This window comes from Paenibacillus sp. FSL R7-0179, from assembly GCF_038002265.1.
Lineage (GTDB): Bacteria > Bacillota > Bacilli > Paenibacillales > Paenibacillaceae > Paenibacillus_AQ.
In genome coordinates this window covers 288,358-346,028 of sequence record NZ_JBBOCC010000001.1, presented here as the reverse complement: position 1 = coordinate 346,028, position 57,671 = coordinate 288,358, and the positions used below count along the sequence as shown (strand labels likewise).

Sequence of the window (57,671 nt, the reverse complement as noted above, 5' to 3'; positions counted from 1 at the left end):
TGAGCTGATCAGCGGCAGAAATCCCAGGAAACGTACGGTGCTCCAGCCAAAGCTGGTGGTACGCGACAGCACGGGACGCCCGAAAAATCCCGCGAAGTAGCTCACGTAATAGCACGCATAGTAGCCTAACGGAAGCCGCTTGCCAGACAAGCCTGCCGCGCGCGCATTCAAGTATGCTCATCCAGGAGCGGTCAAGAACTTTCCAGGCGTAGGTGGAGTGCGTCAGCACGAGGGGGCCTGTATTCTGGAAAGTTTTTGGATTGAAGCATGAAATTTGTGTAAAGTAGGATTGACCAGAGGATAACCAGAAGTTATAATGAAATGGATTTCATGAAACCCATTTCATTATTTTTTATATTTTGAGTAAGCGGTTACTCTGGCGGTACATATGGGACAATATGAGTTTGTAAATTTACTGGTAATTTGAAAAGTATAAGAAAATCGCAGCCGTAACCTACCAGTCACTCACTCTGTATCCAAGCTCATTTAATTTCGAGGTTTTCTTTTCATCATCTCAAGGCTTATCTTAAGGGCTTATATGCTGGCATACGCCACTATATAAATATGACATCGTGAAGGGAGCGGGGGACGGACGCAGACAGGCTTGAATCAGTTCAATCTTGAATTGGCTTAACATCACTGAAATTAGGGGAGCGTGGCGAACAGTGAAACAGTTGAAGAAGAAAAGCTCGGCTTGGCTCATGCTGCTGACAGCCGTAGTTACACTTGTAACCGGTTGCAGCGGCGGGAATAATGCGGCTGCACCGGCAACACCGGCGGCGGAGGCGACTCAGGCTCCGGCAGCCAGTGAAACGCCGGCAGCGGCAACGGAAGCGCCCGCGGCAACGCCGGCTGCCAATCTGAACGGGCGGGAGATCCGCATTTCCCACTGGTGGGATGCCACTCCTGTCGGGGATTCAGAGGCAGATGAGCTTGCCCGCGAGCGGATCAAAGCGGTGGAAGAGAAATACAACGTCAAGATTAAATACCTGAATACAGAGTATTGGTCCACCGCTGAGAAGCTGTCCTCTTCCGTTATGGCAAGCGATCCGTTTGCCGAGATTGTCCGGCTGCCGGACGGGTTCATCTGGGGCCTGATGCATGGCGGCTTCCTTACACCGCTGGATGATTATCTGAAGGATTCACTCATCGATCAGAGCGTGATTGACTCCATGCGCTTCGGCGGCGACAAGGTCTATGGCCTGGAGAGCTGGTACAGCCCGAACGACAGCGGCGTGTTCTACAACAAGCGTATTTTCAAGGAAGCAGGCCTGAAGGACCCGCAGCAGCTGATGGATGAGGATAACTGGAACTGGAATACGATGCTTGATGCGGCGAAGAAGCTGACGATAGACAAGAACGGGGACGGGAAGATGGACCAGTACGGTCTGGCCGGAGCCCATTATGTGATCTCAGAGCTGCTGATCGCCAGCAACGGCGGTAAAATCTACGACGAAGCTACCCAGAAGGCGGTCTTTGACTCACCGGCATCGATGGAAGCGCTTAATTTCCTTCATAAGCTCTACACCCAGGATAAGGTGTTCAAGCCTAACGAGGGCAATGACTGGGAAGACCCGGCTAAGTATTTCGGAGAAGGAACGGTGGCTATGTATCCGGGCGGTCTCTGGGAAATCGAAGGGCGTATTCTCGGCAAGATGAAGGATGAATGGGGATATGTCTATATTCCAAAAGGCCCGCAGGCCGATAAGTACTACGATCCGCTGGGCCAGACAGCAGCCTATGCCATTCCCAAAGGTGTCAAGGATGCGGATACCATCGTGAAGATCTGGGAGGATCTGCAGCCGTTCGACAGCTGGCAGGAGAACCGCAGATTGTCGATGGAGAATATTTTGCCGGATGAAGCCTCTATCGCCAATGCAATGAATGATGAAGGTAAGGTAGAGCGGGTCTTCGGCGGACGTTACGGCGGTCTTGGCGTCAAGGATCAGCTGGATAAGGTGACTGAGAAATTCCTGAAGGGCGAGATTACACCGTCTACAGGGGTGGCCCAAGTCATTGGAACGGCGCAGGCCGCAGCCAAGAAGGTACTGAGCGGTGAGCAGGATAAAGAGAAGAAATAGGGAACAGTACAGCTTATAACAAGGGTAATACCTGCTTTCTTGCTTAATACCTGCTTGTCCTTTGCAATACCTGCTGTGTTAGTCCGCAGAATCGGCAGCCGCCCTTATAGGGCGGCGTAGCCGTGTGCACCTGTATCACTCTTAATATGCAAGTCTGCTAGAGGAGGGAACCCGAGTGAGAATATCATTATCCCGGCGGATGATGAACCGGACACTTGTAACCGTCATGCTGATCTCCATGATGGCGCTGCCTGCGGCAAGTGCAGAGCTGCCTGCTGCCCAGGCACAAGGTGTGACGGGGAACGGGCAGGAGATGCGGCAGCCGCCTGAGGGCAGCTATGAGCATTATCTGCAGCAATACGAGGGCGAGGAGCAGCCCCGTGAAGAAATTATGCTGAAGGGAGCCGATTATACCGGGGCCGAGGGGATGAGCCCGGAGGTGCTGACGGAGCTTGGCGGGGAGACGGGAAGATACGTCAGAACAGAGGAGAGCGGCTCGGTGGAGTGGCAGCTGGATGTACCGAAGTCCGGGCTGTACCACATCTCTGTCCGGTATTATCCGGTGAAGGGCAAAAGCTCGGCGATTGAACGTGAGCTGCTGATCGACGGCAAGCTGCCGTTCACCAGCGCACGCAATCTGTCCTTCGGGCGGATCTGGGTCAATGAGAACCTGGAGATCCAGCAGGATAACCGGGACAATGATCTCCGGCCGCGCCAGATTGAGGCCCCGGCCTGGCAGGAGACCCTGCTGAGAGATACGGAAGGCTACTATGAGGAGCCTTACCAATTCTATCTGTCGGCCGGAAGGCACACCTTGACGATGGTGTCCAGCAGAGAGCCGATGGTCATCGACTATATTAAGCTGCACAGCTACGATGCACCCGCTGCCTATGCAGAGGTGAAGCAGAGCTACGAGGCTAAGGGGTATAAATCCACCAGCGGCCACACGGTGAAGGTGCAGGGGGAAGCGGCGGTCTACAAATCCTCCCCGACCTTGTATCCGGTCACAGACCGCTCCAGCCCTTCGACAGAGCCGTACGATGTCTCCAAGATCAGAATGAACACGATTGGCGGCAACAACTGGCGGGTACCGGGCCAATGGATCGCCTGGGAGGTGGAAGCGCCGGAGGACGGCCTGTACAACATCACCATCAAAGGCCGGCAGGAGCTGCTAAGAGGGATATATTCCACACGCTCTATGCGGATTGACGGAGAGGTCCCGTTCCGGGAAATGCTGCAGATTCCGTTCTACTATGATTCGGATTGGCAGATGAACCGGCTGGGGACCGATGAAGAGCCCTATTTATTCTATTTAAGCAAAGGGAAACACGAATTGCACCTGGAGGTCAGCCTCGGAGCCATTGCACCGCTCTTGCGCCAGGTGGAGGCCAGTGTGCTGGACATGAATGCGATGTACCGGAAAATCCTGATGATTACAGGCAATGTGCCAGATCCGTACCGCGATTACAGGCTGGAGGAGCAAATCCCGGATATGACGGCGGTCTTCCGTGAGCAGAGCCAGATTCTATATGGCGTATCGGAAGAGCTGGTCCGGCTTACAGGGGAAAAGAGTGATAAAACCGCAACCTTGAATAAAACTGCCTATCAGCTGGCGGACATGGCCGACAAGCCGGAAACGGTGCAGAAGCGGCTGTCGCAGTTCAAAATCAATGTCGGCAGCGTAGGCTCCTGGATTCTGGAGGTACGGGAGCAGCCGCTGGAGATTGATTATCTGCTGCTGTCTTCGCCGGATGTGAAGCTGCCGAAGGCCAATTCTTCCGTATTCCGGAAGATCGGGCATGAGGTGTCGTCCTTCACCCATTCGTTCTTCGAGGATTACAACACCATTGGCAATACCACGGAGAACGGCGAGACCATTGATGTGTGGATCGGAACCGGCCGCGACCAGGCGCAGGTGCTGAAGGCAATGATTGATGATACATTTACTCCCCTCACCGGCATAGGCGTCAATCTGAAGCTGGTGAGTCCGAATGTGCTGCTGCGTGCTTCGCTGGCCGGAGAAGGCCCGGATGTGGCAATGCAGGTCGGCAATGATATGCCGGTGAACTTCGGAATGCGTAAAGCGGCAGAGGATCTGTCGAAGTATCCCGGCTATGAGGAAGTGGTGAAGCAGTTCAGAGACAGTGCGCTCGTACCGTACCGGTTCGAGAATCAGGTCTTTGCCCTGCCCGAGCAGCAAATATTCAACATGCTGTTCTACCGGAAGGATATTCTGCAGGAGCTGAATCTTGAGCCGCCGCAGACCTGGGATGAGGTATACGCAATGATTCCGGTGCTGCAGAAGCACCGGATGGATATGGCGCTGCCGCTCGCGCAGACGACAGGCGTGCCGGTGCTGGAGGTCAACCGCGCTTATGCTATGCTGCTCTATCAGATGGGCGGGTCCTTTTATCTGAATAACGGAGCGAAGAGCGGACTCGATACAGAGACCGGGCTGGCTGCCTTCAAGAACTGGACCAATTTCTATACCAGCTACAAGCTGCCGCTGATCTTCGACTTCCCGATGCGGTTCCGCACCGGCGAGATGCCGGTCGGCATTCAGGACTATACCTTCTATAACTATCTGACAGTCTCTGCGCCGGAGATTAAGGGGCTATGGGAATTCATTCCGGTTCCGGGGACGAAGCAGCCGGACGGCAGTATCCGCAGGGATGTGGCCAGCGGGGGCACTGCCGCCCTGATGCTGAGGCAGGCCAAGAACAAGGATGCCGCCTGGGAATTCATGAAGTGGTGGGTAGACAAGGATTCGCAGGTCCGCTTCGGACGGGAGATGGAGGGCCTCATGGGCGCGGCTGCGCGGTATCCGACTGCTAACATTGAAGCGCTTAAGGAGCTGCCGTGGCCGACAAGCGATTACCGCCATCTGGAGGAGCAGTGGGAATGGGTGCAGGGTGTGCCTGAGGTGCCGGGCGGTTACTTCACAGGCCGCCATCTGGACAATGCGCTGCGCGAGGTCATCAACAATGGAACGAACACCGCTGATGCCCTGTACGATTACGTGCAGGAGATTGACTATGAGATTGATCAGAAGAGAGCAGAGTTCGATTTGAAACGAAGGGAATAGGGAGGGACTCTTGTGCAGAAAGTGAAAAATACGGCCGAACCGTTGATTCAGCCCCGTCTGTCCCCTTCCGGGCTGCGTAATTACTGGGCATTGTTCGGCAAGGATGTGCGGCGGGATAAACACCTGTATATCCTGCTTGCTCCATATATGGTGCTGTTTCTGTTGTTTACCGTATTGCCGGTGGTGATTTCGATCATCTTCAGCTTCACGCACTTCAACATGCTGGAGATGCCGCGCTGGATCGGCTGGGAGAATTATTCCAAGCTGCTCTGGAACGATGATGTGTTCCTGATCGGGGTCAAGAACACGCTGATTTTCTCAGTGGTCACCGGACCGGTCAGCTATATCGCCTGTTTCCTGTTTGCCTGGCTGATTAATGAGCTGAATCCCAAGCTGCGGGCGTTTATGACCTTGATCTTTTTTGCGCCTTCGATCTCGGGGAATGTATTCTTCATCTGGCAGATTATCTTCTCCAGTGACTCCTACGGGATCATCAACGGTTTCCTGATGCAGCTTGGTGTAATTTATGAGCCGATCCAATGGCTGCAGGACCCGAGGTATATGCTGGGGATCATCATGCTGGTACAGCTCTGGCTAAGTCTGGGGACCAGCTTCCTGGCCTTCATCGCCGGATTGCAGACTGTTGACAAGACACTGTATGAGGCAGGGGCTGTGGACGGTGTCAAAAACCGCTGGCAGGAGCTGTGGTTCATTACGCTCCCTTCCATGCGCCCGCAGCTGATGTTCGGCGCGGTCATTCAGATCACTGCGTCGCTGGCGGTTGCCGATGTGGCTATGGCGCTGGCAGGCTTCCCGAGTGTGCAGTACGGGGCGCATACGATTGTAACCCATCTGGTGGACTACGGAACAATCCGCTTCGAGATGGGCTATGCCTCGGCGATTGCCACCGTGCTGTTCGTAATGATGCTGGGCAGCAATCTGATTGTCCAAAAGCTGCTGAAGAGGGTGGGTGAATAAGCGGGATGAAGCTGGCGATACGTCTGAACAAAAAAGTAAACCGTTCCTGCCAGGTCGACGCCCTGCTGTTCCTGGCCCTGGCCGGATTCGGATCATTCATGGCGATTCCGTTAATTTATGTCATTAACAATGCGTTCAAGCCGCTGGATGAGCTGTTTATTTTCCCGCCTACGCTGTTTGTACGCAATGCAACGCTTGAGAACTTCGCCAATTTGTTTCAGGTGATGAAGAATTCCTGGGTGCCGTTCTCCAGATATATATTTAACACCGTATTCATTACCGCCGCCGGTACAGCCGGGCATATCCTGCTGGCCTCGGCGGCGGCTTACCCGCTGGCAAAGCATAAATTCCGCGGCTCTAAGGTGCTGTTCACCGTGGTTGTCCTGTCGTTGATGTTCTCGCCGCATGTCACCGCGATACCGAACTATATGATTATGTCCGCTCTGGGCTGGATGGACACCTACCAGGCGGTTATCGTTCCTGCCTTTGCCTATCCGCTGGGACTCTATCTAATGAAGCAGTTCATGGAGCAGATCCCGGATGCGCTGCTGGAGGCGGCGAAGATTGACGGGGCCAGTGAATACCGCATCTTCTGGCAGGTCGTCATGCCGCTGGTGAAGCCGGCCTGGCTGACGCTCCTCATCCTGATGATGCAGATGCTATGGGGCACGGACGGCGGCAGCTTCATTTACAGCGAGCAGCTCAAGACGCTGCATTACGCGATGGGCCAGATTATTCAGGGCGGGATCGCCCGTGCAGGAGTCGGGGCCGCGGTAGCGGTGATTATGATGACGGTGCCGATTGTGACGTTCATTCTGTCACAGAGCAATGTGATTCAGACGATGGCTTCGTCCGGCATGAAGGACTGAAGCGATGGAGGCGTTAGGGTTGAGAATAAAGTCATCGATACTGGTGCTTGTATCCGTGCTGCTGCTTGTGAGCCTGTGTCCAAGGCCGGCCGGGGCTGCGCCGTATGAAGGATATACCTACTCCTACTGGGGCGGGGCGGTTCAGTCGCCGATTGCCTATCTTCCTTCGAGGGCCATCAGCGGGCTGGAGGCAGGGACGGGAGCCTGGAACGCTCCGGGAGACCTGTTCGTTTCGGCGGAGGGGCTGCTCTACGTGCTCGATTCCGGGAACGGGCGGATTGTGGTGCTGGATAAGGAGTGGAACACACTCCGTGTTATCGAAGGCTTCCAGAACGGGGAGAAGAAGGACAGCTTCAACAACCCGGAAGGACTCTTCGTTACGGAGGCCGGCCGGATCTACGTGGCGGACACGGAGAATAGGCGGCTGGTCGAGCTGGACGGCACAGGGACCTTCGTGCGGGAGATCGGGGCGCCGAAGGCGGATGTGATCGGAGCGAATTTTGAGTATTTTCCGCGGAAGGTGATTGTTGATAAGGCAGGCCGCATTTATGTGGTTGGCAGAGGGGTCTATGAAGGGCTGATCGAGTTCGACAGCGACGGGCAGTTCACGGGCTTCATGGGCACGAACAAGGTGCAGTTTGATCCGGTGGATCTGTTCTGGAAGTCGGTATCGACCAAGGAGCAGCGCGAGAAGATGGTGCAGTTCATTCCGCTGGAATTCAATAATACCGATGTCGATGAGGATGGCTTCATCTATACCACCACAGTGGATAAGAAGACCTTCTCTCCGGTAAAAAGACTGAATCCATCCGGCATCGATGTCCTGCGGGTCAGCAAGGAGATTCCGCCCATCGGCGATCTGAGCCGGGACCGCTCCGCCTTCATTGATATTGATGTGACCGGAAACGGGGTCTACCGGGCACTGGACGCTACGCGCGGGCGGGTGTTCACCTACAATGAGGACGGCAAGCTGCTGTATGTCATAGGTCAACTCGGTAGCCAGCTCGGCACCTTCAAGAACCCGGCGGCGGTGGAGAGCTATGGGAATGCGCTCTATGTGCTGGACCGTGATCTGGGGAGAATTACCGAGTTCACAGTGACTCAGTTCGGCAGCATGGTCAATGAAGCCAACGCCCTGTACAGCTCAGGGAAGCATGATGAAGCCGCGAAGCTGTGGCGGGAGGTGCTGAAGCTGGATGCCAACTATGAGATGGCGTATGTCGGGATCGGCAAATCGCTGCTCCGCCAAGGCGAATATAAGCAGGCTATGACCTATCTGAAGCTGGGCAATGACCGCGAATATTATTCCAAAGCGCTGGGGAAATACCGCAGGGAGTATATGCGCGATCACTTCAGCATCTATATGACCGGAATAATAGCCGTGCTGCTGGGCGGCTACGTAATCATCCGCCTGGTGAAGCGGCCGAGAAAGGAAGGGAGGGTTCAGGATGCCGTTTCTTAAGGACATTAAATATTCACTGCATGTAGCAGTGCACCCCTTCGACGGATTCTGGGATCTGAAATACGAGAATAAGGGCAAGCTGCGCATGGCACTGGGCATTCTTATGGCCCTTACCCTGACCATGATTGTGAAGCGCCAATACGTAGGCTATGTGGTCAATTATAATCACCCGCTTGCATTGAACAGCATCAATGAGCTGAAGTATATTATTTTCCCGTTCCTGCTCTGGTGCCTGGCGAACTGGTCCCTGACGACACTGATGGACGGGGAAGGGAAGTTCTCGGAGATCGTCATTACGACCGGGTACGCCCTGCTTCCGCTGATTCTGATCAACATTCCCAATATCCTGCTCAGCAACGTGATCACGCTGCGGGAGGCTTCCTTCTATCATCTGCTGGATGCTCTGGCTACGCTGTGGTTCGTGTGGCTCTTGTTCATCGGAACCATGACGGTTCATCAGTACACGGTGCTCAAAACGATTACAACCATGCTGCTGACGCTGGCCGTGGTAGGCATCATCATCTTCCTGGGCCTGCTGTTCTTCAATCTGATCCAGCAAATTGTCAGTTTTGTCTACACCGTCTACCAGGAGCTTTCACTTCGCGGATAAGAAAGGAGGAGCCAGGCTTTGAAGAAGAAGCTAACCATCATTGCAATTGTGCTTATGCTCAGCGGCGCAGCCGTCCTGCCGTACGCGGACTTGGCGGAATCCGCACCTGAAGCAGAAGCGGCGGTACAGTCTGAAGTGCAGAGCGGGCAGGATACCCGCACCCCGGAAGCGCCGGGGCTATCCGCAGATCTGAAGCAGGCCCTGGACAATGAGTATTTGACCCTGTATCTGAATCAGACGACCACGGAGATTGTCGTTAAGGATAAGAAGAGCGGAGCGATCTGGTATTCTAACCCGCAGGACCGTGAACAGGACGCTGTTGCCACCGGCTATAACAAATCCAAGCTGAATGTGCAGGTAGAGCTGACCTACTATGACAGCAAGGGTAATCTCATGAACTACGATAACTACACCCACAGTGTGCAGAGTGGCCAGTTCACCATCGAGGAATCGAAGGACAGCCTGAACATCGTGTACACGCTGGGGGAGGTCAAGAGCAATATCGACGGCATTCCCAAATACATCAGTGAAGAACGCTTCCGTACCCTCATCATCGGCCGCCTTGAGAAGGACAGTGACAAGAAGGAGATTGAGAAGCGGTTCAGGTACGATGAATTGAATAAGCGGTATGAACGGAGAGATACCTCCTTCAAGGGAGTGGGGCTGAAGAAGGTAACCACCCTGTTCGGGCAGATCGGCTATGATGAGGCGCAAATCGCCATTGATAAAGCGGCCTACGGTGAAGAGGATGACGGAGCCGCCCTGGTGACGCTTCCCCTGGAATACCGTTTGGACGGGAAGCAGCTGAAGGTAAGCATCCCGGGCGGTAAGGTCCGTTATCCGGATAATATGCATATTCAGAGTTTGTCGCTGCTTCCGTTTTTTGGGGCGAGCGGTACAAAGGATGAAGGCTACAGCCTGGTGCCGGACGGCTCCGGGTCACTGATACACTTCAATAATAACAAGCTCTATGCTACCCCTTACCGCAGCGCGATGTACGGGCCGGATGCTGCGCTGACCCAGCTGGGGCAAGTGCAGAAGGAGGAGACCGCGCGGCTGCCTGTATTCGGCATGAAGTATGAGGACCGGGGCTTCCTGGCGGTGATCGAGAGCGGGGATGCGATTGCTGCCGTGGAGGCAGATGTCAGTGGACGGCTGAATCAGTATAACAATGTCTTCTCCAGCTATACGCTGGGCAGTCTGGAGGAAGTGACACTGACCAACGGCTGGCGCTCCAGTACAGTGAAGCAATTTCAGGCGGGGATCTACCCCGGTGATATCACTGTAGCGTACAGCTTCCTTGATCAGGAGGAAGCCAGCTATTCAGGCATGGCCGCACATTACCGGGAGTACCTAATCGAACATACCGGGATGGCAAGGCTGGACGGGACAGAGAACGTTCCCTTCTACCTGGAATTGATCGGAGGCATTCCGAAGAAGAAATTCTTCCTGGGCATTCCTTACAGCGCTTATGAGCCGCTTACCTCCTTCAAGGAGGCCAAGGCTATTCTGGAGCAGATGCAGGATAAGGGAATCGGGGATATTCAACTGCGGTATACCGGATGGTTCAACGGCGGCATTAATCATAATTACCCGAAGGGCGTATCTGTGGACAGCAAGCTTGGCGGGACCAAGGGGCTTAAGGAGCTGCAGGCCTACGCACAGGATAAGGGGATTACACTGTATCCCGATGCTTCGTTCCTGCAGACCTTCCCGGAAGCCAAGGGACTCCGCAAGTCACAGGCCTCCCGGCTGATTACGGGTAAGCTGGCGCATACGTATCCCTTCGACTTCTCCATGCTGAAGCTGGATGTGCAGGAGCCCTCCGGTTATGTCGTCAGCCCCCGGGTATTGCCGGGTGTGGTAGACGGCTTCCTCGGAGACTATGCAGAGCTTGGAGTAGACGGCTTGTCCCTGCGGGATCTCGGCAGCGGGCTGAATTCCGATTTCAATGCGGAGGAGCTGGTTGACCGCCAGCAGGCCGAGGGAATCGTCAAGGAGCAGCTGGAGCGGATGAAGAGCTCTGTGCCCCGCCTGATGGTGGAAGGCGGCAATGCGTACGCGGCTCCCTTCGCCCGTCATATAGTGGCTGCACCCATGCAGAGCAGCGGGTTCAATATTACGGATGAGAGCATCCCCTTCTTCCAGATGGTATACCACGGTTATCTGCAATATGCCGGAACCGCCTGGAATATGGCTGACGATCAGGATGCGTCGCTCAGTCTGCTGAAGGCGCTGGAGACCGGGAGCGCACCATATTATACCTGGTTCTATGCTGATCCTTCCGCGATTAAGATGACAGGCTTTGGCAGCCTCTACTCGGCGGATTACCGCAGCTGGATTGACCAGGCAGCCGGGCAGTACCAGGCGTTGAGCCGTGTGATGAAGAATATCCAGTCCCAGACGATCAAAGAGCATAAGAAGCTGGCGGAAGGTGTCTATCAGACGACTTATGAAGCAGGCACCACGATTATAGTGAATTATAACCGTGCGCCGGTGAGTGTGGGCGGAGTCACCATAGACGGACGCAATTACCGGGTAGGAGGTGAGCCGCAATAATGAAGCTTAAGAAGCTGTCCCTGGAGCAAAAAAACAGATATTACGGCCTGTACTTCATTCTTCCCTGGTTCGCGGGCTTCTGCTTCCTGTTCCTGACGCCGCTGCTCTCTTCCCTGCGGTTCAGCCTCAGTAACCTGCAGGTCAATGATGAGGGCTTCACGCTGAAGTATATCGGACTCGCGAACTTCCGGGAGGCGCTGTTCTCGCATGAATCCTATGTCCGGACATTAACGGAATCCGTGCTGAATATCGTGCTGAACACCCCGCTTATTCTGATTTTCAGCCTGTTTTTCGCCGTGCTGCTCAATCAGAAGTTCCATGGCAGAGTGCTGGCCCGGGCGATTTTCTTCCTGCCGGTCATTCTGGCCTCAGGCATTATAGCCAGCATTGAGAACGGAGACCTGATGCAGTCTGTTGTGCGCAGCGCCAGTGATTCCACGGGCGGAGGTCTGTCGGTGATCAAGAATCTGGAGCTGACCACGCTGCTGATCGAATCCGGTCTGAGCCCCACTGTGGTGCAGTATCTGACTGGAGCGGTAAGCCGGATCTATGAGATTGTCAGCCAATCGGGCGTGCAGATCCTGATCTTTTTGGCGGGGCTGCAATCGATTTCCCCTTCCCTGTATGAGGCGGCGAAGATTGAAGGCTCCACAGGCTATGAGGCGTTCTGGAAAATTACGTTTCCGATGATCGGCCCGCTGATCCTGACCAATCTGGTCTACACCATCATCGACAGCTTCATCAGTGACCAGACCAGCCGCATGGTGGTGGATACAGCGTTCAAGAGCTTCAATTTCGGGCTGAGTGCAGCCATGTCCTGGATGTATTTTGCCATCATTGCACTGCTGTTGTGGATCACGACGGCGCTGATCTCACGTAAAGTCTTTTATCAAGACTAGCGGTTAGGAAGGAGAGCATTCATGAAGACAGAGACCGCAGCAATGCCGCACCGATCCAGGAAAGAGCAGCTGCACAGGCTGGCCTCGGCCGCCTATTGGGTGGAATTTTCGAAAAAATGGTTGTGGGTAATCGCCCGCTTTGTGCTGGTCTTCGGTATCTCGTTCGTTATCCTGTACCCGATCCTGCTGAAGCTGTCGATTGCGTTCAAGAGTATGGACGATTTGTATGATTCCACCGTGATCTGGGTCCCGCAGGCCTTCACGCTGGAGAACTTCAGGCTGGTCTTCAAGGCGATGAACTACCCTGCAGTTCTGCGGAACACCATGCTGTTGTCCTCAGCAGTCATGGTGCTTCAGACCATCATCTGTGTGCTGGCCGGTTACGGCTTTGCCCGGATTAAGTTCAGGGGGAGCGGGCTGCTGTTCGCGGCAGTAATCTTTACGATTCTTGTCCCGTCCCAGACGATCATGATCCCGCTCTACCTGCATTTCAAGAACTTTGACCTGTTCGGCCTGATTGAGCTGTTCACGGGGAAGCCGGCGAACCTGATCAATACGTATTGGCCGTTTATTATTTCTTCGATGCTCGGAATGGGCGTCAAGACTGGGCTGTATGTCTATATTTTCCGCCAGTTCTTCAAGGGCATTCCACGGGAGATTGAGGAAGCGGCTTATGTGGACGGAGCAGGCTATTTCACCACCTTCGCGCGGGTGATTCTGCCCAATGCCATTCCGTCGATGGTAACGGTGATGCTGTTCTCCTTCGTGTGGCAGTGGAATGATTCCTTCTTCACCAATATGTATCTGAACGAACCGAAGGTCATGTCATCGATGATGTCTTCGGCGGGCTACGGCATTGCTACCTACATGACCGGCGGCGGCCAGGCGGCGAATTCCCTCGTTCAGGACCCGTTCTTCATGTCCATGATGATGAATACGAGTGTGCTGATGGCGATTCTGCCGCTGATTATCCTCTATGTATTCGTTCAGCGGCATTTTGTAGAGAGTGTGGAGCGTTCCGGTCTGGTTGGTTAGGAGGAGGATAGGAGCATGAAGCGGCTGGCAGTTACGGCGGTTATCGGTATTGTTCTAGTGTGTGTTATTGTTGTAATTCTGTTCAGTAATAGAAAAGAGGAGGAAATCCCTGTGCAGCACCAGAAACCGCCGGATGCGGCAGTGTCGATAGACGGTAATCTCCGCTATCAGACTATCGATAACTTCGGCGCGTCCGACGCCTGGTCCATGGACCCCCTGGGGAAGGAGTGGACCGAAGAGAATAAGAACAAGGTGGCAGATTTGCTGTTCTCACGCAGCAGAGGGATCGGGCTGTCGGCCTGGCGCTTCAATATAGGCGCAGGCTCGGCGGAGACCGATGAGGCCATCATTCCAGATCCGTGGCGGAGAACGGAAGCCTTCAAAATGACGGAGGAAGGGCCGTACGACTGGAGCAGGCAGGCAGGCCAGCAGTGGTTCCTGCGGGCGGCCAGGGAACGCGGAGTCGAATCCCTGATTGCCTTCGTCAACAGCCCGCCGGTCTGGATGACCAGGAATGGTCATGCCCAGCCTGATCCGGAGGTAGGGTCCAGTAATTTGAAGGAAGGCTCTGAAGCTGCCTTCGCCTCCTTCCTGATTGATGTGCTGGAGCATTTCAAGCAGGAAGGGCTGGAGTTCGATTATATAAGCCCCGTTAACGAGCCGACCTGGGACTGGAATCATGCGCAGCAGGAAGCCAGCCGGTACAACAATGACGACCTGAAGCGGGTGATTCTGGAGCTGCACACCCAGCTCCGCGCAAGCGTCCTGGAAGCGCAGATCAGTGCCCCGGACGGGGTAGAGATTACCTCTCTGCTGGATGATGAGCACTACCGGGAATTCACTGGCAGCGGTGTCTATTCCAGCGGGGCTAACAGCCTGGGGCTGGGGAAATACCGTGAATATATTAAGGACCTGCTAGGTGATCCTGTGCTGAAGGAAGCGGTAGGCAATAAGATCGCCTCGCATTCCTACTGGTCCGATTACAGCCATTCCGGCGATGACCGCCTGGTTAAGCTGAGACAACTGCTGGCCGGTAATCTAAAGCAATATGATCCTGAGGCCAAGTACTGGGTTACCGAATACTGCATTATGGGCGATTATGGCCCGGGGCGGGATCTGGGAATGGAGCCGGCGCTACAGGTGGCGCGCACCATCCACTTTGATCTGACCGAGGCGGGTGCAGCCGCATGGCAGTGGTGGACCGCAGTATCCAAGGTGGATTACAAGGACGGCTTGCTGTACACCGATTACACTCAGCCTGGAGACGGGCAGAATATCCTGACCTCGAAGATTCTGTGGTCGCTCGGCAATTACAGTAAGTTCATCCGCCCCGGAGCGGTGCGGATTGCACTCTCCGGTCTGAGCCAGGATGCCGGAAACGAGCTGCTTGGCTCGGCTTACGTGCACGAGAAGGAGCAGAGCATGACGGCGGTGCTGGTGAATGACAGCCTGGAGGAGAAGCGGGTGCAGCTCACCTTGAGCGGACTGGGACTGAAGGCATCTGCCTTGCGTTCCTATGTAACCAATGCGCAGCTGGATCTGGCGCGTGGCGAGGATGTGGCCGCTGATGTAGCTGCTGATGGGTCAGCAGCTGGGGAGCAGGTATTCCAGGCCGTTATCCCGGCCAAGTCGGTGGTGACCCTGGTGGCAGGCGGGCCGGAATTAGAGGAGGAGGCAGGCGGGCCGGGTGAGTTGACCGGAACCCAGGTTACCGGAACTCAGGCTGCGCAGGAAGCTCCGGCTGCGGGAGATTATGCAGGCTATCTGTTCAGCTATTTCACCGGCGAAGGGACCGGGGATGGCGAGCAGGTATACTTCGCCCTCAGCGAAGGCAATGACCCGCTGCATTGGAAGGAGCTGAATGGCGGGAAGCCCGTGCTTACCTCCAGCTTGGGCGACAAGGGAGTCAGGGACCCGTTCATCATCCGTTCACCTGAAGGCGGCCGGTTCTATCTCATCGCCACCGATCTGAAGATCAACGGCAATTGGGATTGGGGCAGAGCCCAGTCACAGGGCAGCCGGGCGGTTATCGTGTGGGAATCGGATAATCTGGTGGACTGGTCGGAGCCTTGGGAAGCCCGGGTATCACCTGAGGAAGCGGGGAATACCTGGGCACCTGAGGTGATCTATGACCAGGAGAGCGGGGAATACATCGTATTCTGGGCCTCGCTGATGTACGCTGATTCCACTCACACCGGGGACGCCTACCAGACAATTATGTACAGCAAGACACGCGATTTCCGCGCGTTCTCAGAGCCGCAGGTCTATATGGACTACGGGTATTCGATCATTGATACCACTATGGCTGCGTATAACGGGAAGATCTACAGATTCACTAAGGATGAGCGCGAGCAAGGCCCGGAATCCCCTTTTGGCAAAATGGTGTTCCAGGAGTCCCTGGATTCGGTATTTGCCCCAGCGGTGAAGCTGCTGAGCGGGAGTGTCGGCGGACTGAAGGGCATTGAAGGGCCAACCCTGTTCAAATCCAATACGGAGGAGAAGTGGTATCTGTTTGTGGATGAATTCGGAGGCAGAGGGTACATCCCGCTGGAGACGGTAGATCTGGATTCCGGCAACTGGACGGTATCCTCTAATTATAAGCTGCCGGCCAGCCCCCGCCATGGAACGGTAATTCCGGTCACCCGGCGTGAATACGACGCCCTGAACGCCAAGTTCATGCAATGATCTCAGGTCTGGCTTAGCGTGGCAAGTGGAAACGGCATTGCCGTCTTTTAAAGGACGGTACCGTTTCAGCGAGAAATAGAAGGATAATTTAGCATGTGCAACATCTAAATTCTTATATTTTATACAAAAACAGGTTCACCCCGGCCATTACGGCAGAGGTGAACCTGTTTGCTTAGAGCATCATGCTGAAGGCTGATGCTTATTTCGCGCTTTCGTAACGCTTGCCGACTTCTTCCCAGTTCACTACGTTCCAGAACGCCTTGATGTAGTCAGGACGTTTGTTCTGGTAGTTCAGGTAGTAGGCATGCTCCCATACATCGAGGCCGAGGATTGGAGTTGCGCCTTCGCTAATCGGGTTGTCCTGGTTCGGTGTGCTGGTTACAGCAAGCTTGCCGTCCTTCACAACGAGCCAAGCCCAGCCGCTGCCGAAGCGTGTAGTAGCCGCAGTAGCGAAGTCTTCCTTGAATTTATCGAAGCCGCCCAGCTCGCTGTCAATGGCAGCAGCCAATGCGCCAGTCGGTGCGCCGCCGCCGTTCGGTCCAATCACTTCCCAGAACAGGGTGTGGTTGGCATGTCCACCGCCGTTGTTGCGGACCGCTGTGCGGATCGCTTCAGGTACAGCGTTCAGGTCGGTCAGAAGCTCATCGATGCTTTTGTTTTGCAGTTCGGGTGCCTTTTCCAGTGCGGCGTTCAGGTTCGTCACATAAGTGTTATGGTGCCTGTCATGATGAATCTCCATCGTCAAAGCGTCGATGTGTGGTTCAAGTGCGTTGTTCGGGTACGGAAGTGCCGGTAATTGAAAAGCCATGGAAAAATCCCTCCTGATTATATGTTGGTTTTGGTATATATCCGTTGAGATACTATTATTAAAACGCATCTGGAACAATAATGCAACATTAAACAAACGAAAATGTTTGAAAAGTATTTTCCCGCCGCCAGCTCACAGAAAGTGTTAAGGCTGTGTTAAACTGATGAGGCTCCCTGACTGGGACCTTTTGACTACTATAATCTCCTAATAGATGTTAAATATGAAACTATATTGAATGTAAACGCTTCATATCAAGCGCTTTCAAAAGAAAAATGATGATAACGCGAGAAAAGTGTGCTTTAATAGAGACAAAAGCAGGTATTCCTCGGTTTTTGATGCTTTTTTCCACTTTATACTGTTATGGAAACTCCTTCTTTTTGTAAAATCATAAGCCATAGAAAAGGGAGACTTTTAAGTATGCACGTTCGTTCCTTTCAATTAAGCGATGTAACTCCAGTGACTGAATTGCTGCAGACCGCATTATCGGAAGAATGTTTCGAGAGCACGATCGAGCCTTTCTCCAGGCAATTGTCATGGGATTCTGATCTCATTGTAGTTGCTGAGGATGAAGGAGAAATCATCGGTGCGCTGATTGGTACGATTGAGAAGAATCACGGCTGTTATTTCCGCATTGCCGTCCATCCGGATTACCGCCGCAGAGGAGTCGGCAAGAGTCTTGTAACGGCTATGGAGAGCAGATTTCAGGCGCGGAAGGTCAGCGGCATTTATGTTGCCGTCGATGAACACAATTCTTTTGCAATGCCTCTCTATGAAGCCATGGGTTATGACGAGAACCACATCTTCAAATCCGTGCGCAAGCTGAGCATTGTCGGGTAACTGTTGCTGAACCGCTGCTGTAAGCGGAATCAAAGGTCAGAGTAGAGAACTGTTGCAGGGCGGATACTTTTGAATATGGGTATTCCTGCATAGTCTGTTTCATTATACTAAAGCATATCTTCCCTATGTCCATTGCAAATGGGCGGGAGATATGCTTTTCTATTGTTAAGGAACGGATAACCCAATCGAAGCAAGTAGGTGGCCTATGAACCGGGAGCTTGAAGAAGATTTCATGCGGAGCCGCAGACAAAGATACAGATCAGTAACGCATAGCAAGTCCAGACAGAAGTCCGGAAGAACGTGGATTAAGGATATGCGGGAGTGGATCATTACGGCGGGGATTGTGTTCGCAGTGATGTCGCTGCTTAATATCTATGTGTTCAATGTGTCTACTGTAATCGGCCAATCCATGCAGCCCACCCTATATCAGGGAGAGAAGCTGATTATTAATAAAATCGCCCTCAGCTTCGGGAATCCGGGCCGCGGGGAGGTTGTTGTCCTTCATGATCCCAGTACGGGACCCAGCCGCAAGGAATATCTGGTCAAGCGGGTAATCGGCATTCCCGGCGATATCATCGAAGTGCGGAACCAGCAGCTCTACCTCAACGGCAAACTGCTGGATGAGCCTTATATTGATACGTCTATAGAAGATCCCGATTTCAGCAGCCTGACGGTGCAGGCGGGAACCTACTTCGTTATGGGGGACAACCGGCATGCCGGGGCCAGCAAGGACAGCCGTTATTTTGGCGCTGTCGCAGGGGAGAGTATCGTGGGTAAGGTGTCCCTGATCTGGTGGCCTTTCTCTAAGATGAAGGCCCTGTAGCGTTACCTTATTCATTCTATAAAGGAGAGGCGGATATGTACCTCAACATCCAGAAAGGCTATGCTCCGCCTCCTTCCAAATGGGAGGAACTTAAGGCTGAGATTAAGGCGGCTGCAGCTGAGCTCGGTATTGATGATATCGGGTTCACCACTGCGGAGCCGTTTTTATATTTGAAGAACATTCTCCAGGAGCACCGGGACAACGGATATGAATCCGGGTTCGAGGAGCCTGATCTGGACAAGCGGACGGTTCCGGCCCTGCAGTCCGGGGAGCAGCCGCTCTCTATCATTGCTATTGCGGTGGCCTATCCCTCCAAAATGGAGGACCCGCCCAAGTCCGAGCCGGGTGCGCGCAGAGGTATTCTGGCTCGCGCCTCCTGGGGCCAGGATTACCATCATGTGCTCCGTGAAGCGCTGGCGAAGCTGGAGAGCTTCATCCGTGAGCGTGTCCCGGGTGCTGTGCTGGAGAGCATGGTGGATACCGGGGCGCTTGTAGACCGGGCTGTGGCAGAACGGGCGGGGATCGGCTTCAGCGGCAAGAACTGCTCGATCATCTCTCCCAAGTGGGGATCATGGATCTATCTGGGGGAGATGGTGACGAATCTTCCGCTTCCCCCGGACCAGCCTGTGCAGGAAGGCTGCGGTGACTGCACCAAATGCATCGACGCCTGTCCTACCGGCGCGCTGGTCGGACCGGGCCAGCTCAATGCCCAGGCCTGTATCTCCTTCCTGACCCAGACGAAGGGCTTCCTGAGCGATCACTATATGACCAAGATCGGCAACCGGCTGTATGGCTGTGATACCTGCCAGATTGTCTGTCCGCATAACCGCGGCAAGAACTGGAATCACCGTCCGCAGCTTCTGCCTGACCCTGAGGTGGTGAAGCCGCTGCTGATGCCGATTCTGGACCTCAGCAACCGGGAGTTCAAGGAGAAGTTCGGCAGCAGCTCGGCGGCCTGGCGCGGCAAGAAGCCGATCCAGCGCAACGCAGTCATTGCGCTGGGCAATTTCAAGGAGGCCTCGGCGGTGCCGAAGCTGACAGAGCTTCTGCTTACGGAGCCCCGGCCGGAAATGCGCGGAACCTCGGCCTGGGCACTCAGCCGCATCGGCGGCGAAGCAGCGCTTGCGGCTGTTGAGCAGGCGCTGGAGAGCGAAGAGCACAGTACGGTGCGCGACATGCTGGAGCGGGCCGCAGGCAAGCTGCGTGAGCAGGGAGCAGCGGACAGTGAATGAACTGTCCTGGCAGCGGGATTTGCCAATTGCTGTCCAGTTGTTGAAATGCTATGATAGATTCGCGTGCCTGAACAGGGTTATCGCCAGACATTAGAGTACAAAGGTGGATTACAGATGAATATTGCATTGCCTATTATTACGCTTGTGGTAGGTCTGATCGGCGGTTTCTTCATCGGTGTGTATTATCTGCGCAGACAGATGACAACGATGCAGAATGATCCTGAAATGCTGCAGAAGGTTGCCAAGCAAATGGGGTATAACCTGAACGGGAAGCAAATGCAGCGTGCCCAGCAGATGATGAAGAACGGTAACCCGCCGGGGCGTCCCGCTGCGGGCAAAGGAAATTCCCGCAAGAAGTAATGTAATAATGAGGATCGTAGAAAATAGATAAGAGTCAGCTGCAGGTGCGGAAGGGGGGAGCTTTCATGGGGGGCATCAAGGAGTACAAGAACGGGAAGGTTACTGCAAACCGGGAGCAGATTGAGTATCATGTAGAGAAGATTCTGGAATTAATCGGTGAGGATACCAGCCGCGAAGGCCTGCTCGAAACACCGGCCAGAGTGACCCGGATGTATGAAGAGATCTTCGGCGGTTATTCCGTTGATCCGCGCGAAGCGCTGGGCGTAACCTTCGACGAGTCTCATGAAGAGCTGGTCATTGTGAAGGATATTGTCTACTATAGCCAATGTGAGCATCACATGGCTCCATTCTTCGGCAAGGTGCATATCGGCTATGTGCCAAGCGGCCGCATTGCCGGGCTCAGCAAGCTGGCCCGGCTCGTAGAAGCGGTAAGCCGCCGGTTACAGGTGCAGGAGCGCATCACGGCCCAGATCGCCGATATCATGACCGAGGTGCTGAATCCGCACGGTGTCATGGTTGTAGTCGAAGGGGAGCATCTGTGCATGTGTGCCCGGGGCGTGAAGAAACCAGGCAGTAAGACGGTTACAATGGCCACCCGCGGCTCGTTCCGCGAGGACGCTGCGGCAAGGGCTGAATTCCTGGCCCTGATCAAGGAATAGGAACGGATAAGCCCGCCTGCCACTTCGACAGTGGCGGCGGGCTTTTTTGTTATATTTTTTACATAGGAAACTAATAGTATCCTGCTGCAACCGGGCACACAGACCGAATGTATGTGAAAAACAGTTACTACTTAGGTCACTTCAAAACAGGGTTACCGAAAAAAGCAAGAGATAGCGAGGAAAGGACAGGGAGTTGTTGTTTAATGTAGGTGGAGACGACGCTCCGTAAGCGGGCAAACCATTGCGCCGCGGCTTCGGTACGAAAAGAACCGGAGACTTTTTGCTTGACCTTGACCATTCGGAGATCACGTTCGGCTTGGTTGTTATCAAAGGGAATCTCGGGACACCAAAGAAACTTGAGAATCGCCTCTTTGTGAACCTCAAAGCGTTCTCCCAAGTTGCCGGCCCTGCTCTTAATGGCACGACCTTTTTTACACGTTTTCGCCCGTACCCAGTCTTTCGACCATTCCCCTTCGCCCGTTTGGAGAATCGCGTCATATCGTTCACGAAACGATTGAATGACCTCTGTCGCCAAAGGAATCCCTGCTTGACGGGAACGCAGCGCCTGGGCCCAGCCCTCCGTCAGCAGATCCTTCATCTGCTTCGCCCACTGATGTCCGTCGTGCTCGGCAATCCCTATGCATTCCCGGAGCAAATGGGCATTACACAAGGCATGGGAATAGCTATGCCTCTCATTAAAATATCCTTTCATGCAGTCATGGACGACGGTTCCCGTATAAGTAGGTAAAAAACCGATGTCTTTCATCGCGGGAGCTCCCCGTTTGGCGTGCAGCTGGAGCAAGGTATACGTTTCGTCAGACATGACGTGCATCCACTGGGTCCGTCCGTCAACCCGGCACCCGGTTTCATCCGCATGGACTTTGACTTTCTGATGTAACTGGGTACGGATATGCTCTTCGATGGGAGCGAAACGGTCATGGGCGGTCTCTAAAAAGGAAAGCAAGGTACCTTCGCTGGGCCGATACGTGGTCCAGTCCTCGAAGAGCTGAGCCATCCGCTGAAGCGGAAGAAAGTGAAAGGCATGCAAATAGACCGTCCACGCCGCCATCCGGGGGCCATATTGGGCCGGAGCAGTGATGTGGGACGGGAAGGCTGCACGCTGGACTTTTTGGCAACAAGCGCAGTAGCGTTGCTCGGCACGAAACTCGGTGGTCCAGATGCGAGACACAGGAAGGTCGAATTCTTGACGCCGTTCTTCCCCCACACAAGGAGCACCTGCGAGCGAGCCCAAACAGTCCGGACAGGTGGTTAATTCGCAGACCACGACTTCGTCGGGATTGTCGATAACGTGGAGCGTCGTCCCAGGATGGCCTTTCGGTGCGCCTTTGGGACCACCAGGGGTTCGCAGATTGGGAGGCTTGCGAAGCCCGTCACTAGATGGAGGTTTGCTGCTGTTATGACTCTTCTGCTGGAGTTGCCGTTCCAACTCATGCACGCGTTTTTTCAGCGATTGAATCTCTTTCGCCTGGGTGTCAACGATTTGTTGAAGGCGCTGATTCTGTTCGGTCAAGGCCCGATTTTGGTCGAGGAGCATCTGGATGAAGCCTGCAATTTCAGGATCCCCTTTACTGATCTGAAGGACTTGCTGTGGGCTAACATCCATACCTCATTCACCTCCCGGGTTTTGTCTTTTTCTTTCGACAGGGGAGAGTAAAACTCCTTTCCGAAAGTGGAATAGTGTGGATGTTTTTTCATGGAGACCTAAGTAGTAACGAAAAACAGCATACAATGTGCTCGTAAGCAGGTACGCGGTCTGTATGTATGTGGAAAACAGCATACAATGTGCATGTTGAGGAATGCGCGGTCCGAATGTATGTGGAAAACAGCATAGATTGTGTTTGCAAGCAGGCATATGTCCAAATATATATGGAAAACAGCATACAATGTGCATGTTGAGGTATGCGCAGTCCGAATGGATGTGGAAAACAACATACATTGTGCTTGCAAGCAGGCACACGGACCGAATGCATGTGGAAAACAGCATACATTCGGTCAGGATGATTTGTAGCCGGTGAGATTGAGCACCGTCAGGATTGGATTGGGTAGAGACACGTAGAACGGTGCCATGAGAGGGAGAAATACATCATAACGTGCGAAAAACCGAAGACACCGTAGAGCCTTAGAAAGGTTCCCAGACCAGCTTGCGGGCGGCACCGTAGCGCTCGGCGACATAAGGCCAGTTGACGACTCTCCACCAGTCCTGGATGTAATCAGCGCGGTTGTTCTGATGCTTGAGGTAATAGGCATGCTCCCACACATCCAGCACCAGCAGCGGAACGACATCCCATTGGGACAGGTTCTGATGCTTCTCAGCCGTCAGTATCTCCAGTCTACGGCTGCGCGGGCTCCAGACCAGAATAGCCCATCCGCCGCCCTCGACTTTACCCGCCGCCTCCGTGAACTGGGCCTTGAAGGCTTCATAGCTTCCGAAGCTGCGTTCTATGGCGTCCAGCAGGGCGCCGGAGGGGCGGACGCCTCCTTGCGGGGACATGACATTCCAGAAGATCGTATGCAGATAGTGTCCGGCGCCATTGAAGGCAAGCTCCCGCTCCCAATGCTTAACCAGATCGAAGTCGCCACTCAGGCGCGCTTCCGCGAGCTTATTCTCCGCCTTGTTCAGTCCGTCTACATAGCTCTGGTGATGCTTGTCGTGATGGATGATCATCGTCTTCTCATCAATATACGGCTCCAGTGCATTATAAGCATAAGGCAGAGGAGGAAGCGAATGCCCGCCGATGGGAACCGGTCCTGTCTCGCGGGATTCCCATAACGGAACTGCGAAGCTTCCTGTTCCCTGAAGACGTTCTCCGCTTGCAGCCGGATCGGGTGAAGGAGCTGCTTCCGCCTGCTCCGGAGGATTCATCCGCAGCATCCCGGGCCCGTAGTCCGCAGGGGTGAGAGCCGCCAGTACGGCGAGGAAGTATTCGGACTCCCGGATGAAGTGCAGCAGCGCGGTTCCCGCCAGAGGGAAAGCATTGACAGCGGCGCTTGCCTCCTTCATGGCCTTCAGGTGCCGGATGAATTCGGCGGACTGGTCGCAGGCAGTGTGCAGCAGCAGCCCGGCTTCGGCGGATGGACTCCCCGGACCACCTGTGTCCGGTGGCTGCGGATTAGCAAGCAGATGCTGTGCCGCCTGTTCTGTAGCCAGGAATACAATGGCCCAGTCCTCCAGCAGCTTCACATAAGGCTCCTCCAGGCGTGGGATGATCTGGATTAGAACCTCGGCATGCTCCTTCTCCTGTTTTTTCCAGAAGGCAATTTCCCCTAGAATCTGTACTGGCGGCGGTGCAACGAATACATATGGCATGACATGCAGTCCTCCCGTCCTAAAGTTTCATCGGTCCATTATATGCGGGAGAGGAACAGCTTATGAGACTAGCCTGTGCAGGGAATCGTGGCGGATTGGAGGTCCTGGTGCCACGCACAGTAAAAGGCATGCACAGAATGTATCACAGGATACATCTGCACATGCCTTAGGGTAACGGTAAGAAGCTTATTTGCTTGCGGTTGGATTGCTGTGGCTCCCGCTGATCTGGGCCAGCTGTACATTCCCGAGAAAAGCGGATACCCGCCGCAGATACTCACGCGGGTGCTCGCGGAACAGCAGCTCATGATGGCTGTTCTCCACGATCCATGAATCCGAATACGGATTGCTCTGGTTCGCCGCCAGCTCCTCGGCAATCGGATAAGGGGCCTTATCGTCCTTAGTACCGTGCATGAACAGCACCGGGAACGGATAATCCTCCGATTTGACCTTGGAGTAAGGGATCTGATTCAGTCCTGTGCCGTTCAGGACCGGGAAGAGCATCTCCATAATCTCCAGCGAAGGCTGGCGTGGAAGATTGATATTCTGCTTGATATTATGGTACAGGGTGTCCGGCTCCAGCAGGAAGGTGCTGTCCAGAATCATCGCATCCACATCTTTGGTTACAAGTCCTGCCTGCAGGGCAGTGCCTGCGCCCATCGAGAAGCCCCAGACCACAATCTGGTCTGCCCCCTGCTCCTTGGCGAATTCAATGGCTCCGAGCAGCTGCTGGGATTCCTTTTTACCGCCGGTTGCGATATCCCTGTCGGTCTTGGAGGCGAAGCCGTAGTCGAACATGACGACATTGAATCTCAGGCTGTGCGCATAATGGGCCAGATCATACATGGGCACCCAGCTCTCTTCGCGGTTCGCGCCATAGCCGTGACTGAAGACAATGGTTTTGGTAGCTCCCTTGGAAGGAATATACCAGCCCTCCATCATCCGGCTGCCGTCCTTGGCAGGGAAGGTGATATCCTCGTAGGCGAGCCCCTTGGCCTGATAAGGATTGGAGTAGAGTGGGGCTACGGTAGGATTCGAGAGTACCCAGGCGATATAAGCATGCAGGGCGATGAAGCAGAATACAAAGAAGAAGAATACGGATAACAGCAGGGCCACAATGATGTGCTTGAGGCGTATCATCCGAATCGGAATTAAGGTTGACGAAGCGGGCTTATCCTCGTTAGGCATACGGGAGACCGGCGCGCCGGGATGACTAGTTGCCAGATTCATAAGGTCCCCTCCTGGAAAGTTTCAAGATTCAGAGCATGAATAGTTCATATATTTAATCGTAAATTTATGCCCTTACAAAGTCAATGGAAATGGTTCTTTTGTAATGTAACTGTAAACTGCGGACGGCTGATTATGGATGCGGAATCTGCTGGACTTTATTTAGGCTTTTGCACTAAGATAGGGATATCTTAATAATTATGTAACCGGGTTTCAATAGGTGAAACATGTGAAGGGGAGATCGGGGTGGAAGACCGGAAGCTGACTGTACGCGCCGTAGAACGTGCGCTGGATATATTGCTGTGCTTTACTCAGGATAATGATGATTACGACCTTAGTCTGACGGAGATCTCTGCGAAGATCGGCCTGCATAAAAGCACAGTGCACCGTCTGTTGACTACACTGGAGGAGAAGGGCTTCCTGCAGCGGGACGAGGGGACGGACAAATACCGCCTGGGTATCCGCATCTGGGAGCTGTCCACACATCTCCCGACGCTGAACGAGCCGGCGGTGCTTCTGCTGCCCGCCATGGAGCGGCTGCGCGACCGTCTGGGCGAGACGGTCAGCCTGTATCTGCGCGACAATCTGGAGCGTGTGCGCATTCAGGCGGTGCAGAGCCGCCAGGCTATCCGCCGGGTAGCCCAGATCGGTGCAAGGCTGCCACTCTCGGTAGGCGCCTCCAGCAAGGTGCTGGCTGCTTACGCGCCGCCTGAAGTGCAGGTCCGGCTGCTGGCCGACCCCGCATGGCCGGACAGCGTTGACCGCAGCCAGTACCTGGAGCAGCTGAAAGAGATTACCCGCTGCGGCTATGCAACCAGCTTCGAGGAACGGGAGCCGGGAGCGGCAGCAGTGGCAGTTCCCATCGCCGGCCGGGCCGGGGGTGTGGTAGCAGCGCTCTCGCTGTCCGGCCCGGTCAGCCGTCTGTCGCGGGAGACGCTGGAGGAATATGCTGTCATTTTAGCGGAGGCCGCTGCTGAAATGGGCCTAATGATGGGTTGAGATGTAGGCCTCCGTAGGCAGATCCGTGCAGGAAAACTTTAGGAAATACAGGCTATTCAGTCTTCGGCATTCATTGTATATCTAGTTAAAATGAACTATCATTAGTAATGATTAGCTAAATTGAGATTGAAGAAATAAGAGGAATCCAGGTGCACGAGGTGATGGGATGAAAGTAGTTATACCCGATTCACTGATGGGAGAAATTCAAGAGCTCCAGGATACGTTCGGCTCTGTTACGGGTCAGGCGCTTGTGCTTACGGATCAGGCCGGGAATGTGGTTACCCGCCCAACGCTGTCCGGAATATTCTATCAGAAGATGTTTAATTCTTTACAGGTCATAGAGCGGCCCTTCGAGCCTGCATTGATTAGAATGGGCCCCTTATCATATCCTGCTGTACTTGAAGAGTGGGTACCCGGGTTGAAGTATGTGGTCAGTCCGCTGGCTCCTGACTATGGACAGACGTACTATTTATGGTCCGGCTTATATATGGAAGAAGGCACCCGCGGGCTTGTGCTGCAGGCGTTCGAGGCCAAGATGCGGAATCACCCCGACTATGAGATGCTGAAGGATGTACTGGCCGCCATGCCTGAGCTTAGCCGGGAGGGCATTGCCAGCATCAGGGGGAAATTGAGTGTGCTCGGGAATGTGCTCTCCAAATTGCTGGCGGGCTGCGCAGTGAAGCCTCTGGAACAGAGACGGGGTCTGCTGATTTCCCAGCTGTTATCCAATCTGGAGAGTGAGTTCCTGAAGATAGAGGTTGTGCTGCAGCAGCTGGCCGGTACGTTATCTGACGCAGAGCTGTATGCCTTTGCCCAAGAGGAGGAGGCCGGCCAGTTCAAGGTGAAATATTCTGCCGGCAAAGAAGCAGGGCTCCTCATGAACGCCGGGTTCCAGCAAGGAGACGGTTTTCTGGGACAGGCAGTTCTGGGCATGGAGCCCAGGCACTGGCAGAGCGTTGCCCAAGATTCGAGATCGTTATTCTTCACCCAGCGCGGGATGACGCAGCCGGAATATTTGTCATGCTATCCTGTGAGAATTCACAGCGGGAAGAGGGCCGTACTGCTTGCTGTGGGCTTCGGAAAGAGCCGCCTGATACAGGACTATGCCCAGTACGAGCAGAATGTTACTGCGCTCCTGGGCTTATCCGGACGGGGAGAGCAGCTGGTGCAGCGTGAAGCCCTGCGCAGGGAGGCCACCCTGCGTTTGAAGGAAGCTGCCCGCCTGCTTCCGCAGGCCGCATCTACCCAGGAGCTGGGCACCGGGCTGCTGGATATGATTATGGGCATGCCGTTCTTCCCGTCATCGGTGCTCGTATTCTTCGAGGAGCAGCCCGGGGAGACTCATTATGCCAAGGGATGGAGGCCGGAGGAGATTGAGCCGTATGTCCAGGACCTTCAGTCCCGTTACTCCTCACAGGCCTTTCTCTCTTCTGCGATCATCAACGGGGAGGCAGAAGGGCAGGTCTTGGTTGAATGTCCGCTGATTGCTGAGAAGGTATTCAAGGGCATTCTGTCTGTGGGCTTCAGACGCCGCAGCGAAGCTGAGGAGTGGCTGTCCTTAACCAGCTGTCTCGCCAGTCTGGCGAGTACTTCGATCCGCCTGATCGAGAAGGAAGCCAGACATATGAAGCAGGCAGGGGTCTTCACCGGTCAGACGCTTCATTATCTCCAGCTCAGTAATCCCGAGCTGCACCGCCTGTCGGCAGAAGCTTCTGCTATGGCGTATGAGCTTGCCCGATATACAGGATTGCCGGAGCGGGAGTCAGAGCAGATGAGAACGGCTGCGCTGCTGGCTCCGTTCAGGCTGGAATTCCTGCATGGGTACGGGTTCTACCCGGAGGAGCTTTCTTTGCTGAAGCAGGTGGACCAATTTACTTCGTTCTATTTTGAGATCAATAAGCCCTCGGTCTCTGTCATGGCCCAGCTGCTCGTGCTGGTGCTTCATCATGCAGGCAAAGGCGCGGACAAGGAGCTGCTGGCGGACACGGATCTGGAGTGGCTGAACCCCTCCCGCTTCTATCTGGATGACCATGTGGTTGGGGAGCTGTACAGTGAGCCGCGCAATACCTTCCAATCCTTTTTGCGCAGCCGCTCGGAAGCGATGCCCGCCAAAAGAGGTGTGTCGGCAGGGAAGCTGCTGAACAGTACAGCACTGAAGACGCCCAAGGAGGAATGGGGAATCTCACCGCGCGAGGAGGAAGTGCTGGAGCTGATTATTCTGGGCAAGACGAATAAGGAGATTGCCAGTGCCTTGTTTATCAGCGAGCATACCGTCAAGAACCATCTAAGCCGCATTTTTAATAAAATGGACGTAACGGACCGTTCACAGATCATAGCTCTGGTCTACAAAAGAATATTCGATTCCGAACGTATCGAGATGTCCTGATGGCCTCCTGAGGCTGCGATAATTTATCCGCTTATGCCAGAGAAATGCAATCCCCTTTCCAGCGAAAGGGGATTTTTGCTGCGGAAAATTCCGGGAGAGTTGTCAGCCTGCAAACTCTATGATATCATTACAAATGATAATGATTATCAATATCATATATACATTGGGGGATTATCTTGAGATACTCTAAACAAAGTCTTGTCCTGATTGTTTTTACTCTCGTCATGGCTGTCCTGCTGGCAGCCTGCGGTTCATCGGGTAATTCCGGCTCTGGCTCCGGGGCGGCAGCGAATGCACCTGCACCTGCACCTGCAGCATCTGAAGCACCCACGGCTGCTCCGGCTGCTGGTGAACCTTCCGCTGAAGCAGAGATGGTTACTTTCCAGGACGGTGCCGGTGAGGTTCAAGTGCCTAAGAATCCGCAGAGAATCGTGGATACTACAGCTTTTTATACAGGATATCTCCTGGCGCTGGGTGTGAAGCCGGTAGGGGTCATGCAAGGAGCCAAGGATAGTCCATATCTTGCAGAGATGCTTGAAGGTGCAGAAGGGCTGGGTGATGACGTCACCCCGGAGAATATCCTGGCCCTGAACCCTGACCTGATTATTGTGTATACCGGAACAGAAGGCATTGATAAGCTGAAGGAAATAGCGCCTGTGGTACAGATTAAATATGGCGCCAAGAATTATAAGGATCAGATGCTCGACTACGGCAAGCTTGTGAACAAAAATGATGAAGCTAAGGCCTGGATCGCCCAGTGGGAGGCCCGCATTGCTGAACTGAAGCCGCAGGTACAGGCTGCTGTCGGCAATAAGACTGTTTCTATCCTGAATCCATATGCCAAGGGGCTGTATGTCTTTGGTCATAACTATGGCAGGGGTGGTGAGATTCTGTATGGGGAGTTCGGGCTGAAGGCTCCCGCAGAAGCGCAGAAGGAGGCCATCGACAGCGGAACAGGCTGGGCTTCCATCTCTCTGGAGAAGCTGCCGGACTTTGCGGGAGATATTATCTTTACCTGCCCATGGTCTGGGGATACTACAGACCCGAAGATTGTCTATGACAATCCGCTGTGGAAGGGGCTTCCGGCGGTCAAGGCAGGGAATGTGTTCCAGCTGAATCCTGCTGCCGATACGTACAATGACCCGATCTCTCTGGAGAAACAGCTGGATTTCATTACGACCAGCCTGCTGTCGGTCAAATAGGGCATTCCTGAATGAGACAAAAGCTGCGCCGGTATCAGACTGAAATCTGATACCGGCGCAGCTTGTATAATGATCTGGCCTTATGAATGAAGCAGACTTATTCTACCGGTTGAGCCGCTTCCGAGGCAGTAGCATCTGCCAGCATCTGGCGGAGCACTGTCTGCAGAATACCGCCATTGCGGTAGTAGTCGATATCTACGCTGCTGTCGAGACGGGCAATGACCGGGAAGTCGAACTGCGTGCCGTCTTCACGGGTAGCAGTGACCGTCAGCTCCTGCCCGGGAAGGACGTGGTTGTCAAGACCGGTAATGTCGAAGGTCTCACGTCCGGTCAGTCCCATGCTGCTCCAGCCATGGCCTTCCTGGAACTGCAGCGGCAGCACGCCCATGCCGACGAGATTGCTGCGGTGTATCCGCTCGAAGCTCTCTGCGATGACGGCTTTGACCCCAAGCAGGAGTGTTCCCTTGGCGGCCCAGTCGCGGGAGCTGCCTGTGCCGTATTCTTTACCGGCGATAACGATCAGGTTCTGTCCGGCCGATTGGTACAGCATGGAGGCGTCATAGATCGACATGACCTCATCACTTGGCAGGAAGGTGGTTACGCCGCCTTCTGTTCCAGGAGCCACTGCATTGCGGATACGGATGTTGGCGAACGTACCGCGCATCATCACCTCATGATTCCCGCGGCGTGAGCCGTAGGAGTTGAAGTCAGCGCGTTCCACGCCATGGCCGCGCAGATATTCTCCGGCCGGACCGGAAGTGGAGATATTCCCGGCTGGCGAGATATGGTCGGTAGTGACGGAATCGCCAAGCAGCGCAAGTACACGGGAGCTCTTGATATCCTGGATGTCAGAGGCACCGTCTGCCAGATGCTCGAAGAATGGCGGATTCTGAATGTAGGTGGAGTTGTTATCCCATTCATACAGCTCGCCTTCCGGTACCGGAATGTTATTCCAGCGTTCATTGGCCGTGAATACATTCTCATATTTGCTGCGGAACATTTCCGGACTGAGCGAGAGCCCTATGGCTTCGCGGATCTCGGCTGAAGTCGGCCAGATATCAGCCAGGAAGACAGGCTCACCCTGCGGGTCATAGCCCAGCGGCTCGGTCTTCAGATCAATATTCACTGTGCCGGCCAGTGCGTAAGCGACAACCAGTGGCGGTGAAGCCAGATAGTTGGCTTTGACCTGGGCATGCACGCGGCCCTCGAAGTTACGGTTCCCGGAGATGACTGCGGCAACCGTCATATCATGCTCTGTAATGGCTTCGCTGACTTCATCCGGCAGCGGGCCGGAGTTACCGATACAAGTGGCGCAGCCGTAGCCGGCCAGGTAGAAGCCGAGTGCTTCCAGCGGCTTCAGCAGATCTGCCTTCTGCAGGTATTCCGTAACGACCAGCGATCCGGGAGTGAGGCTGCTTTTGACATAGCCCGGTTTGGTGAGACCGCGTTCTACAGCCTTCTTGGCAAGCAGTCCTGCGCCCAGCATTACGCTCGGGTTGGAGGTGTTCGTACAGCTCGTGATGGCTGCAATGACAACCGCTCCTGTGGTGAGCTTGCTGGTGCTTCCGTTCTTATGCTGTACTTCCACCGATTGGGCAATCTTCTCATCGCTGAGGCCATAGCCACCCTTGTCAACAGGTGTACGGATAATGCCTTCGAAATTCTCCTTCATATGGGTAAGCTCTACCCGGTCCTGCGGACGCTTCGGTCCGGCCAGGCTGGGAACCACAGAAGCCAGGTCCAGCTCAATGACATCGCTGAATGTCGGGTCCGGTGTCTCTGCGGTGCGGAACATGCCCTGCGCCTTATAATAATCCCCCACCAGCTCTACCAGCTCATCCGGGCGTCCGGTGCTGCGCAGATAGGCCAGCGTCTCATCGTCTACAGGGAAGAAGCCGATCGTTGCGCCGTATTCAGGAGCCATGTTGGCTACTGTCGCCCGGTCTGCCAGACTGATGTTCGCCAGACCCGGACCGTAGAATTCGACGAACTTGCCGACTACGCCTTTTTTGCGCAGCATTTGGGTAACGGTAAGGGCCAGATCGGTAGCTGTAGCGCCTTCCATCAGACTGCCGGTCAGCTTGAAGCCGACGACATCCGGGGTAACGAAATACAGCGGCTGTCCGAGCATTCCTGCTTCAGCCTCAATTCCGCCGACGCCCCAGCCCACTACGCCAAGACCGTTAATCATTGTAGTATGGGAATCCGTGCCGACCAGGGAATCCGGGTAGACCACTGTCTCTCCGTCAACGGTTTTGGTGGCCGCTACAGAAGCCAGATACTCCAGGTTCACCTGATGCACAATTCCGGTTGCCGGAGGAACCGCACGGAAATTATTGAAGGCGGTCTGTGCCCAGCGCAGGAAGCGGTAGCGCTCCTCATTACGCTCAAATTCTACGTTCATATTATATTCAAGGGCATCGGCTGTTCCGAATGCATCAACCATAACGGAATGGTCAATAACAAGGTCAACCGGTACAAGCGGGTTGATCTTCTTCGGGTCTCCGCCCGCCTTCTTGACGGTATCGCGCATAGCTGCGAGATCGACAACTACAGGCACGCCGGTGAAATCCTGCAGGACAATCCGGGCAGGAATGAACGGAATTTCCTTATTACGGTCAATGCCGCCGGACCAGTTAGCCAGCTGCTTAACATGTTCTTCTGTAATCGCCCGTCCGTCATATTGGCGGACAGCCGCTTCGAGTAATACCTTAATGGAGAATGGCAGGGAGGAAATGTCGCCTGCACCTTGCTCCTCCAGAGCGTTCAAATGATAGTAGCGATAAGTTTTGCCACCTGAGTTCAGGTTCTTGGCCAATGAAAAATGGTCCTTGCTTGGCATATATGCGCCTCCTCGTTTCATCTGATGAAACTACATTTCATAATTCCTATGCTTTAAGTATAACGTTTACAATCGGGGGAGTAAAGTTTTTTTTGCTCCCTGATGTAAGGTATATTCAGGGTTTACACGAATGCTTAGAACCCTCGGCCCCCTGACTTCCTTGCAGTTAAATCGCTCCTGCTTCCGTATAGGTGCAAGCAATCCTTCATATACATAGGACAGCAGCCATTATGGCGGTGATACCTGAAGGAATATTCTTAGCTAACATCATATACATTCTTATCTGTGAACGAAAGGGCGGAGTATGAATGGAGCAGCAGTGGAAGAAAAGTCTCTATGTCTATGTGGACCAGCTGAACAAGGGGCGGGTTGCACCTGGCGCCGAGCCGCGTCATACCACGATCAGGGACCCCCGGTTCCTGGACGAACAGCGCACGCGTTCCCGCCGGATCGCCCAGTGGTACACCCGCCGGGGCATTACTCCGCTGCGCGGGGAGACGGGGGTGCGGACGCTGCGGACCGTGCGGCAGAATCCAGCGGAGGTGGTCGCCGATGTGGCGCTGCACAGCGCCTTCTATTATGAGAAGGGCGGGATGACGCACCGCGAGGATGTGGTGGAGTCGGAACGCCTGACCTTTGTGCGTGAAAAGGGCGGCTGGGAGATTGTGAACGTGGAGCGCAGTGTGCCTGAGCGCAATGGGGTGCGCAAGGTGGTGGAGAAAGATCCGGCTCTGCGGCTCTCGGAGTGGGGGGAGGCTCTGCCCGATCCGCGTCCGTCCCAGCCGCTGCTGAACCGCCGTGTCCTGAAGGGTGCTACTGGTGTCCGGGAGGTGCGCTACCGCCGGGAAGAAGCCGCAGCCTATGCGGACCTCTGGTGGAAGGAAGGGAACCCGGAGTTCGAGATTTTCGAGGTGGACTGCACCAATTACGTCTCTCAATGTCTCTTTGCAGGGGGAGCGCCTATCAACTATACTGGTAAAAGAGAAACGGGCTGGTGGTATAAGGGCTATAATGGAGCCCAGGAATGGTGGAGCTTCAGCTGGGCGGTCTCCGATAGCCTGAAGCGTTATCTGAGCGGGAGCCGGGGAAGCGGGCTGCGTGCGGAGATTGTCGAGCGGCCGGAGCAGCTTCAGCTGGGCGATATTATTCAGTATGACTGGGACGGGAACGGACATTATCAGCACAGCACGATTGTTACCGCATTTGATGCGGGCGGACAACCGCTGGTGAATGCACGGACGGTTAGCAGCCGTCACCGCTTTTGGGATTACAAGGATTCCTACGCCTGGACGGACCGGACGGCTTATCGTTTTTTTCATATTAATGACTATTTATAGTTCAGAAAGAGGTTAATGCATGGGGAACGCTAAAACTACCGTAGGACTGGTGTACGGCGGCAAATCCGGAGAGCATGAGGTATCGCTGCAGACGGCTTATGCGGTTATGAACGCTTTTGACTACGATAAATATGAGATTATACCGTTCTATATCTCCAAGCAGGGGGTATGGAAGGTAGGTGCAGTGCTGGAGGCTCCCTTCCCCGCAATTGAGCAGCTTAAGCTCTCCGGGGTGGCTGGTGATATGGGCACGGCTCTGAATGCCTTGTTCAGCGGGCTCAGCGGAGGCGAGCAGGTCATCGACGTCATGTTCCCGCTGCTGCATGGTACGAACGGTGAGGACGGCACCATTCAGGGACTGTTCGAGATGGCGAATATCCCGTACATCGGTGCAGGGGTACTGGCTTCGTCGGCGGGCATGGATAAGGTCGTTATGAAGAAGCTGTTCGGCGAGGCGGGGCTGGAGCAATGTGACTATTGCTACTTCAATGCTGTGAACTGGAGACAGCGTAAGCATGAGCTAATTGTAGATCTGGAGGATAAGCTGGGATATCCGGTCTTCGTCAAGCCTGCCAACCTGGGCTCCAGCGTAGGAATCTCCAAGGCCTCCGACAAGGAAAGCCTGATCAAGGCTGTGGAGTATGCCTTCCGTTATGACACGAAGGTGATTATTGAGGAGTTCATCGATGCGCGGGAAGTGGAGGTGGCGGTACTCGGCAATGAGGAGCCGGAGGCTTCGGTTCCGGGTGAAATCGTCTCTTCTGGTGAATATTATGATTATGCGGCCAAATACACTGACGGCAAATCACAGATGCTGATTCCGGCACCTGTCGATCCTGAGGTAGCGGACCGTCTGCGCGAGTCGGCTATACTGGCCTTCAAGGCTATTGAGGGCAGCGGCATTACCCGGGCCGATTTCTTCCTGCGGAAGTCTGACGGCAAGATTCTTATTAATGAAGTGAATACCATGCCCGGCTTCACCCCGTTCAGCATGTATCCTCTGCTGTGGCGTGAGACCGGTGTGTCCTATAAAGTGCTGCTGGAGCGTATGATTGGGCTGGCGCTGGAGCGTTACCGGTTCAGACAGGGCCTGAAGTACGATAATGAATAAACCACGTTGATCGGCGGGAGAATTCCGGCCGGGAAGGAGAGATATGCATGGGGTTTCAATCAGAATTCAATTCGGTGTGCAAGTTCAAGAATGAGCAGGAGCTGTATGAACTGCTGGAGTACGGACGTACCAAGATGGTGAAGCAGGGCTTCCGTGTCTATCCGACCGGCCAGAAGGTTATAGCCTATAATCCGCAGAATGTTGCGGTGGCCATTGTCAAAATTTCCGCGTCGATCGCAGAAATCAATTTTCAGGGCAATGAGGTTACGGCGGTGGAAATGGATCTGGTCCGTAAGCTGAATGAGGAAGAGTCACGCGTTCAGACGGCTCTTGCCTTCGAAATGTTCTTCGGGGAAGAGGGATGATTGTCCGCTTCGGCTATGTCGCCATGTCTACGGTGATCCCTGACTGTTCTCCCTCCAAAACGATGACTATGGCAAGCTTCAACAAGCTGGGCGACCGGGAGGCGGGCCTTCGTAAGCTGGAATCCATCGCCCGGATGAATCTGCATAATACGCTCCGTCTGCTGAAGCATAATGTCGGCTCGGATATTAAGGTCTACAGACTCACCTCCAAGCTGGTTCCGCTGGCAACTCATCCTAATCTGGCGGATTGGAATCCGCTGGCTGCTCTTGCGGAGGAATTCGCTGAGGTGGGCAGCTATGTGAAGAAGCACGGGCTGCGCGTCAGCTTCCACCCGGATCACTTCACGGTGCTGAGTACGCCGCGGCCGGAGGTGCTTGCAAGCTCGATCCGTGATCTGCAGCATCATACGGACATGCTGAACGCGATGGGGCTGCCGGCGACGGCTAAGAGCAATATCCACATCGGCGGCGCTTATGGGGACAAGCCTCTGTCTGCGGAGCGCTTCTGCGTGCAATGCTCTGCACTGCCGCTTGCACTTAGAGAGCGGATGACACTTGAGAACGACGACAAGACGTTCAATGCGGTGGAGACGCTTGAGGTTTGCCGCAGAGTGGGATTGCCGATGGTGCTGGATATCCATCACCAATGGGTCAACAATGAAGGCGAGCTCCCCTGGGAGCTGTGGCCGGAGATTCTTAAGACATGGACAAGCCCTCTGGCGCTGAAGGATGTGCCGCCTGGAGGTCATCTGCCGCCGAAGATTCATGTGTCCAGCCCGCGCAGCCCGTCTGATCCGCGCAGCCATGCCGACGGGGTGGAGCCGGCACCGCTGGTTGCTTTTCTGAAACGGATTGCTGCGGATACTCCCGCCGTAGATGTGATGATTGAGGCGAAGCACAAGGATGGGGCCCTGTTCGGTCTGATGGAGGAGATGAAGGGACTGGCAGAGGGCGGGAATGGAATTATGGTACTAAACGGAGCGAGCGTGAATATAGAACCATAACTGGCACAAAACTTGCCGGCCCGGCCCCTTAGCGGCACCAGTCATGACTTGATAAACCGGCCGAAATGAGGTACGTTGAAAGAAAGTGGAGCAATCATGTTCTAAGGCAGAGAAATGGTATCCTGCGGAAACAGCGTTCCACGGGAGAACAATCATGCGCAAAGAAAGCGGAGTGAAGAGATGAGTCCTGTAAGTCCTGATAACCGAAATGAACGGCAGCCCTATGTAGTAACAAGCAAGGGACATACGGCGGCAGCCATCAATGCTGCGGCCAAAGCGGGGGAATGGATCAAGAGCAGACAAGGCCAGGTGAAGGAACTGGGCAGCAAGACATCGGCCCAGGATCTGGTCACGGAGGTCGATAAGGGTGTGGAGCAGATGATCCGCCGGCTGATCCTGACCCATTATCCTGACCATGCCATCCTTGGCGAGGAGGGTGTTGAGCCCGGTGCGGAGGCACTGATGGCTGCCCTGGATGAAGCGCGGGAGCATGAGTATCTGTGGATTGTTGATCCGATAGACGGCACGACCAATTTCGTGCACGGCTTCCCGTTCTACTGCGTATCGATTGCTCTGGTGGTTAAGGGAGAGCTTACGGTAGGCGTGATTTATGATCCGATCCGGGACGAGATGTTCGTGGCCGAGAAGGGGAAGGGCGCATACATGCACGGGATTCCTACAAAGGTATCAGCGGAGACACTTCCGGGTAACAGCCTGATCGCTATGGGCTTCCCGCCGGACCGCGTGGTGGCCCAGCCGGCGAATATGGCCGGGCTGCAGCAGATTATGCCGCAGGTCCGCGGCATTCGTGCAGGAGGATCGGCAGCACTCCATCTGGCTTATGTTGCTGCCGGACGAGTGGACGGGTATTGGGAGGTTGGACTAAGCCCTTGGGATTGTGCGGCCGGGGTGCTGCTGGTGCTGGAATCCGGCGGCAAGGTCACGAATACGCTGGGCGATCCCTACGATATAGGCACACGCCATGTAGTCGCAAGCAATGGACGAATTCATGATTATCTGGTTACTTCCCTGCAGGTCGCAGATGCCACAGGCTTCAAGAAGCAGTAGGAGGGCTTACACTGTTATGAATGAGAATGAAGATCTGGAGCGGAGGTTAAGCGAGCTTCTGGAGGACGGCGAGATGGAACAGGCGGACCGGCAGGCCAAGGAGATTCGTCAAATTTCGCCCAAGTATGAGATCCGCATACAGACTACACTTGACCCAATTGTCGAAGAGACGCTTCGTTACCGCAAAATCGCCTATGAGCTGGATGACCGGTATGATAAATATGTGAAGCGCTCAGACCAGGCGAGCAGTCCGCCAAGCACCAGCCGTCCTAATAAATCTTTAGAATCCGGCAGCGGGGAGCAATAACCTGCTGCCGTTATCCCAGGAGCGGTTTTCCGAATTATCGGAAGACCGCTCTTTTGTGCAAATATAAGAATCTATATGTTTCACACGATAGATTATCCTTCTATTTCTCGCTGAAACGGTACCGTCCTTTAAAAGGATGGCAAAGCCGTTTCCACTTGTGCGAGGCGGGATGTTAGAATAGAATTATACTAATTTAGGAGGAATACGATGCTGAAGACATGGAGAAGGTTAATATCAGCTTCTGCTAGCGGACTGCTGTTGTTCACCGTATTAATCAATGTGCATGCAGGTCCGGCGGATGCCGCTGCAGCAGCCGTGGCGCAAGGAACGGAGCAGGATGTCTTTCGTATCGTGGCACTAGGAGATTCCATTACTGCCGGGTATGAGCCGGGAATGACTGATCCCGGGGTGAAGCCGTACGGATACGCTGAACGATTACTGGAGCAGGGCTGGTATCATGGGAGAAGCGAGCTTAAGAATTATGGTATCCTTGGCCTTAAGACAGCAGGACTGCTTCAATATACCGGAGCTATTAAGGACAGTGCGGCCATTACGCCGGAGGCCATTCAGCCGGGGCTGTCTGATCCGCGTATCTTGCAATTTGCTGCGCTGGCCCCGCAGATTAGAACGGAGCTCGCTGCGGCGGATCTCATTACCATTACCATCGGCGGTAATGATGTCAGCAGCCTGTTCCTGAATTACAAGACGCTGAGCGATGCTGATTTCGCTTCCCAGCTTGCGGAGCGTCTAACGGAGTACAGCAGTAATGTAACAGCGCTGCTCAAGAATATCCGGGAAGTGAATCCGCAGGCAACCATTTTGCTGGCCGACCAGTATCAGCCTGCTCCGAAAATCGCCCTGGGGGCTTCGTACGACAAACTGATGAATGCGGCTGCACAGTTCACCACCGCGGCTGAGAATATTGCGGCTACCCTGAACCAGGCAGGCGCTCCTCTTAAGGTAGCTCACGTAGCTGCGAAGTTCGCCGGTGCAGAGGGATCGCTAACTCACATCATCGGAGCGGGGGCGGCAGACTTCCATCCTACGCAGCTTGGATATGAACGGATTGCTTCTGTATTTGCTGAGCTGCAATGGGGGGGATACCGTACGCCGGCAGTAACGGCGATGGCTTCAGAGACAGCGCCGATGTCCATCGTAGTGAAGGGTAAGGAGCTGAACACACCCAATAAGCCCATTCTGAAGAACGGGCAGAACTTCCTGGCGCTGAAGGATATTCTGAATGCGGTAGGTGCAAACGGCAAATGGGATAACAAAACCTCCAGCGCTACCGTCATTTACGGCGGAAGAACGGTGGTTATTACGATCGGCTCGAAGACCATTAAGGTGAACGGTACGGATGTGGCGATTGATACTCCAGCTTTTCTGCACAAGGTCGGTAAAGAGGATAAAACCTATCTTCCGCTCGCCGCGCTCGCTACCGGACTTGGCTTCGATGTGAATTACAGCAGCAAGCTGCGGACAGCTTTCATTAATCCGTAATCGTGCATAATCTAACCATAGCATCATCAAATCAGTCCCGTAGTGGAAAAGGTGGATGAACCCAGTTGTCTAGTACAAAGTATAATGCTGATTACATCATCACGATGGAGGATATCATACGGGAAGGCGACCCTGTCCTGCGTACGGTAGCGGAAACCGTACAGTTGCCGCTACAGGCGGAAGATCGCGGTGCACTGCAGAGTATGATGCAGTTCCTTAAGAACAGTCAGGATGCCGAGATGGCTGCCAAATATAAGCTGCGCTCAGGGGTAGGCTTATCCGCCAATCAGATCGGACTATCGAAGCGGATGTTTGTCATGTATTTGAAGGATGATAACGGCAAGAACGTAGAATATACCTGGATAAATCCCAAGATTATCAGCCATTCGATGGCCATGGTCTATCTGCCGGAGAGCGAGGGCTGCCTGTCCGTGGACCGGCCGGTGCACGGCTTCGTACCACGGTATGAGTCTGTGAAGGTCAGGGGCTTTGATCTGAACGGCGAGGTGATTACCCAGAAATTCAAGGGCTATCAGGCGATCATCATCCAGCATGAGATGGATCACCTGGACGGAATGATGTTCTATGACCGGATCAATCCGCAGAACCCGTTCAAGCTTCCGCAGGATGTGGAGATCCGCAGCCTGTATGAGCAGAAGGGCAAGTAGACAAGGAACCTTTAACAAGCACTTGATGTCTGAAGCAGCCATCGTGATAAGTTATGTAGTGGTCGCCTTCACGGGCGGGAGCATGCAGCTTGCCGTACGGCTGGTGACCCCGCTTGCGGTGGCTGCGTTGTTCGTGTACGGGCGGCGTAAGAGTGGGGAGTAGTGAATTATCCTGGGGTATTTTTACAAATTATTTCATTGAAATCCCTGCTAATATCATGTAAACTGGGTATAGTAATATTAAGTTGTATCTCAATCTTAAGGTACATGCTGGACACGGTAGCGTCCGGTACCCTGCGGGAGGGTCTCACAAAATCCTGGAATATTACCAATCGGCTACCACGTAATCATCATTCTTGGTTTCATGGAATATCCTATAAGTATGTCGCTTGAAGCGAGCTGGACCTGGTAGCGTCCGGTACCCTGCGGGAGGGTCTCATAAAACCCTGGAATACCACAAATCGGCTACCTTTAATAATAATGTATTGCTCTGATGTCTTTTTCATCAGGGCATTTTTGTTATTAAGAAAATAGTTCTAGGGGGAACATTATTGCTAACTGCCGCAGCTCTTATCGCACTTCAATCGAAACCATCATTCACGGATGTGGAATTACTGCCGCTAAGCGATTTATATTACCAATATCTATATCCAAATATCTTTGAATTTGTTCTAGCAAGCGGTGAAATAATTATATTGAAGTTCAATTTAGAGGCATTCTGCCATTTACTTGGTCTTAAAAAAACTGTTGAACAGGCGAGAAGACTCAGCCGGGAAGTGAAGAAGGAATACAAGGGAATGGCCGGTTGGAATGCGATTCGCGAAGGGCGGTCAAGCAAAGCAATTATACGGGCGTATGGAGTTTCGTTGGACCCGATGAAAGACAAGATGTTGTTTTTTTATTACTTGCCTGAACTTCTCCGAGTTGGCTCATTAGCAATCAAGTTTGTTCCTTCAGGTTCATCCCGAATTCCTTCTGAAATTATTATTTATAATTTGCATGTTGCAGACAATACATACATCCAAATTGGAATCAGCAAGTGTGACCACGGAAGATGGTACTATCCTGAGACTTTTTTAATTGAACGTGTTAAAGTTTCGCGGCCTAATAATAAATTTGCCGACCCGCCAAGCACAGTTGTTTCTATCACCAGTCGGAACATTTATCCGCGATATTCTTCTCCAATCCGACCAAAAGTCAGAAGAACAGCTTGTCGGCTACCAAAGCGTTCACATCGATTAAGGAAGCATTAGAGTTGAGGCTATTATTCATATATTAAAAACGAAACCCCTGCCGCTTAAAGCTTTAATGGCAGGGGTTCTCCTATGTGATCAAAATCGATTACTTCTCCGCAGCCATAGCCGCGAACGAAGCCTCTGCCGCTTCCAGGGTGAGGTCGATGTCGGCATCCGTGTGGGCGGTGGTCAGGAACCACGCCTCATATTTGGACGGGGCCAGGTTGATGCCCCGGCTCAGCATATGACGGAAGAAGCTGGCGAACATTTCACCATCGGTATCCTGTGCTTCCTCATAATTCGTAATGGGATGGCTGCAAAAATGTGTGGAGAAGGCGCCGCGAATCCGGTTGATGGTGAGCGGAATGCCGTGACGGTCAGCGGAGGTCTGAAGTCCTTCGGTCAGGCGGATTGCCAGCCGCTCCATCTCGTCATAGACGCCTTCAGCACTAAGCACCTCCAGGCAGGCAATCCCTGCCGAGATCGAGGCAGGGTTACCGGCCATCGTGCCGGCCTGATAAGCAGGACCGAGCGGAGCGACCTGCTCCATGACATGCTTGCGGCCGCCGTAAGCACCGATCGGCAGTCCGCCGCCGATGATTTTGCCAAGGGCCGTCAGATCGGGAATGATCTCCTCATGATTCACAAGACCGGCATAGGTCTGCGTGGAGCCATAGTGGAAACGGAAAGCGGTAATCACTTCATCATAGATGACCAGGGAGCCGTTCTCGTGCGTCAGCTTGCATAGGCCTTCCAGGAAGCCTGGCTCCGGCATAACCATACCGAAGTTGCCGACAATCGGCTCGACCATAACGGCAGCCACATCCTGGCCCCATTTCTCGAGAGCTTCACGCAGGGCGTCCAGATCATTGAAGGGAACGGTGATGACCTCTTGGGCGATGCTGGCCGGAACGCCTGCGCTGTCCGGGATGCCCAGTGTCGACGGACCTGAGCCTGCGGCTACAAGCACAAGGTCCGAGTGACCGTGATAACAGCCGGCGAATTTGATGATTTTGCTGCGCTTGGTGTAGGCGCGGGCGACGCGGATGGTCGTCATGACGGCTTCTGTACCGGAGTTCACGAAGCGTACCTTATCCATCGAGGGAATGGCTTCCTTCAGCATCTTGGCCAGCTTGATCTCAAGCCGGGTTGGCGTTCCGTAGAGCAGTCCGTTCTGCGCAGCCTCTGTAATAGCGGCGGTGATATGCGGGTGGGCATGTCCGGTTATGATCGGGCCGTAGGCGGCCAGATAATCAATATATTCATTGCCGTCCTCGTCCCAGAAGCGTGAGCCTCCGGCGCGTTTCATGAAGACAGGGGCGCCTCCGCCTACGGCCTTGAAGGAGCGGGAGGGGCTGTTCACGCCCCCGACAATATGCTGTAGAGCTTCGTCATATAGCTGTTCTGATGTGCTGCGGTTCATAGGTAATGTTCCTTTCCTCTTGGCTTGTGCCCAAGGGAAAGGGCGAACCGCGGCTGATTCCCGCTGTCCGCCCGCCCCGTGTGCCAAGCATGGTTATATTGGATGTTATTTTGTTTCCGGTGATGCTGAAGGGCTGCTGCCCGGTGAAGCCTCTGCTCCAGGAGTTGGCGATGGTTCTGGTGCAGTGAGTGTATCCTCTACGAACTTCTTCAGTGCCTTCTCGCTGCTGAACCCGATCACCTGGGAGCCGTCCTTGAGGGTCTTCTCCCGGATCAGCTTCATCGGCGGAATCTGCTCGCTGCCGCCCATAGAGCTGTCATAGCCTACAGCGCCCAGCTTCCACATGTCACTCGCGTCAAGGTTCGTGTCGATATAAGGCGTAACCTGACCGAGAATATTCGGCAGCTTGATGATCGAAGTGGTGCTGATCACCTTGTCCGCCACCGCCTTAAGGAAGCCGCGCTGGCGCTCGGTCCGGGTGAAGTCGGAGGTGGCATCATGGCGGAAGCGTACATATTGCAGCGCCATTTTGCCGTCCAGGTGCTGGAAGCCTTTTTTGAGATCAATGTCGTATTCAGGCCCGTCAGCCTTGGTGGTATAGCGCATGTCCTTCTCGACCTCATAGTCCACACCGCCCACGGCATCCACCAGCTTAATGAAGCCCTGGAAATCGGTATAGACATAATATTGAATCGGAATGCCGAGCAGGTTGCTTACCGTCTGCATCGCCGTATTGGGGCCGTAAGTAATGGCGGCATTGATCCGCTGACTCCCGTGGTCTGGTATATCAACATACGTATCGCGCAGAATAGAGAAGACATAGAATTTCTTCTTCACCGGGTCCAGAGAGGCCACCAGCATCGTATCCGAGCGCGGAACCTCGCCCTTCTTCACCCCGCGGCCATCCACGCCCATAAGCAGGATGTTAACCGGCTCTGTGCCCTCCCATTCAGGGGGCTTAACCGCTTCTGCCGAGGCAGTGGGAACATTCGCGAACGGAGAATCTTCGCCTGTCTTGTGGAGGTTATCGAGCTGGTTGTAAATAGCAGTGAAATAGTAAACCAGACCTCCGATAATTAAAAGGAGTATGATTGCCAGAGTCCAGAGCAGCGGTTTCTTCTTTGACTTGCCGGCTTTGGCGTGCCGGTTCTTTCTTGGTGGCATTTCGTTCGTCCTTTCCAGTTCACATTCTCTACATTATAATTTCTTTTGGGAAGACACGCAATTTCAGGTTCACCAACTATATCGGCAAGGAGTGAATTCTACATGAATATTACGATCGGCCAGGAGGTCCCCGACTTTACGCTCCCCGCATCTACAGGACGGGAGATTACTTTAAGCGACTATCGCGGCAGGAAGGTGCTGCTCTATTTCTATCCCAAGGACAGTACCCCGGCTTGTACTCAAGAGGCTTGTGATTTCCGCGATGCCCACGATACAATTGCCGCGAATGGGGCGGTTGTCCTTGGAATCAGTGCTGATCCGCTGGCCTCACACAGCAAATTCAGCACGAAGCATAGCCTGCCGTTCCCGCTGCTGTCGGATGAGGAGCATAAGGTCAGCGAGCTGTTCGGCGTCTGGCAGCAGAAGAAGCTCTACGGCAAGGAGTTCATGGGCATTGTCCGTTCTACTTTTCTAATTGATGAGGAAGGAGTTCTAATAGCGGAGTGGCGAAAAGTCAGAGTGAAGGGCCATGTGGAGGCCGCATTAGAACAAATCGTGAAATAATTAAGTATGCTGGGAATTAATTGTATTTGTCTGTTACTTTTCTAACAGCTCTAGTCAGGCTTACTCGTGATATAGTTGCCTCATATTACTTCAAATTTGGAGCAAGGTATGGGGGATGGCATGAAGAGACTGCGTATTGGGCTTGACGTCGGATCAACTACAGCCAAATTGGTGGTTATGCAGCGGGATATCATTATATATCAGGATTATGTGCGTCATTTCAGTGATATAAAAAAAGCGGCGGTTACCCTGCTGTCAGAGGTGCAGCAAAGATTCACAGGCAGTGAAGCAGCGCTCACCGTAAGCGGCTCCTCCGGGTTATCTCTGTCTAAGCTAGGGGAGATTCCGTTTGTCCAGGAGGTTATTGCCTGCACGAGGGCAATCAGCGGACGGATTCCAGAATGTGATACCGCGATTGAGCTGGGCGGTGAGGATGCCAAAATCATCTATCTCAGCGGCGGCATTGAGCAGCGGATGAATACAGCCTGTGCAGGCGGTACGGGAGCATTCATCGATCAGATGGCCTCTCTGCTGCAGACGGACCCTGCCGGGCTGAATGCCCTTGCGGTGAAGCATGAGCGGATCTATCCCATCGCTTCGCGCTGCGGGGTATTCGCCAAGAGCGATGTGCAGCCGCTGCTGAATGAAGGAGCACGGCGTGAGGATGTGGCAGCCTCGATCTTCCAGAGCATCGTGAACCAGACCATCAGCGGCCTCGCCTGTGGACGGCCTATCCGCGGGCGTGTTGCTTTTCTCGGGGGACCCTTGACGTTCTTGTCCGCTCTGAGGGACCGGTTCACGGAGACGCTTGGACTGAAGGAAGAGGAGGTGCTGTTCCCGGAGCACTCACAATATTTCGTAGCCATCGGTTCAGCACTTGCCGGCTCAGATCCCTTATACCTGCCGCTGAGCGGCTGGATTGCCCGGATCATGGCGGTTGACTTCTCGCAGGACCGCGCGGAGGATGCAGAGCTGGCGCCGCTGTTCAGAGCACCGGATGAGCTGGCGCAGTTCAGACTCCGGCACAGTAAGGCTACAGCGCCGCGTTCTGTGCTGGCAGCTTACCAGGGGCCGGTATATCTCGGAATTGATGCCGGCTCTACCACGACCAAGCTGGTGGTTACCGGAGCGGCGGACGAGATTCTGCATACCTTCTATGGCAGCAATGGCGGTAATCCGCTCCAGTCGGTCACCGACGCGCTGAAGGAGCTCTACCGGATTCTGCCCTCTGGCTGCTACATTGCTGGAGCTTACGCAACCGGTTATGGCGAGGGTCTGGTCAAGGCGGCGCTGCGGATGGACGGCGGGGAAGTAGAGACGGTGGCCCATTACAAGGCAGCCTCCCGGTTCATGCCGGAGGTCGATTTCATCCTCGATATCGGCGGCCAGGACATGAAGTGCATCAAGATCCGCGGGGGAGCTATCGACAGCCTGATGCTGAATGAAGCCTGCTCGGCGGGCTGCGGCTCCTTCCTGGAGAGCTTCGCTTCCGCACTGGAGCTTGGCATAGAGGAATTCGCCGCTGCTGCGCTCGAATCGAAGGGGCCGGTGAATCTCGGCTCGCGTTGTACCGTGTTCATGAATTCCAAGGTGAAGCAGGTCCAGAAGGAAGGGGCGACACTTGCCGATCTCTCGGCGGGGCTAGCCTATTCCGTGGTGAAGAATGCGCTGCAAAAGGTGATCAAGATCCGTAATCCCGAAGATCTGGGCCGGAATATCATTGTTCAGGGCGGCACCTTCTATAATGAAGCTGTCCTGCGGGCTTTTGAGCTGCTGACGGGAAGAACGGTAGTCAGACCCGATATCGCCGGTGTGATGGGCGCTTACGGCTGTGCGCTGATTGCCAGAGAACAGGCTGCGCCGGAAGGAATCAGCACAATTCTCGGACCGGAGGAGCTGGAGAGCTTCCAGTATTCAGTTGCTCCAGGCCGCTGCAGCCGCTGTGCCAATAACTGTGCGCTGACCATCAGCCGGTTCCCGGACAAGAGCTTCCATGTGACGGGGAACCGCTGTGAACGCGGCGCAGGCGGCAAGAAAGAGAAGAACACACTACCGAATCTGATGCAATATAAATATGAGCGGTTCTTCGCCTACGAGGGCCTGCCTGAGGTAGCGGCGGTCCGGGGAACGGTTGGTCTTCCGCGCACAATGAATATGTTCGAGAATTATCCGTTCTGGCATACCTTTTTCACCTCGCTGCGCTACCGGACCGTGCTGTCTCCGAAGTCGAGTAAGAAGCTGTATGAGAGCGGAATGGATACGATCCCTTCGGAATCCATCTGCTATCCGGCCAAAATGGCGCACGGGCATGTACAGCAGCTGATCGGGCAAGGCGTAGACTTCATCTTTTACCCGGCGGTGGTGTATGAGAAGAAGGAGGATGATGCGGCGCAGAATCACTTCAACTGCCCGGTGGTTGCCTCCTACCCTGAGGTGATCCGCAATAATATGGACGGCCTGAAGGAGCAAGGGGTTCCGCTGGTCAGCCCGTTCCTGACCTTCGACGATATTCCGGCGCTGACCCGGGTGCTGGTACGAACCTTCGCCGAGGTGCCTAAGGAGGAGATTGCGGCTGCTGTCCAGGCGGGACTGGCGGAAGCGGAGCAGGCGAAGAACGATGTGCGTACCAAAGGAGAGGAGACGCTGGTCTTCCTCACGGAGACAGGCACGAAGGGGATTCTGCTCTGCGGGCATCCGTATCATGCCGACCCTGAGATCAACCACGGGATTGCCGATATGATTACCGGTATGGGACTTGCGGTGCTGACCGAGGATTCGATCTGCCATCTGGACCGCAGTGAAGGGGACGTTGGCGTAGTGAACCAGTGGACCTACCATGCGCGGATGTACCGTGCGGCCCGGCTGGCGGCGGGAAGAAGCGATCTGGAGCTGGTCCAGCTCACCTCCTTCGGCTGCGGAATCGATGCGATTACCTGCGATGCGGTTCAGGAGATTATGGAGCGGCACAACAAGGTCTACACGCTTATCAAAATCGATGAGATCAGCAATCTCGGAGCCGCACGGATTCGCCTGCGTTCACTCCAGGCCGCGATGCGCGAGCGCGAGAGAGGCGAGGTTAAGCCGCAGCTGCTCTACAAGCCGCAAGTCAATGTGCCGTTCACCAAAGAAATGAAGGATAGCTATACCATCCTTGCCCCGCAGATGTCACCGATTCATTTCGAGCTGTTCGAACGGGTCTTCCAGGATGCAGGCTACCGGCTGAAAATTCTGGAATCGACCGGTCCGCAGGAGACGGAGGAAGGCCTACGGTACGTCAACAATGATGCCTGTTATCCGGCGATTGTAACGATCGGGCAAATGCTGTCGGCACTGAAGAGCGGCGATTACGATCCGGACCGGACGGCTGTGATTATGTCGCAGACCGGAGGCGGCTGCCGGGCGACCAATTATATCTCCCTGCTGCGCAAGGCACTGAAAGATGCCGGTCTGGGGCAGATCCCGGTCATCTCCCTGAATGCCTCCGGGATGGAGAACCAGCCGGGCTTCCGCATCAGCCTGAAGCTGGCGAACCGCCTGATCGCCGCAGCCTGCTATGGGGATCTGATGATGCGTCTCCGGCACCGCTTCAGACCGTATGAAGCAGTGCCGGGAAGCGCAGAGGCCTTATTCCGCGAAGGAATGGGCCGCTGCAAGGGCAGCCTGTCAAACTTCTCGTTCCGCGAATATAAGCGGCTGACCCGTGAGATTGTTGCCGGGTTCTCGCGGCTGCCGGTCATCCCGGCGGATAAGCCCAAGGTGGGGATTGTCGGGGAGATCCTGATCAAATTCCATCCGGATGCCAATAACCATATCATCGACATGATTGAGGCCGAAGGCGGAGAGGCCGTGATGCCTGATTTCCTGGACTTCATTTTCTATTGTGTCTACAATCCGATCTACAAGGCCGGGCAATTCGGCAAAAGCAAGCGGCTGGGCTATATCAATCCCATGCTGATCTCCTATCTCGAAATCTACCGCAAGCCGGTCAAGGTAGCACTGGAGGAGGCAGGATTATCCAAAGGCCGGGAGAATATCTACGGTCTGGCCGAGAAGGCAAGCCGCCTCGTGTCGGTCGGCAACCAGATGGGCGAAGGCTGGTTCCTGACAGCGGAGATGATGGATCTATTGGATAACGGTGTGAATAATATTGCCTGCATCCAGCCGTTTGCCTGCCTGCCGAACCATATTACCGGGCGCGGGATGATTAAGGGGCTTAAGGATCTATATCCTGGTGCGAACATCGTCGCCATTGATTATGATGCCGGAGTCAGCGTGGTCAATCAGGCTAACCGGATCAAGCTGATGATGTCGATTGCCAGCGGCCTTGCCGCCGGTACCCAGCCGTCAGCGGATGATCTGGCACAGCTGGTGCCAGTCATGGCCGGTGGTGTGGGCTGCCAGGGGTAGAGCCAGCCGCCTGCGAATAAGCAGCGGTTTAATAAATGAAGAGCGGACCGGAGGAAACTCCGGTCCGCTTTTTTGCCTTTCAGGGCTCAACCCGCATGTATGCGGAGAACCGAAGACATGGGGCCCGCGGGAGGCAAGTGGAGAGAGTGTAGTCGGAGAACCGAAGACATGGAGCAGGCGCAGAGCACGTGGGCCAAATGTAGTCGAAAAACCGACTACATAGAGCAGACGTAGAGCACGTGGGCCGAATGTAATCGGAAAACCGACTACATGGAGCAGGCACGGAGCATGTGGGCCGAATGTAGTCGAAAAACCAACTACATAGAGCAGGCGCGGAGCACGTGGGCCGAATGTAATCGGAAAACCGACTACATGGAGCAGGCACGGAGCACGTGGGCCAAATGTAATCGGAAAACCGACTACATTGTGTTTGGCGCGAAGGTGAGTGGACCGGATGCAGCACGGAGTCACTTCTGCAGCTTCTGCTTCACCTGCATCGCCTTGTTCAGATGGACGAAGTTATGCCGGGTGGCCGGCATCAGCACATGACCGGCAAAGGTCTTGCCGCCCCAATAATCCATTAGCCACTGCTCGCTGTCCAGTACGGCCTTTTCTTCCCGGACTCTCTCAAACTGCGCCGGAGTGGCCTTCCTCCCGAGCTGTCCCGGCTCCAGAGAGGATAGGATGGAACGTGTTCTGCGGGCGACAGCGCGACGGTACTCAGTCAGCGCCCCGAGATTCACCTCTCTGCTGAGCGCAGCGACATCTTGTTCACTCATCCCATTGCCGGAATGAACGTAAGGAACCTCCAGCCTCCGGGCATACTGACCCGAGTATAGCACCTGTTCACAGTCTGCCCCCAGGATATTCATGGTGATATCCTCAATCCGTGCACTGTGCCAGAGATGCCAGACGATTGAATTACGGCTGCCGGGTGTCTGCACCGGGTAGCTGCGCGCAGTGGACTCCAGCAGCGTGTCCCATAATGTATCCTCGTAGGTTGCCTGTTGCCCGTTGCTTTCTTCAGAGGCGAAGAGGGCAGTATGCAGCTCCAGAATGATAGCGACTGCTTCAGTATGCGCCTTCGGGTTGGTGATGATCCTGGACAACATTTTATGCTGCCTGTTCCAGTAGTTTCGTTGTTCTGTATTCATGTTTAACCCTCGCTTTCCGTAATTTTTCAGAAAATTTCTGTAAGAAAATCATTGACGGATAAATAGGTAAATAGTAAAATAGTTCGCATGCGAAATATTATTGTGCATTATGCTTGTGGAGGGATAAGGCTTGGAAGAAAAGGAAAAGCAACTGGACGATATTCTGTCCTCTTTCCGCTGCATTACCCATAATTTCCAGCAGCTTCTGTGGAAGTATGCGGAAGAGCTTAATATTACCTCAACCCAGCTCATGGTGCTGCGTAAGTTAGCGGTGCATCCGGACATTGGTATCACTGAGCTTGCCGATTTGCTGCATCTGGGCAATAGCGCGGTCAGCGGGGTTGTGGACCGGATGGTGAAGGCCGGGCTGATTACCCGTGAACGCTCGCAGAGCGACAGGCGTATATTCAAGCTGGCGATGACCGATAAGGGCAAGGAGATCCGTGAGCTCAGCAAGCAGTCATTCAGACGGCATCTGCAGCCGCTGGGCGAACTTCCGCCCGGGGATGCACAGGAGCTGCTGCGGCTGCATGGTGAAATTATCCGAATTCTAGAACAAGGGAGAGACAACAAGAAGCTATGAGTACAATTACAGCCGGTAATGCACCGTCCAAGACGGTCCGCAGAGGCCCGATTATCGCAGCGCTCCTGATCGGCGCCTTCGTGGCGCTGCTCAATCAGACACTGATGAATGTGGCACTGCCCAAAATGATGGAGGATCTGAACATCCTCGCCAATACGGCCCAATGGCTGACGACAGGGTTCATGCTGGTTAACGGTGTGCTTGTGCCGATCAGCGCCTATCTGGTGGAGAAATTTACGACCCGCCAGCTCTTTACGACCGCAATGATGTTATTTTCGATAGGTACTCTAGTCTGTGCAATAGGAACAGGCTTTGAGATGATTATGGTCGGCAGAGTCATTCAGGCCGTGGGTGCCGGAATTCTGATGCCGCTGATGAACATTGTGTTCCTGCGCATCTTCCCGATAGAAGAACGGGGCAAGGCGATGGGACTGATGGCCGTTGCAATGATTTTTGCTCCGGCTGTCGGACCTACCTTGTCCGGCTGGGTTGTGCAGAACTACTCCTGGCGCGTGCTGTTCTACATCGTGCTTCCGCTGGCCATCTTCTCGATGCTGCTCGGCATGAAGACTATGCAGAATGTCGGTAAGCTGACTTCTCCGAAGCTGGATAAGCCGGGCGTGATCTTATCGACCCTGGGCTTCGGCGGGCTGCTCTACGGCTTCAGTGATGCCGGAACAGACGGCTGGGGAAGCACGACCGTTATTCTCTGCCTGATCCTGGGTATCGTGTCCCTGGGGCTGTTCGTATGGCGTGAGCTGACCACAGATAAGCCGCTGCTTGAGTTCCGCATTTTCCGCTACAACATGTTCTCACTGACTACCGTAATCAACATTATCGTCACCATGGCTATGTACGCAGGGATGATCCTGCTGCCGATCTACCTGCAGACCATCCGCGGCTTTACACCGATGGAATCCGGACTGATGCTGCTCCCGGGTGCGGTTCTGATGGGCGTTATGTCGCCGATCACCGGAATAATATTTGATAAAATCGGCGCCAGATGGCTGGCGGTTATCGGCCTTGCCATCACCACTGTGACGACCTGGGAATTCAGCCAGATCAGCACCACTACCACTTATACTCACCTGATCCTGACGTATACGGCCCGGATGTTCGGGATGTCGATGCTGATGATGCCTATCGTTACCGCCGGTCTGAACCAGCTGCCGCAACGTCTGGCTTCCCATGGTACAGCCATGTCCAACACCCTGCGTACCGTAGGCGGTGCACTGGGGATGGCCCTGTTCGTCAGCCTGATGACCAACCGTACGAAGAGCAACATTACCGATGCACTGGTAAGCGGAGCGGTGTCGAAGACCGATAAGGCTGCGATGCTGAAGCTTACTCAGGACGCAACGATTAACGGGATTACCCATGCGTTCGCTGTAGCAACCTGGGTGACTGTTGTTGCCCTGGTGCTGGCGCTGTTCATCCGCAAGACCTCTCCGCAGCCCGACTTCCTGAAGACGGAAGAAGCGGAAGGCGGACAGCCGCAGCCGAACCTGACGAAATCACAGAGAGCATAATCCTGTATATAATAAAAAGACGATCCGATATAACCGTTAACGGTTGCCGGATCGTCTTTTTGCGTCTGCGAACCAGGGTGGAATTGCCCCACTGTCCTTCATGTTCCCCAGTCTCCCAGTCCAAAACCGGCTTCTCCCTTAGAGTATAAACCGGCAAACCTGACAACATGGATTCAGGTTCAGATGCGATCTGCTGAATATGCCGCCGCGACGCCTCGGGCCACCTCGCCTAATCTGCGGCGGACATGCTCCGGTCCCAGCACCTCCAGGACGGTCCCGAAGCTTAGCAGGTAGCCGTACAGCCAGTCATTCTCAGGGTACTGGAGTGTGAGGATATATCCGCCGGTAGCATCCCGCTGGAGCGTCTCACAGTCGAAGTATTCCTCGGCTAGATGCTTGCCTTCAGGTGTGAAACGCAGCGTGACCGGTGTGAGATTCTGCGGTTCCTTCCAGGCACTGCTCCACGGCAGCTCTGTAAGCGGGATATCCTGGCGGATATAGTGCCTGTTCTCCTTCACCAGCGCTTTCATCCGCAGCAGCTTGAAGAGACGGAAATCCTGACGGTCCTGGCAGAACCCGTATAAGTACCAGAACTGTCCCTTAAGAACCAGCGTATATGGCTCGATTGTACGCGTACTTACCCTGCCTTCGGCCGTTATGTATTCAAAAGTGACCATGACCTCTTCCTCCAAGGCTTCTTTAAGGAGGTTCAGCCGCTCCTCCAGCGCACCTGTCAGCTCCCAGGGGGAGAAATCGACGATCATTTGGGTGGTTTTGCTGCGGAAGGCAGCGATCTGGGAGGGAGGGACAACGCTGCTGATCTTCTCCATCAATAGCTGATGGCCCTCCCCTCCGATGGAGGAGGCGCTTTGCAGCGCACTGAATATATCGGCCAGCTCGCGTTGCGATAACACGTTGCGGTCCAGCCTGTAGCCCTGCATGAGGCCAATGCCGCCCCCTGCGCCCTGATAGGTAACCACAGGGATGCCTGCGCTGTTAATACTGTCTATATCGCGGTAAATCGTACGTACAGAGACCTCGAACATATCGGCCAGCTCCTTGGCCTGAATCAGCGGCCGGTTGAGCAGGAGAATGACAATGGAGAGCAGACGGTCTATTTTCACAGGGATACCTTCTTTCGGGCGTTAGGTGAGCTTAAGTCAGCGGGTCTTGGAGGTTTCTTTAACCTTTACCTGGACCTTGGCATCAAGCGTAGCCGCAGGCTTGCGCCGCCGCAGCCGCAGAGAAATGGCAGCCCGGTAACGATAGATAATAATCAGCGCAGCGATGGCCAGCACGCCGACCGCGATCCAGAGGGCGTAGGATTCGATCAGGTGGAAGATGCCCATCCACTGCGGGCCGAAGATTTTGCCGATTCCGAGGAATAACACCACCCAGAATATTGCGCCCCCATAGGCATACATAGCGAATTTACGGAAGGGCAGGGCGATAATCCCGGCAAAATAACCGGTGAAGTGGCGGACGCCGGGAATGAAATAGCCGATGGAGATCAGCACGCTGCCGTATTTCTCGAACCAGCGCTGTGTCTTTTCCAGCTTGGCCGGAGAGAACATGAACCATTTGCCGTACCGCTGGATAAAGGGCAGACCGGCCTTGAGGCCGATGAAATAAGTAATGGTCATCCCGATTGTAGTCCCTAAGAAGGCTACGATCACCAGGGTGAAGAAATCCAGTCTCCCTGTGTAAGAGAGAAATCCTGCGAAGGCCATCGTGGTCTCCCCGGGAAAAGGCAGGGCGATGAATTCGAGCAAAAGCCCGAAGAACAATACGCTATAACCGTAGCTCGCAAACAATTCTTGTATCCATTTCAGCATATCCATAGATTCTTCACTCTCCAAGGCTGCGCGCCAATTCTATTCTGAAGCTTGTCTTCATATAATCTACCAAATGGTGCGGAAGCGCCAATAGAATGCTGGAGGTAGAGAAGATGAAGGACAGTCGGGAAAATCCTATCCGCCGCATCATGATCTGCGGGTTGCTCATTATTGCTGCCATGTTGAGTCTGGGTGTGTCAGCCTATGGAGGGCAGGAGAATTCTTCCGGTTCGCGGAGGGCGTACTCCCTGCAGGCTGAAGCAGGCAGTGCGTTACCTCTACTCTCTAAGAATAATGCTCCGGCTGTCCCGGTGCAAGATTTGCGCCCGGCAGCTTCCAGAATGACAACCGCAGAATTGCGGCAGCCGCACATCTCGGGCGGTTCAGCCTCTAAGGCAGGTGCGCAGCGTCCTGCTCCCGCTATACAGCAAGTATCTGCTGCTGCGGGGAAAGCTGCTCCAGCAGCCGGACACCGCAAGGAGAAGGTGGTCTATCTGACTTTTGACGACGGGCCAAGCGCAGTTACTCCTAAGGTGCTTAGCATATTGCAGGAGCAGGGGGTTAAAGCGACCTTCTTCGTGCTTGGGGATCAGGCCGCAGGCCGTCCCGAGCTGATCAAGGCCATCTGGGAGCAGGGTCATGCTATCGGCAACCATACCTATAATCATAATTATCATGATTTATATAGCGGCTTCAAGGAGTTCTGGCGCCAAATCAAACAGACGGAGGAAACGGTACGTGAGATCACAGGCATCCGTCCGCAGCTGGTCCGTGCGCCGGGCGGCACGTTCGGCCATTTCGACAGCACATATTTCAATCTGCTGAAGCAGGCAGGCTACGGGGTGATGGACTGGACTGTGGACAGCGGGGATTCCCGCCGCCGGGGAGTGCCTGCTGCGGAGATTATACAGGCTTCTGTGGCTGACTTGAACTCCTCCAGTGTGGTATTGCTGCTGCATGACGGATCGGGCCATGAACAGAGCGCCAAGGCACTGCCTGCTATCATTGAACGCTACAGAGCAGCCGGTTATGAGTTCGGTGTTCTGGATGCGCAAAGTGATCCCGTACAGTTCAGAGTGTCCTCCAAAGCAGCCGCCCTTCATAGAAGCAAACCGTCACAGGATTGGATATCGGCCAATATTTCCCCGAATGCGGAGTTGCTTGCACCAGGCAAGGCGCTTGCCCTTGAGGTTGGCGGGCTGGAGACCAAGCTGAAGCCCGGAGAGTACCGTCTACAGGATGGGCAGTACTATGTTCCGCTACGCGCCACCGTAGAACGGCTGGGTGGACGGGTCGGCTGGAATGCGGTTACCCGGAGCGCAGCTGTCAGCTGGAACGGCCGCAGCATGACGTTAGACTCACAGAAGCAGGAAGTGGGCATTCACTGGCCGGACGGTACAGCAGAGTACAAAGCGGCACAGGTGCAGCTCCAGGGTTCCTCCCTCTGGGTACCCCTGCGTATGCTGCTGGAGGCGGCAGGTCATCCGGATGCTGAAGCCTTTGTTAATGCAGAGGAGCGCAGGGTTACCGCAGCTTAAGGCGGATATCCGGGTTGGAAGGCGGGCTGGACATAGAGAACGGCAAGGAGAGCAGAGAACAGGGAGCGCTTGCGGGGAAAAGCGGCTGCTGAATGTCTGGGCATCCTTTTTCGTGGAAAGAATAGATAGCAACAGGCCTCAACAAGCAGTATAGCCAGAGAAAGTACAGGCTGCCGGGGGCTAGTCTATGACCATGGAAGGGTGTCCTCCTTGTCCTCATCATCATTGACAGATCCGAAATCACAGGTATTTTCACAGCAGAACAGGTACGGGAATGCAGAGATTGCCGGGTTCCCCCGGAAGCACATCCGCCGCGCAGCCAAGGAGTGGGGGCGAATGCTGCTCCTGATGGCGGTTACCGGAGGGCTGTATATGTGGCGCGGCGGAGAATCGCTCCTGCTGCTGCTGACAGCTGGCGGAGTGGTTATGTCCGGCGGCCTGCTGATGCAGCTCTGCGGTCCACGGCGAGTTAGTGTCCAGCGCACGATTACTCCTGCGCGTCTGTCTGCGGGGGATGACGCTACCGTAGAGGTTCAGATTTCTTTTGCCGCCAGAATCCCGCTGCCCTGGATGATTGTGACCGATTACTGGAGCGGGGGCAGCCATCAGGAGCTGCTGTTTCCCGGCTTCCGGCGATCCTTCAACTATTCGTATGAGCTGCTGTCTGTCCCAAGAGGAGTGCATCAGCTTCATGGGTGCAGTGTAACCTGGGGAGATCTGCCGGGGCTGTTCACAGGCGGCTGCCAGCCGGGTGGCAAAGCGGGCTTCAAGGTGTTGCCAAGAGCGCTATATATGGGCGCAGCAGTGCCGGATACCGGCTTGCTGCCCGGAGACCGTGCATCCGGGCGGGGAACCCACAGCAGCCCGCAAGCAGCGGATATCCGTGATTATGCGCCGGGTGATCCGTTCAGCCGGATTCACTGGAAGAGCAGCGCCCGTAAAGGCAACCTGCAGAGCAGAGTGCCGGAGCGTGAAGCGGGGCAGATGACCTGCATCGTGCTTGCGAGCAGTCCGGCGGATTATGAGATTCCCGGCGGTGCGCATGCTCCCCGCAGCCAGCGGAGGTCGGTGATCCCGGCCTTTGAACAGGCGGTATCGGCTACTATGGGGCTGCTGCTCTCTGCCGAGCGCTCCGGCAGCTACATCCAGCTCTTCAGCGGGGGCTGGCCGGAAGGAATGGCCAGACATGAGGGGGTGGGCCAGATCCCCGGGAGGGTCCGGGATCTGCTTACAGAGATTGCCCCCTCCGGTTCACAGAGTCTCAGCAGATTGCTGGAGGAGGCATCGCAGAGCTGGATTCCCGGGATGACGGTATCCGTCATTACCGGCCGGCTGGAGGAGGAGCCGGCGAGAACGCTGGCCCGCTTCCTGGTTCAGGGAATCAGGGTGGAGCTGTATTATGTCTGGGACCAGCCATCTCCGAGCCGGACTCCCGGTAATCCTGTGCGAAGCCCCGCCGGAGCAGCGGGGACAACGCCGGAGCTAACCCGCAGCAGCAGGCTGGCACCGGAGGGGCGGGAACCAGCCGGGCAGCATGATTCAGCAGCTTACGGGACCAGCAGACCGCCTGCCTCGGATACGATTGCGGGAAGTCTGATGCGGCTTGGCGCGAGGATTCACTGTCTGAGCCAGGCTGCTCCTGCACAAGGGTACAAGGGGGCGGAGCCAGATGGATTTCCGGATAACTCCACCTCCTGCTAGTGCGGGTACGGATGGTGCCAGTCCGGTGGGCTCAACCCACAGCAGGCAGCGCCGCTCCGGCAGCATCATCTTTACAGCGCCAGGGATGCAGGAATCAGACCTTGCAGAGAACAGCAACGCAGGTAAAAGAGAGAACAGCCCCCTGTACTATCGCGGCCTGTTCTCTTTGGCAATTATGGGCGTCTTTGGGCTGTGGCTGCTGCCGCTCTACAAAT

At 54.7% G+C, this 57,671-nt stretch carries 45 protein-coding genes and 1 pseudogene (2 of these 46 only partly in view); 36 read left to right on the top strand and 10 right to left on the bottom strand.

The annotated features are described in order from the left end of the window. The 11 genes from MKX63_RS01400 to MKX63_RS01350 all read left to right on the top strand — a co-directional run. Positions 1–100 carry the end of a LacI family DNA-binding transcriptional regulator gene (locus MKX63_RS01400; protein ID WP_341014774.1) on the top strand. It extends 938 nt beyond the left edge of the window, so 100 of the gene's 1,038 nt are visible here — the last part of the coding sequence; the start codon falls outside the window, past its left edge; the stop codon is at positions 98–100. Positions 101–665: 565 nt separating this feature from the next. Continuing rightward, the gene (locus MKX63_RS01395; protein ID WP_341014773.1) at positions 666–2,081 is read left to right on the top strand and encodes an extracellular solute-binding protein; all 1,416 of its coding nucleotides are present in this window, start codon (positions 666–668) and stop codon (positions 2,079–2,081) included. 175 nt (positions 2,082–2,256) lie between these two features. Next, a complete protein-coding gene (locus MKX63_RS01390) occupies positions 2,257–5,166 on the top strand; it encodes an extracellular solute-binding protein (protein WP_341014772.1) in 2,910 nt (969 codons plus the stop codon). 72 nt (positions 5,167–5,238) lie between these two features. Then, entirely contained in the window at positions 5,239–6,144 is a 906-nt protein-coding gene (locus MKX63_RS01385) for a carbohydrate ABC transporter permease (protein ID WP_445321864.1), read from the top strand. A gap of 5 nt (positions 6,145–6,149) precedes the next feature. After that, positions 6,150–7,013: a carbohydrate ABC transporter permease gene (locus MKX63_RS01380; protein ID WP_341014769.1), complete on the top strand. Its 864-nt coding sequence runs from the start codon at positions 6,150–6,152 to the stop codon at positions 7,011–7,013. Between the two features lie 19 nt (positions 7,014–7,032). Continuing rightward, positions 7,033–8,475, top strand: a complete 1,443-nt coding sequence (locus MKX63_RS01375; protein ID WP_341014767.1) for a tetratricopeptide repeat protein — start codon at positions 7,033–7,035, stop codon at positions 8,473–8,475. Next, positions 8,462–9,085, top strand: coding sequence for a Yip1 family protein (locus tag MKX63_RS01370; protein ID WP_341014766.1), 624 nt, complete (start codon positions 8,462–8,464; stop codon positions 9,083–9,085). The genes MKX63_RS01375 and MKX63_RS01370 overlap by 14 nt, the downstream gene beginning before the upstream one ends. Positions 9,086–9,103: 18 nt before the next feature. Then, positions 9,104–11,644, top strand: a complete 2,541-nt coding sequence (locus MKX63_RS01365) for a DUF5696 domain-containing protein (RefSeq protein WP_341014764.1) — start codon at positions 9,104–9,106, stop codon at positions 11,642–11,644. Further along, complete coding sequence (locus tag MKX63_RS01360) at positions 11,644–12,543, top strand: carbohydrate ABC transporter permease (RefSeq protein ID WP_341014763.1); 900 nt, start codon at positions 11,644–11,646, stop codon at positions 12,541–12,543. The genes MKX63_RS01365 and MKX63_RS01360 overlap by 1 nt, the downstream gene beginning before the upstream one ends. Before the next feature lie 21 nt (positions 12,544–12,564). Further along, positions 12,565–13,578 carry a carbohydrate ABC transporter permease gene (locus MKX63_RS01355; RefSeq protein ID WP_341014761.1) on the top strand — a complete coding sequence of 338 codons (1,014 nt, stop codon included), beginning with the start codon at positions 12,565–12,567 and terminating at the stop codon, positions 13,576–13,578. A 15-nt stretch (positions 13,579–13,593) separates the two neighbouring features. Beyond that, the gene (locus MKX63_RS01350) at positions 13,594–16,263 is read left to right on the top strand and encodes a glycoside hydrolase (RefSeq protein ID WP_341014759.1); all 2,670 of its coding nucleotides are present in this window, start codon (positions 13,594–13,596) and stop codon (positions 16,261–16,263) included. 199 nt (positions 16,264–16,462) lie between these two features. Here MKX63_RS01350 and MKX63_RS01345 read toward each other — a convergent pair whose 3' ends face one another. Then, positions 16,463–17,071, bottom strand: coding sequence for a superoxide dismutase (locus MKX63_RS01345; protein WP_341014758.1), 609 nt, complete (start codon positions 17,069–17,071; stop codon positions 16,463–16,465). A 417-nt stretch (positions 17,072–17,488) separates the two neighbouring features. Between MKX63_RS01345 and MKX63_RS01340 the strand changes: the two genes are divergently transcribed. The 5 genes and pseudogenes from MKX63_RS01340 (at position 17,489) to folE (ending at position 20,982) form a co-directional block, all read left to right on the top strand. Further along, positions 17,489–17,908 (top strand): GNAT family N-acetyltransferase, encoded by a 420-nt coding sequence (locus MKX63_RS01340; RefSeq protein WP_036723776.1) that lies wholly within the window; start codon positions 17,489–17,491, stop codon positions 17,906–17,908. 205 nt (positions 17,909–18,113) lie between these two features. Further along, complete coding sequence (gene lepB, locus MKX63_RS01335; RefSeq protein ID WP_341014757.1) at positions 18,114–18,731, top strand: signal peptidase I; 618 nt, start codon at positions 18,114–18,116, stop codon at positions 18,729–18,731. 35 nt (positions 18,732–18,766) lie between these two features. Next, positions 18,767–19,960: pseudogene (queG, locus tag MKX63_RS01330) on the top strand (tRNA epoxyqueuosine(34) reductase QueG); the annotation flags it as partial. Between the two features lie 117 nt (positions 19,961–20,077). Beyond that, positions 20,078–20,323, top strand: coding sequence for a YneF family protein (locus MKX63_RS01325; protein ID WP_076161298.1), 246 nt, complete (start codon positions 20,078–20,080; stop codon positions 20,321–20,323). A gap of 65 nt (positions 20,324–20,388) precedes the next feature. Next, positions 20,389–20,982: a GTP cyclohydrolase I FolE gene (folE, locus tag MKX63_RS01320; protein WP_341014755.1), complete on the top strand. Its 594-nt coding sequence runs from the start codon at positions 20,389–20,391 to the stop codon at positions 20,980–20,982. A gap of 136 nt (positions 20,983–21,118) precedes the next feature. Here the strand turns inward: folE and tnpC are convergent, their stop codons facing one another. The 3 genes from tnpC to MKX63_RS01305 all read right to left on the bottom strand — a co-directional run bounded on the left by tnpC (position 21,119) and on the right by MKX63_RS01305 (position 25,495). Continuing rightward, entirely contained in the window at positions 21,119–22,606 is a 1,488-nt protein-coding gene (gene tnpC / locus MKX63_RS01315; RefSeq protein ID WP_341014754.1) for an IS66 family transposase, read from the bottom strand. Positions 22,607–23,122: 516 nt separating this feature from the next. Continuing rightward, a complete protein-coding gene (locus MKX63_RS01310) occupies positions 23,123–24,310 on the bottom strand; it encodes a Fe-Mn family superoxide dismutase (RefSeq protein WP_341014753.1) in 1,188 nt (395 codons plus the stop codon). Positions 24,311–24,496: 186 nt separating this feature from the next. Then, a complete protein-coding gene (locus tag MKX63_RS01305; RefSeq protein WP_341018472.1) occupies positions 24,497–25,495 on the bottom strand; it encodes an alpha/beta hydrolase in 999 nt (332 codons plus the stop codon). Positions 25,496–25,780: 285 nt separating this feature from the next. On the opposite strand from MKX63_RS01305, the gene MKX63_RS01300 reads away from it, so the two are divergent. The 3 genes from MKX63_RS01300 to MKX63_RS01290 all read left to right on the top strand — a co-directional run bounded on the left by MKX63_RS01300 (position 25,781) and on the right by MKX63_RS01290 (position 30,121). Next, positions 25,781–26,533, top strand: coding sequence for an IclR family transcriptional regulator (locus MKX63_RS01300; protein ID WP_341014751.1), 753 nt, complete (start codon positions 25,781–25,783; stop codon positions 26,531–26,533). A 166-nt stretch (positions 26,534–26,699) separates the two neighbouring features. After that, a complete protein-coding gene (locus MKX63_RS01295; RefSeq protein WP_341014749.1) occupies positions 26,700–28,919 on the top strand; it encodes a response regulator transcription factor in 2,220 nt (739 codons plus the stop codon). Positions 28,920–29,095: 176 nt separating this feature from the next. Further along, the gene (locus MKX63_RS01290) at positions 29,096–30,121 is read left to right on the top strand and encodes an ABC transporter substrate-binding protein (protein WP_341014747.1); all 1,026 of its coding nucleotides are present in this window, start codon (positions 29,096–29,098) and stop codon (positions 30,119–30,121) included. Between the two features lie 97 nt (positions 30,122–30,218). Here MKX63_RS01290 and acnA read toward each other — a convergent pair whose 3' ends face one another. Beyond that, the gene (acnA, locus tag MKX63_RS01285; protein ID WP_341014746.1) at positions 30,219–32,963 is read right to left on the bottom strand and encodes an aconitate hydratase AcnA; all 2,745 of its coding nucleotides are present in this window, start codon (positions 32,961–32,963) and stop codon (positions 30,219–30,221) included. A gap of 308 nt (positions 32,964–33,271) precedes the next feature. On the opposite strand from acnA, the gene MKX63_RS01280 reads away from it, so the two are divergent. From MKX63_RS01280 to MKX63_RS01235, 10 genes are all read left to right on the top strand, one after another. Then, on the top strand, positions 33,272–34,300 hold the full coding sequence (locus MKX63_RS01280) for an amidase domain-containing protein (protein WP_341014745.1): 1,029 nt from the start codon (positions 33,272–33,274) through the stop codon (positions 34,298–34,300). A gap of 19 nt (positions 34,301–34,319) precedes the next feature. Next, positions 34,320–35,411, top strand: coding sequence for a D-alanine--D-alanine ligase (locus MKX63_RS01275; RefSeq protein ID WP_341014744.1), 1,092 nt, complete (start codon positions 34,320–34,322; stop codon positions 35,409–35,411). 47 nt (positions 35,412–35,458) lie between these two features. Beyond that, the gene (locus tag MKX63_RS01270) at positions 35,459–35,776 is read left to right on the top strand and encodes a hypothetical protein (RefSeq protein ID WP_341014743.1); all 318 of its coding nucleotides are present in this window, start codon (positions 35,459–35,461) and stop codon (positions 35,774–35,776) included. Next, a complete protein-coding gene (gene uvsE / locus MKX63_RS01265; RefSeq protein ID WP_341014740.1) occupies positions 35,773–36,780 on the top strand; it encodes a UV DNA damage repair endonuclease UvsE in 1,008 nt (335 codons plus the stop codon). The genes MKX63_RS01270 and uvsE overlap by 4 nt, the downstream gene beginning before the upstream one ends. Before the next feature lie 180 nt (positions 36,781–36,960). Further along, entirely contained in the window at positions 36,961–37,848 is an 888-nt protein-coding gene (locus MKX63_RS01260) for an inositol monophosphatase family protein (RefSeq protein WP_341014739.1), read from the top strand. A gap of 16 nt (positions 37,849–37,864) precedes the next feature. Continuing rightward, positions 37,865–38,155 (top strand): hypothetical protein, encoded by a 291-nt coding sequence (locus tag MKX63_RS01255; RefSeq protein WP_341014737.1) that lies wholly within the window; start codon positions 37,865–37,867, stop codon positions 38,153–38,155. Between the two features lie 207 nt (positions 38,156–38,362). After that, entirely contained in the window at positions 38,363–39,655 is a 1,293-nt protein-coding gene (locus MKX63_RS01250) for a stalk domain-containing protein (RefSeq protein WP_341014735.1), read from the top strand. A gap of 104 nt (positions 39,656–39,759) precedes the next feature. Then, complete coding sequence (def, locus tag MKX63_RS01245) at positions 39,760–40,323, top strand: peptide deformylase (RefSeq protein WP_341018471.1); 564 nt, start codon at positions 39,760–39,762, stop codon at positions 40,321–40,323. 25 nt (positions 40,324–40,348) lie between these two features. Next, positions 40,349–40,486: a hypothetical protein gene (locus MKX63_RS01240; RefSeq protein WP_341014734.1), complete on the top strand. Its 138-nt coding sequence runs from the start codon at positions 40,349–40,351 to the stop codon at positions 40,484–40,486. Positions 40,487–40,874: 388 nt separating this feature from the next. Further along, positions 40,875–41,576 (top strand): PBECR4 domain-containing protein, encoded by a 702-nt coding sequence (locus MKX63_RS01235; protein ID WP_341014733.1) that lies wholly within the window; start codon positions 40,875–40,877, stop codon positions 41,574–41,576. Positions 41,577–41,664: 88 nt separating this feature from the next. Here the strand turns inward: MKX63_RS01235 and MKX63_RS01230 are convergent, their stop codons facing one another. Together MKX63_RS01230 and MKX63_RS01225 are read right to left on the bottom strand one after the other, a co-directional pair. Further along, a complete protein-coding gene (locus MKX63_RS01230) occupies positions 41,665–42,981 on the bottom strand; it encodes a glutamate-1-semialdehyde 2,1-aminomutase (RefSeq protein ID WP_341014731.1) in 1,317 nt (438 codons plus the stop codon). Positions 42,982–43,086: 105 nt separating this feature from the next. Then, complete coding sequence (locus MKX63_RS01225) at positions 43,087–44,145, bottom strand: LCP family protein (RefSeq protein WP_341014730.1); 1,059 nt, start codon at positions 44,143–44,145, stop codon at positions 43,087–43,089. Between the two features lie 102 nt (positions 44,146–44,247). On the opposite strand from MKX63_RS01225, the gene bcp reads away from it, so the two are divergent. Both bcp and MKX63_RS01215 read left to right on the top strand, forming a co-directional pair. Further along, entirely contained in the window at positions 44,248–44,709 is a 462-nt protein-coding gene (gene bcp, locus MKX63_RS01220) for a thioredoxin-dependent thiol peroxidase (RefSeq protein ID WP_341014728.1), read from the top strand. 120 nt (positions 44,710–44,829) lie between these two features. Next, positions 44,830–49,116: an acyl-CoA dehydratase activase-related protein gene (locus tag MKX63_RS01215; RefSeq protein WP_341014726.1), complete on the top strand. Its 4,287-nt coding sequence runs from the start codon at positions 44,830–44,832 to the stop codon at positions 49,114–49,116. Between the two features lie 467 nt (positions 49,117–49,583). Here the strand turns inward: MKX63_RS01215 and MKX63_RS01210 are convergent, their stop codons facing one another. Next, positions 49,584–50,270, bottom strand: coding sequence for a DinB family protein (locus tag MKX63_RS01210; protein ID WP_341014724.1), 687 nt, complete (start codon positions 50,268–50,270; stop codon positions 49,584–49,586). 130 nt (positions 50,271–50,400) lie between these two features. On the opposite strand from MKX63_RS01210, the gene MKX63_RS01205 reads away from it, so the two are divergent. Together MKX63_RS01205 and MKX63_RS01200 are read left to right on the top strand one after the other, a co-directional pair. Next, positions 50,401–50,853 carry a MarR family winged helix-turn-helix transcriptional regulator gene (locus MKX63_RS01205; protein ID WP_341014723.1) on the top strand — a complete coding sequence of 151 codons (453 nt, stop codon included), beginning with the start codon at positions 50,401–50,403 and terminating at the stop codon, positions 50,851–50,853. Then, the gene (locus MKX63_RS01200) at positions 50,850–52,382 is read left to right on the top strand and encodes a DHA2 family efflux MFS transporter permease subunit (RefSeq protein WP_341014721.1); all 1,533 of its coding nucleotides are present in this window, start codon (positions 50,850–50,852) and stop codon (positions 52,380–52,382) included. Before MKX63_RS01205 ends, MKX63_RS01200 begins: the two co-directional genes overlap by 4 nt. Positions 52,383–52,561: 179 nt before the next feature. Here MKX63_RS01200 and MKX63_RS01195 read toward each other — a convergent pair whose 3' ends face one another. Next, positions 52,562–53,506, bottom strand: coding sequence for a helix-turn-helix transcriptional regulator (locus MKX63_RS01195; protein WP_341014719.1), 945 nt, complete (start codon positions 53,504–53,506; stop codon positions 52,562–52,564). A gap of 36 nt (positions 53,507–53,542) precedes the next feature. Next, positions 53,543–54,223 (bottom strand): DedA family protein, encoded by a 681-nt coding sequence (locus MKX63_RS01190; protein WP_341014718.1) that lies wholly within the window; start codon positions 54,221–54,223, stop codon positions 53,543–53,545. Between the two features lie 107 nt (positions 54,224–54,330). Between MKX63_RS01190 and MKX63_RS01185 the strand changes: the two genes are divergently transcribed. The 3 genes from MKX63_RS01185 to MKX63_RS01175 form a co-directional block, all read left to right on the top strand. Next, a complete protein-coding gene (locus MKX63_RS01185; protein ID WP_341014716.1) occupies positions 54,331–55,755 on the top strand; it encodes a polysaccharide deacetylase in 1,425 nt (474 codons plus the stop codon). 210 nt (positions 55,756–55,965) lie between these two features. After that, entirely contained in the window at positions 55,966–57,456 is a 1,491-nt protein-coding gene (locus tag MKX63_RS01180) for a DUF58 domain-containing protein (RefSeq protein ID WP_341014714.1), read from the top strand. Beyond that, positions 57,425–57,671: the start of a transglutaminase-like domain-containing protein gene (locus tag MKX63_RS01175; RefSeq protein WP_341014713.1), read on the top strand. It continues 2,240 nt past the right edge of the window; the window shows 247 of its 2,487 coding nt (coding positions 1–247); the start codon lies at positions 57,425–57,427; its stop codon lies off the right edge, out of view. Before MKX63_RS01180 ends, MKX63_RS01175 begins: the two co-directional genes overlap by 32 nt.

Excerpts from the sequence above, each read along its gene's own strand:
- MKX63_RS01270 (WP_341014743.1), top strand. The coding sequence starts at position 35,459 with ATGGGGTTTCAATCAGAATTCAATTCGGTGTGCAAGTTCAAGAATGAG.
- MKX63_RS01345 (WP_341014758.1), bottom strand. The coding sequence starts at position 17,071 with ATGGCTTTTCAATTACCGGCACTTCCGTACCCGAACAACGCACTTGAA.
- MKX63_RS01370 (WP_341014766.1), top strand. The coding sequence starts at position 8,462 with ATGCCGTTTCTTAAGGACATTAAATATTCACTGCATGTAGCAGTGCAC.
- MKX63_RS01215 (WP_341014726.1), top strand. The coding sequence starts at position 44,830 with ATGAAGAGACTGCGTATTGGGCTTGACGTCGGATCAACTACAGCCAAA.
- uvsE (WP_341014740.1), top strand. The coding sequence starts at position 35,773 with ATGATTGTCCGCTTCGGCTATGTCGCCATGTCTACGGTGATCCCTGAC.
- MKX63_RS01185 (WP_341014716.1), top strand. The coding sequence starts at position 54,331 with ATGAAGGACAGTCGGGAAAATCCTATCCGCCGCATCATGATCTGCGGG.
- MKX63_RS01350 (WP_341014759.1), top strand. The coding sequence starts at position 13,594 with ATGAAGCGGCTGGCAGTTACGGCGGTTATCGGTATTGTTCTAGTGTGT.
- MKX63_RS01305 (WP_341018472.1), bottom strand. The coding sequence starts at position 25,495 with ATGCCTAACGAGGATAAGCCCGCTTCGTCAACCTTAATTCCGATTCGG.
- MKX63_RS01325 (WP_076161298.1), top strand. The coding sequence starts at position 20,078 with ATGAATATTGCATTGCCTATTATTACGCTTGTGGTAGGTCTGATCGGC.
- MKX63_RS01295 (WP_341014749.1), top strand. The coding sequence starts at position 26,700 with ATGAAAGTAGTTATACCCGATTCACTGATGGGAGAAATTCAAGAGCTC.
- MKX63_RS01250 (WP_341014735.1), top strand. The coding sequence starts at position 38,363 with ATGCTGAAGACATGGAGAAGGTTAATATCAGCTTCTGCTAGCGGACTG.
- folE (WP_341014755.1), top strand. The coding sequence starts at position 20,389 with ATGGGGGGCATCAAGGAGTACAAGAACGGGAAGGTTACTGCAAACCGG.
- MKX63_RS01340 (WP_036723776.1), top strand. The coding sequence starts at position 17,489 with ATGCACGTTCGTTCCTTTCAATTAAGCGATGTAACTCCAGTGACTGAA.
- bcp (WP_341014728.1), top strand. The coding sequence starts at position 44,248 with ATGAATATTACGATCGGCCAGGAGGTCCCCGACTTTACGCTCCCCGCA.
- def (WP_341018471.1), top strand. The coding sequence starts at position 39,760 with ATGGAGGATATCATACGGGAAGGCGACCCTGTCCTGCGTACGGTAGCG.
- MKX63_RS01380 (WP_341014769.1), top strand. The coding sequence starts at position 6,150 with ATGAAGCTGGCGATACGTCTGAACAAAAAAGTAAACCGTTCCTGCCAG.
- MKX63_RS01225 (WP_341014730.1), bottom strand. The coding sequence starts at position 44,145 with ATGCCACCAAGAAAGAACCGGCACGCCAAAGCCGGCAAGTCAAAGAAG.
- lepB (WP_341014757.1), top strand. The coding sequence starts at position 18,114 with ATGAACCGGGAGCTTGAAGAAGATTTCATGCGGAGCCGCAGACAAAGA.
- MKX63_RS01200 (WP_341014721.1), top strand. The coding sequence starts at position 50,850 with ATGAGTACAATTACAGCCGGTAATGCACCGTCCAAGACGGTCCGCAGA.
- MKX63_RS01255 (WP_341014737.1), top strand. The coding sequence starts at position 37,865 with ATGAATGAGAATGAAGATCTGGAGCGGAGGTTAAGCGAGCTTCTGGAG.
- tnpC (WP_341014754.1), bottom strand. The coding sequence starts at position 22,606 with ATGGATGTTAGCCCACAGCAAGTCCTTCAGATCAGTAAAGGGGATCCT.
- MKX63_RS01275 (WP_341014744.1), top strand. The coding sequence starts at position 34,320 with ATGGGGAACGCTAAAACTACCGTAGGACTGGTGTACGGCGGCAAATCC.
- MKX63_RS01190 (WP_341014718.1), bottom strand. The coding sequence starts at position 54,223 with ATGGATATGCTGAAATGGATACAAGAATTGTTTGCGAGCTACGGTTAT.
- MKX63_RS01260 (WP_341014739.1), top strand. The coding sequence starts at position 36,961 with ATGAGTCCTGTAAGTCCTGATAACCGAAATGAACGGCAGCCCTATGTA.
- MKX63_RS01360 (WP_341014763.1), top strand. The coding sequence starts at position 11,644 with ATGAAGCTTAAGAAGCTGTCCCTGGAGCAAAAAAACAGATATTACGGC.
- MKX63_RS01240 (WP_341014734.1), top strand. The coding sequence starts at position 40,349 with ATGTCTGAAGCAGCCATCGTGATAAGTTATGTAGTGGTCGCCTTCACG.
- MKX63_RS01355 (WP_341014761.1), top strand. The coding sequence starts at position 12,565 with ATGAAGACAGAGACCGCAGCAATGCCGCACCGATCCAGGAAAGAGCAG.
- MKX63_RS01280 (WP_341014745.1), top strand. The coding sequence starts at position 33,272 with ATGGAGCAGCAGTGGAAGAAAAGTCTCTATGTCTATGTGGACCAGCTG.
- MKX63_RS01310 (WP_341014753.1), bottom strand. The coding sequence starts at position 24,310 with ATGCCATATGTATTCGTTGCACCGCCGCCAGTACAGATTCTAGGGGAA.
- MKX63_RS01230 (WP_341014731.1), bottom strand. The coding sequence starts at position 42,981 with ATGAACCGCAGCACATCAGAACAGCTATATGACGAAGCTCTACAGCAT.
- MKX63_RS01210 (WP_341014724.1), bottom strand. The coding sequence starts at position 50,270 with ATGAATACAGAACAACGAAACTACTGGAACAGGCAGCATAAAATGTTG.
- acnA (WP_341014746.1), bottom strand. The coding sequence starts at position 32,963 with ATGCCAAGCAAGGACCATTTTTCATTGGCCAAGAACCTGAACTCAGGT.